General features: G+C 70.5%; 49 protein-coding genes and 1 pseudogene (2 of these 50 only partly in view). 26 read left to right on the top strand and 24 right to left on the bottom strand.

All coding sequences use genetic code 11. From position 1 onward, the window contains the following. On the top strand, nucleotides 1-134 hold the 3' portion of the coding sequence (locus B2K11_RS01120; protein WP_163616008.1) for a universal stress protein. 406 nt of this gene lie to the left of the window's left edge; 134 of the gene's 540 nt are visible here — the last part of the coding sequence; the start codon falls outside the window, past its left edge; its stop codon occupies nucleotides 132-134. A gap of 152 nt (nucleotides 135-286) precedes the next feature. Here B2K11_RS01120 and B2K11_RS01125 read toward each other — a convergent pair whose 3' ends face one another. After that, complete coding sequence (locus B2K11_RS01125) at nucleotides 287-895, bottom strand: PadR family transcriptional regulator (protein WP_163616010.1); 609 nt, start codon at nucleotides 893-895, stop codon at nucleotides 287-289. Further along, nucleotides 895-1,848, bottom strand: a complete 954-nt coding sequence (locus B2K11_RS01130; RefSeq protein WP_163616011.1) for a DUF4097 family beta strand repeat-containing protein — start codon at nucleotides 1,846-1,848, stop codon at nucleotides 895-897. Before B2K11_RS01130 ends, B2K11_RS01125 begins: the two co-directional genes overlap by 1 nt. Before the next feature lie 267 nt (nucleotides 1,849-2,115). Here B2K11_RS01130 and B2K11_RS01135 point away from each other — a divergent pair, with 267 nt between their 5' ends. Further along, nucleotides 2,116-2,919, top strand: coding sequence for a MerR family transcriptional regulator (locus B2K11_RS01135; protein WP_163616012.1), 804 nt, complete (start codon nucleotides 2,116-2,118; stop codon nucleotides 2,917-2,919). An 82-nt stretch (nucleotides 2,920-3,001) separates the two neighbouring features. Here the strand turns inward: B2K11_RS01135 and B2K11_RS20410 are convergent, their stop codons facing one another. Continuing rightward, nucleotides 3,002-3,166: a hypothetical protein gene (locus tag B2K11_RS20410; RefSeq protein ID WP_204259965.1), complete on the bottom strand. Its 165-nt coding sequence runs from the start codon at nucleotides 3,164-3,166 to the stop codon at nucleotides 3,002-3,004. Between the two features lie 211 nt (nucleotides 3,167-3,377). Between B2K11_RS20410 and B2K11_RS01140 the strand changes: the two genes are divergently transcribed. The 6 genes and pseudogenes from B2K11_RS01140 to B2K11_RS01165 form a co-directional block, all read left to right on the top strand. Continuing rightward, entirely contained in the window at nucleotides 3,378-4,265 is an 888-nt protein-coding gene (locus tag B2K11_RS01140) for an SDR family oxidoreductase (RefSeq protein ID WP_163616014.1), read from the top strand. 36 nt (nucleotides 4,266-4,301) lie between these two features. Then, complete coding sequence (locus B2K11_RS01145; RefSeq protein ID WP_163616016.1) at nucleotides 4,302-4,568, top strand: Rho termination factor N-terminal domain-containing protein; 267 nt, start codon at nucleotides 4,302-4,304, stop codon at nucleotides 4,566-4,568. Between the two features lie 90 nt (nucleotides 4,569-4,658). Further along, nucleotides 4,659-5,627 (top strand): DNA topoisomerase IB, encoded by a 969-nt coding sequence (locus B2K11_RS01150; protein WP_163616018.1) that lies wholly within the window; start codon nucleotides 4,659-4,661, stop codon nucleotides 5,625-5,627. Between the two features lie 49 nt (nucleotides 5,628-5,676). Then, nucleotides 5,677-6,090 carry a CrcB family protein gene (locus tag B2K11_RS01155; RefSeq protein ID WP_163616019.1) on the top strand — a complete coding sequence of 138 codons (414 nt, stop codon included), beginning with the start codon at nucleotides 5,677-5,679 and terminating at the stop codon, nucleotides 6,088-6,090. Then, nucleotides 6,087-6,464 carry a fluoride efflux transporter CrcB gene (gene crcB, locus B2K11_RS01160; protein WP_163616021.1) on the top strand — a complete coding sequence of 126 codons (378 nt, stop codon included), beginning with the start codon at nucleotides 6,087-6,089 and terminating at the stop codon, nucleotides 6,462-6,464. Before B2K11_RS01155 ends, crcB begins: the two co-directional genes overlap by 4 nt. Nucleotides 6,465-6,581: 117 nt before the next feature. Beyond that, nucleotides 6,582-9,656: pseudogene (locus B2K11_RS01165) on the top strand (efflux RND transporter permease subunit); the annotation flags it as partial. Between the two features lie 1,262 nt (nucleotides 9,657-10,918). On the opposite strand, the gene B2K11_RS01170 reads toward B2K11_RS01165, so the two are convergent. From B2K11_RS01170 to B2K11_RS20415, 5 genes are all read right to left on the bottom strand, one after another. Beyond that, a complete protein-coding gene (locus B2K11_RS01170) occupies nucleotides 10,919-11,515 on the bottom strand; it encodes a class I SAM-dependent methyltransferase (RefSeq protein WP_163616023.1) in 597 nt (198 codons plus the stop codon). A 43-nt stretch (nucleotides 11,516-11,558) separates the two neighbouring features. Then, a complete protein-coding gene (locus B2K11_RS01175) occupies nucleotides 11,559-11,996 on the bottom strand; it encodes a VOC family protein (RefSeq protein ID WP_163616107.1) in 438 nt (145 codons plus the stop codon). A gap of 34 nt (nucleotides 11,997-12,030) precedes the next feature. Then, complete coding sequence (locus B2K11_RS01180; RefSeq protein WP_163616025.1) at nucleotides 12,031-12,261, bottom strand: YkvA family protein; 231 nt, start codon at nucleotides 12,259-12,261, stop codon at nucleotides 12,031-12,033. A 93-nt stretch (nucleotides 12,262-12,354) separates the two neighbouring features. Next, the gene (locus B2K11_RS01185) at nucleotides 12,355-12,525 is read right to left on the bottom strand and encodes a hypothetical protein (protein WP_163616027.1); all 171 of its coding nucleotides are present in this window, start codon (nucleotides 12,523-12,525) and stop codon (nucleotides 12,355-12,357) included. Between the two features lie 26 nt (nucleotides 12,526-12,551). Then, nucleotides 12,552-12,719, bottom strand: coding sequence for a hypothetical protein (locus B2K11_RS20415; protein WP_204259966.1), 168 nt, complete (start codon nucleotides 12,717-12,719; stop codon nucleotides 12,552-12,554). Between the two features lie 288 nt (nucleotides 12,720-13,007). Between B2K11_RS20415 and B2K11_RS01195 the strand changes: the two genes are divergently transcribed. Beyond that, nucleotides 13,008-13,331, top strand: coding sequence for a putative quinol monooxygenase (locus B2K11_RS01195; protein WP_163616028.1), 324 nt, complete (start codon nucleotides 13,008-13,010; stop codon nucleotides 13,329-13,331). Between the two features lie 48 nt (nucleotides 13,332-13,379). On the opposite strand, the gene B2K11_RS01200 is transcribed toward B2K11_RS01195, so the two are convergent. After that, complete coding sequence (locus B2K11_RS01200; RefSeq protein WP_163616030.1) at nucleotides 13,380-14,465, bottom strand: DUF998 domain-containing protein; 1,086 nt, start codon at nucleotides 14,463-14,465, stop codon at nucleotides 13,380-13,382. A 126-nt stretch (nucleotides 14,466-14,591) separates the two neighbouring features. Next, the gene (locus B2K11_RS01205) at nucleotides 14,592-15,212 is read right to left on the bottom strand and encodes an antibiotic biosynthesis monooxygenase (protein ID WP_239525561.1); all 621 of its coding nucleotides are present in this window, start codon (nucleotides 15,210-15,212) and stop codon (nucleotides 14,592-14,594) included. A gap of 102 nt (nucleotides 15,213-15,314) precedes the next feature. On the opposite strand from B2K11_RS01205, the gene B2K11_RS20560 reads away from it, so the two are divergent. The 3 genes from B2K11_RS20560 (at nucleotide 15,315) to B2K11_RS01220 (ending at nucleotide 20,431) form a co-directional block, all read left to right on the top strand. Then, nucleotides 15,315-15,644, top strand: coding sequence for a resolvase (locus B2K11_RS20560; RefSeq protein WP_239525564.1), 330 nt, complete (start codon nucleotides 15,315-15,317; stop codon nucleotides 15,642-15,644). A gap of 847 nt (nucleotides 15,645-16,491) precedes the next feature. Further along, complete coding sequence (locus B2K11_RS01215; protein ID WP_163616033.1) at nucleotides 16,492-18,375, top strand: DEAD/DEAH box helicase; 1,884 nt, start codon at nucleotides 16,492-16,494, stop codon at nucleotides 18,373-18,375. Nucleotides 18,376-18,652: 277 nt separating this feature from the next. Then, on the top strand, nucleotides 18,653-20,431 hold the full coding sequence (locus B2K11_RS01220) for a glycosyl hydrolase family 18 protein (RefSeq protein ID WP_163616034.1): 1,779 nt from the start codon (nucleotides 18,653-18,655) through the stop codon (nucleotides 20,429-20,431). Between the two features lie 128 nt (nucleotides 20,432-20,559). Here B2K11_RS01220 and B2K11_RS01225 read toward each other — a convergent pair whose 3' ends face one another. Further along, the gene (locus B2K11_RS01225) at nucleotides 20,560-21,222 is read right to left on the bottom strand and encodes a TetR/AcrR family transcriptional regulator (RefSeq protein WP_163616035.1); all 663 of its coding nucleotides are present in this window, start codon (nucleotides 21,220-21,222) and stop codon (nucleotides 20,560-20,562) included. A gap of 70 nt (nucleotides 21,223-21,292) precedes the next feature. On the opposite strand from B2K11_RS01225, the gene B2K11_RS01230 reads away from it, so the two are divergent. Beyond that, nucleotides 21,293-22,222 carry an alpha/beta fold hydrolase gene (locus B2K11_RS01230; protein WP_163616037.1) on the top strand — a complete coding sequence of 310 codons (930 nt, stop codon included), beginning with the start codon at nucleotides 21,293-21,295 and terminating at the stop codon, nucleotides 22,220-22,222. 69 nt (nucleotides 22,223-22,291) lie between these two features. Here the strand turns inward: B2K11_RS01230 and B2K11_RS01235 are convergent, their stop codons facing one another. After that, a complete protein-coding gene (locus B2K11_RS01235; protein WP_204259968.1) occupies nucleotides 22,292-24,460 on the bottom strand; it encodes an intein-containing Rv2578c family radical SAM protein in 2,169 nt (722 codons plus the stop codon). 119 nt (nucleotides 24,461-24,579) lie between these two features. Between B2K11_RS01235 and B2K11_RS01240 the strand changes: the two genes are divergently transcribed. Next, entirely contained in the window at nucleotides 24,580-25,950 is a 1,371-nt protein-coding gene (locus B2K11_RS01240) for a M15 family metallopeptidase (RefSeq protein ID WP_163616039.1), read from the top strand. A 209-nt stretch (nucleotides 25,951-26,159) separates the two neighbouring features. Then, complete coding sequence (locus tag B2K11_RS01245) at nucleotides 26,160-27,323, top strand: acyl-CoA dehydrogenase family protein (RefSeq protein WP_163616041.1); 1,164 nt, start codon at nucleotides 26,160-26,162, stop codon at nucleotides 27,321-27,323. Between the two features lie 183 nt (nucleotides 27,324-27,506). Here the strand turns inward: B2K11_RS01245 and B2K11_RS01250 are convergent, their stop codons facing one another. The 5 genes from B2K11_RS01250 to B2K11_RS01270 form a co-directional block, all read right to left on the bottom strand. Then, on the bottom strand, nucleotides 27,507-28,034 hold the full coding sequence (locus tag B2K11_RS01250) for an ECF transporter S component (RefSeq protein ID WP_239525567.1): 528 nt from the start codon (nucleotides 28,032-28,034) through the stop codon (nucleotides 27,507-27,509). 80 nt (nucleotides 28,035-28,114) lie between these two features. Beyond that, on the bottom strand, nucleotides 28,115-28,990 hold the full coding sequence (locus tag B2K11_RS01255) for a siderophore-interacting protein (RefSeq protein WP_163616043.1): 876 nt from the start codon (nucleotides 28,988-28,990) through the stop codon (nucleotides 28,115-28,117). Nucleotides 28,991-29,062: 72 nt separating this feature from the next. Next, nucleotides 29,063-29,914 (bottom strand): energy-coupling factor transporter transmembrane component T, encoded by an 852-nt coding sequence (locus B2K11_RS01260; RefSeq protein ID WP_163616045.1) that lies wholly within the window; start codon nucleotides 29,912-29,914, stop codon nucleotides 29,063-29,065. Beyond that, the gene (locus B2K11_RS01265; protein ID WP_163616047.1) at nucleotides 29,911-31,800 is read right to left on the bottom strand and encodes an energy-coupling factor transporter ATPase; all 1,890 of its coding nucleotides are present in this window, start codon (nucleotides 31,798-31,800) and stop codon (nucleotides 29,911-29,913) included. The genes B2K11_RS01260 and B2K11_RS01265 overlap by 4 nt, the downstream gene beginning before the upstream one ends. A gap of 96 nt (nucleotides 31,801-31,896) precedes the next feature. Further along, nucleotides 31,897-32,448 carry an ECF transporter S component gene (locus tag B2K11_RS01270; RefSeq protein WP_163616049.1) on the bottom strand — a complete coding sequence of 184 codons (552 nt, stop codon included), beginning with the start codon at nucleotides 32,446-32,448 and terminating at the stop codon, nucleotides 31,897-31,899. A gap of 236 nt (nucleotides 32,449-32,684) precedes the next feature. Between B2K11_RS01270 and B2K11_RS01275 the strand changes: the two genes are divergently transcribed. After that, nucleotides 32,685-35,606 carry a S8 family serine peptidase gene (locus tag B2K11_RS01275; protein WP_163616051.1) on the top strand — a complete coding sequence of 974 codons (2,922 nt, stop codon included), beginning with the start codon at nucleotides 32,685-32,687 and terminating at the stop codon, nucleotides 35,604-35,606. Between the two features lie 129 nt (nucleotides 35,607-35,735). On the opposite strand, the gene B2K11_RS01280 is transcribed toward B2K11_RS01275, so the two are convergent. Together B2K11_RS01280 and B2K11_RS01285 are read right to left on the bottom strand one after the other, a co-directional pair. Further along, nucleotides 35,736-36,728 carry a pirin family protein gene (locus B2K11_RS01280; protein ID WP_163616052.1) on the bottom strand — a complete coding sequence of 331 codons (993 nt, stop codon included), beginning with the start codon at nucleotides 36,726-36,728 and terminating at the stop codon, nucleotides 35,736-35,738. Between the two features lie 13 nt (nucleotides 36,729-36,741). Further along, nucleotides 36,742-37,062, bottom strand: a complete 321-nt coding sequence (locus tag B2K11_RS01285; protein WP_163616054.1) for a GNAT family N-acetyltransferase — start codon at nucleotides 37,060-37,062, stop codon at nucleotides 36,742-36,744. A gap of 173 nt (nucleotides 37,063-37,235) precedes the next feature. Between B2K11_RS01285 and B2K11_RS01290 the strand changes: the two genes are divergently transcribed. Both B2K11_RS01290 and B2K11_RS01295 read left to right on the top strand, forming a co-directional pair. Next, nucleotides 37,236-38,075 carry a GDSL-type esterase/lipase family protein gene (locus B2K11_RS01290; protein WP_163616056.1) on the top strand — a complete coding sequence of 280 codons (840 nt, stop codon included), beginning with the start codon at nucleotides 37,236-37,238 and terminating at the stop codon, nucleotides 38,073-38,075. Between the two features lie 183 nt (nucleotides 38,076-38,258). Next, nucleotides 38,259-40,895, top strand: a complete 2,637-nt coding sequence (locus tag B2K11_RS01295; protein ID WP_163616115.1) for a DEAD/DEAH box helicase — start codon at nucleotides 38,259-38,261, stop codon at nucleotides 40,893-40,895. Between the two features lie 65 nt (nucleotides 40,896-40,960). Here the strand turns inward: B2K11_RS01295 and B2K11_RS01300 are convergent, their stop codons facing one another. Further along, nucleotides 40,961-41,833, bottom strand: a complete 873-nt coding sequence (locus B2K11_RS01300; protein WP_163616058.1) for an SDR family oxidoreductase — start codon at nucleotides 41,831-41,833, stop codon at nucleotides 40,961-40,963. Between the two features lie 247 nt (nucleotides 41,834-42,080). Between B2K11_RS01300 and B2K11_RS01305 the strand changes: the two genes are divergently transcribed. Continuing rightward, complete coding sequence (locus tag B2K11_RS01305; protein WP_163616059.1) at nucleotides 42,081-42,617, top strand: DUF1697 domain-containing protein; 537 nt, start codon at nucleotides 42,081-42,083, stop codon at nucleotides 42,615-42,617. 251 nt (nucleotides 42,618-42,868) lie between these two features. Continuing rightward, a complete protein-coding gene (gene recQ / locus B2K11_RS01310; protein WP_163616061.1) occupies nucleotides 42,869-44,878 on the top strand; it encodes a DNA helicase RecQ in 2,010 nt (669 codons plus the stop codon). Nucleotides 44,879-45,040: 162 nt separating this feature from the next. Here recQ and B2K11_RS01315 read toward each other — a convergent pair whose 3' ends face one another. Next, complete coding sequence (locus B2K11_RS01315; protein ID WP_345770749.1) at nucleotides 45,041-46,321, bottom strand: TetR/AcrR family transcriptional regulator; 1,281 nt, start codon at nucleotides 46,319-46,321, stop codon at nucleotides 45,041-45,043. A gap of 162 nt (nucleotides 46,322-46,483) precedes the next feature. Here B2K11_RS01315 and B2K11_RS01320 point away from each other — a divergent pair, with 162 nt between their 5' ends. Both B2K11_RS01320 and B2K11_RS01325 read left to right on the top strand, forming a co-directional pair. Next, on the top strand, nucleotides 46,484-47,788 hold the full coding sequence (locus B2K11_RS01320; RefSeq protein ID WP_163616065.1) for an MFS transporter: 1,305 nt from the start codon (nucleotides 46,484-46,486) through the stop codon (nucleotides 47,786-47,788). Between the two features lie 71 nt (nucleotides 47,789-47,859). Continuing rightward, complete coding sequence (locus B2K11_RS01325; RefSeq protein ID WP_163616067.1) at nucleotides 47,860-49,677, top strand: glycoside hydrolase family 3 N-terminal domain-containing protein; 1,818 nt, start codon at nucleotides 47,860-47,862, stop codon at nucleotides 49,675-49,677. Between the two features lie 76 nt (nucleotides 49,678-49,753). Here B2K11_RS01325 and B2K11_RS01330 read toward each other — a convergent pair whose 3' ends face one another. After that, a complete protein-coding gene (locus tag B2K11_RS01330) occupies nucleotides 49,754-50,215 on the bottom strand; it encodes a GNAT family N-acetyltransferase (protein WP_163616069.1) in 462 nt (153 codons plus the stop codon). A 123-nt stretch (nucleotides 50,216-50,338) separates the two neighbouring features. On the opposite strand from B2K11_RS01330, the gene B2K11_RS01335 reads away from it, so the two are divergent. Beyond that, nucleotides 50,339-52,048 (top strand): formate--tetrahydrofolate ligase, encoded by a 1,710-nt coding sequence (locus B2K11_RS01335; RefSeq protein ID WP_163616071.1) that lies wholly within the window; start codon nucleotides 50,339-50,341, stop codon nucleotides 52,046-52,048. Between the two features lie 187 nt (nucleotides 52,049-52,235). On the opposite strand, the gene B2K11_RS01340 is transcribed toward B2K11_RS01335, so the two are convergent. Continuing rightward, nucleotides 52,236-53,510, bottom strand: coding sequence for a GNAT family N-acetyltransferase (locus B2K11_RS01340; protein ID WP_163616073.1), 1,275 nt, complete (start codon nucleotides 53,508-53,510; stop codon nucleotides 52,236-52,238). 154 nt (nucleotides 53,511-53,664) lie between these two features. Between B2K11_RS01340 and B2K11_RS01345 the strand changes: the two genes are divergently transcribed. Further along, nucleotides 53,665-53,919, top strand: coding sequence for a hypothetical protein (locus tag B2K11_RS01345; RefSeq protein WP_163616075.1), 255 nt, complete (start codon nucleotides 53,665-53,667; stop codon nucleotides 53,917-53,919). Between the two features lie 182 nt (nucleotides 53,920-54,101). Continuing rightward, the gene (locus tag B2K11_RS01350) at nucleotides 54,102-56,207 is read left to right on the top strand and encodes an acyl-CoA dehydrogenase (protein WP_163616077.1); all 2,106 of its coding nucleotides are present in this window, start codon (nucleotides 54,102-54,104) and stop codon (nucleotides 56,205-56,207) included. Nucleotides 56,208-56,294: 87 nt separating this feature from the next. Here B2K11_RS01350 and B2K11_RS01355 read toward each other — a convergent pair whose 3' ends face one another. Next, the gene (locus B2K11_RS01355) at nucleotides 56,295-56,699 is read right to left on the bottom strand and encodes a glucose-6-phosphate dehydrogenase (RefSeq protein WP_163616079.1); all 405 of its coding nucleotides are present in this window, start codon (nucleotides 56,697-56,699) and stop codon (nucleotides 56,295-56,297) included. A gap of 165 nt (nucleotides 56,700-56,864) precedes the next feature. Between B2K11_RS01355 and B2K11_RS01360 the strand changes: the two genes are divergently transcribed. Then, on the top strand, nucleotides 56,865-57,416 hold the 5' portion of the coding sequence (locus tag B2K11_RS01360; RefSeq protein WP_163616081.1) for a DNA-3-methyladenine glycosylase I. 21 nt of this gene lie beyond the right edge of the window; only the first 552 of its 573 coding nucleotides appear in the window; it begins with the start codon at nucleotides 56,865-56,867; the stop codon falls past the right edge of the window.

Consider the following 57,416-nt stretch of genomic DNA (forward strand, 5'->3'; position numbering starts at 1 on the left):
GCTTCGGCGAGTCGGTCCGCGAGTTCTTCACCGGTGCGGTCGGCGTGCGCCTCGCGCACCGGCAGCACCGCCCGATCCTGATCGTGCCGCTCGGGGAGCCGGTGCCCGACGACGAGGAGATCTGGCCCGCCTGAGCGGGGTGAGATCCTCGGTCGGTGAGCGAGCGAGCGAGCGCCGGCGAGCGAGACGAAACGCCCCGGACCTGCGAGAAGGTCCGAGGCGTTTCGTCTCGCTTCGCTCGCTCAACGACCGGGGCAGATGCTCCGGGCCGTCGACCGGAACGGCCTCAGCCGCGCAGCGCGCGTGTCACCTCTCGGGCGACCTGGTCGAGCTCGCTCGCCACCTGATCCACGATCGAGGCCGCGAGGTCGCCGCCGCGCGCCACATGGACGCGGACGTCGCCGCGCAGGTTCGCGCGGAACTCGTTGACCAGAGCGTCGAGGCGCTGCATCTGCTCGCGGCTGCGCACCCGCGGGTCGTCTTCGCGCGGGCCCTGGGGCGTGGATTCGCGCTCGTCGTGAGAGGCGGCGGCCAGGTCGGCGCGCAGGCTCTTCATCGCCTCGCGAACGCTGCCGCGCACCTCGTCGGCGATGAGCCGCACCGAGTCGGCGAGTCCCGCCTCGATGCCCACGAGGTCGCCCGCGCGCGCCTGCACTTCGGCGTGGCCGGCCTCGGTGATCGCGTACACGGTCTTGCGGCCGTCGACCGACTTGGTCACGAGTCCCTCCTCTTCGAGCTTCGCCAGGCGCGGATAGATGGTGCCGGCGCTGGGGGTGTAGGTGCCCCCGGTGCGGTCCGACAGGGCCTGCATGATGTCGTAGCCATGGCGCGGACCTTCATCGAGCAGGTTCAGCAGATACAGGCGCAGATCGCCGTGCGAGAAGACCGGGGTCATCACAGCTCTCCTCGGTCGAAGCCGGCCGCCGCTTCACGGGCTGCCGAGTCATCGGTGCCGTCGTCTCCACCGGGGGCCGTCGGCGTGGATGCAGCGGGCGTTTCGGACGCCGGGGATGCGGCATCCGCAGCCGGGGTGGCCGCGCGTCGCAGCACCGTGATGTCGCCCGAGACGCTGTGGGCGCGCACATCGGCGAAGCTGCCGCTGAGCTCGCCGACCGAGCCGGCGAAGTTGGTTGTCGGGCCCGTGCCGTTGCCCGAGCGGACGACGCCGTCGACCTGTACGCGGCCACTAACGCTGCGGACGACGTAGTTGGCCGGGTAGCCCTCGTCGAGGCGCACCGTAGAGCTGCCGCTCACGGTGTTGAGGCCGACCGACAGGATGTCGCCGGTCGAGTCGACGAGGACCGCGCCCGAGACAGTGTCGATGGTGGCCTTGCGCAGCGTGCCGGTCGCAGCGACGTCGCCCGAGACGCTGTTGGCGTTGAGCGCGCCGACGAGCTCGCGCACCTGCACGTCGCCCGACACGGCGTTGACCGAGAGGTCGCCGCTGAGGCCGTCGACGATGATGTCGCCCGAGACGGTGTTGAGGGATGCGTCGCCGCGCAGGCCCGAGACGAGGGCACTCGCACTGACGACCCCGAGGGTGAGGGCGACCTCGCGGGGGACTGCGACGCTGATCTCGGCCTTCGGGCCGCCGGCGCCGAAGTTGCGGAACACCTCGAGGAAGTTGTCCCAGCGCAGCTGCGGGTGGTCGATCTCGACGTGGTCGTCCGCGACCTCGATGCGGAGGTCCTTGACGGTGACGTCGTGAACTTCGATGCGGATGCCGGGCTCGTCGTGGGCGATCACGTCGATCTGCCCGCCGACGAGTCCGATCTTGAGCGTGCGCACGGTCTCGATGTCGATGACGCGCGTCTCGCCCGGGTGGATGATCCACTTCTCCAGGGTCATGACTGTTTCTCCTGCGTATCTCGGGGGTTCAATATCGCGATATATCGCGTGAGGCCAGGGTAACACGATATATCGCGAGTCTGTCAAGGCCGGGTTTCGAATCTCCAGGTTCTTCCGGGTTGGGGCGCACCGCGGACACTGGGGCGCACGCCGGGCGCTCCAAGTGCACGCGACGCGCCCCAAACCCCGCAGCAAGCGGATGTCCGGGCTTGACCTTGACGCAGCGTCAAGCTTTAACGTGGTCGACGAACCAAGAGGGGAGGCGACATGGACCAGGACGAATGGTCGATCCAGCAGATCGCGAAGCTGGCGGGCACCACCAGCCGCACGCTGCGTCACTACGACGACATCGGGCTGCTTCCGCCGTCGAGCATCGGCCACAACGGCTACCGGTACTACGACCGGGCGGCGCTCGTGCGCCTGCAGCGCATCCTGCTGCTGCGCGAGCTCGGGCTGGGCCTGCCGCAGATCGCCGATGTGCTCGAGCGGGAGACCGGCGAGGAGTCGGCTCTCGAGGCCCACCTGGCGTGGCTCCGTCAAGAGCAGGACCGGCTGGCGCGACAGATCGCGTCGGTGCAGCACACCATCGACGCAATGAGAGGAGGTGAAGGAATGATGGCAGAGAACATGTTCGACGGCTTCGACCACACGCAGTACAAGGACGAGGTCGAAGAGCGCTGGGGAAAGAAGGCGTACGCCGACAGCGACCGCTGGTGGCGCTCGATGAGCGCCGACGAGAAGGCCGCATGGCAGCAGCGGGTCTCAGACCTCGGTCGCGATTGGATCGCGGCCGCGGAGGCCGGGATCGCACCCGACAGCGACGAGGCTCAGGCGCTCGCGAAGCGCCACGTCGAGTGGCTGACCGGCGTGCCGGGCACGCCCGCGTCCGCCCCGGGCGGCGACGTGAAGGGCTACGTGCTCGGTCTCGGCGAGATGTACGTGGCCGATCCGCGCTTCGGCGCCCAGTACAGTTCGGAAGCGCTTCGCGCCCGGGCGACGACCGACGGCGGCACCCGCGGTGCAGAGTTCGTGCGCGACGCGCTCCGCGTCTACGCGGAAGCGCACCTGTAGGCGCGAGGGCACCTGCCGGACAGACGGATGCCGCGGCCCACTCCGGCCGCGGCATCCGCTGTCTTCACGACTGTGGTGCAGATCAGGTGTTTCGGTTCCCGCTGATCACTCTGAACAGGAATGCGATCAGCGCGATGACTCCGATGATGATGGCCACCCACAGCAGCCAGCTCAGTGCGGAGTTGAGGCCGCCGACGATCGCGAGCACGATCGCGACGACGATGATGATGATCAGGGCGAGGTTCATGGGACGTTCTCCTTCTGCGTTGTCGATGCAGGGAATGCACCGCATGCCTCGTGGGCATGAATCGACAGTGGCACCCCGGCGACGCGGCCCGTAGGGGCTTGACGGCGCTGGTTTTCCGGTGATAAGTCGGCCGGCCGACCGGTGATACGGCCGGCGGGCGGCGATGTCAAGCCCCGTGAGCGCATCCTCGCGCATCCGTATTTTCGCGGGTATGAGCACATCGGCCTCCACCGACCCGACGACCGCCCACCACGACGGCTCGTTCCCGCCGCAGGAGCAGGAGCAGCCCGGTCTGACGGAGGAGACCCACCCGGAACCGGACCACGGCGAGCGCTCGTACCGGGGCGCGCTGCGCCTGACCGAACGGAGGACCCTCATCACCGGCGGCGACTCCGGCATCGGCCGTGCCGTGGCGATCGCGTTCGCACGCGAAGGCGCCGATGTCGCGCTGACGTACCTGCCCGAGGAGCAGGAGGACGCCGATGAGACGGCCCGCTGGGTCACCGAGGCGGGGGCGCGCGCCTTGCCCATGGTCGGAGACCTGCAGGAAGAGGACTTCTGTGCCGAGATCGTCGACCGCGCCGTCGGCGAGTTCGGCGGCCTGGACGTGCTCGTGCTCAACGCCGCGTATCAGAAGGACCGCGAGGGCATCGAGAAGCTCGAGACCGCCGAGTGGGACCGTGTGTTCCGCACCAACCTGTACGCGCAGATGTTCACGGCGCGTGCCGCAGTGCCGCACATGCAACCCGGGTCGTCGATCATCGTGACGACCTCGATCCAGGCGTTCAACCCGTCGCCGGGGCTGATCGATTACGCCATGACCAAGGCCGCGCAGGTCGCCTTCATCAAGGCGCTCGCGCAGGAGCTGGGCCCGAAGGGCATCCGTGTGAACGGCGTCGCCCCGGGACCGATCTGGACACCCCTCATCCCGGCGACCGGATGGGATGCCGAGCGACTCGCGTCCTTCGGCCAAGACACGCCCCTGGGACGGGCAGGGCAGCCCGCTGAGCTCGCCGGTGCCTACGTGTACCTGGCGAGCGACGACGCGTCGTACACGTCGGGGGCGATCCTGCCGGTGACCGGGGGCAAGGGCCTGTGACATCCGCCCACGAGGCGGTGACCGAAGGAGGAAGCCATGCCAGGAGGACGCGGGTCGAATCTCAAGGACCGCGATCTGTACGAAGAGCTCCGCGACGAGGGCGCTTCGAAGGAGAAGGCTGCGCGCATCTCGAATGCCGCTGCCAGCCAAGGCCGCAAGACCGTCGGCCGGCGCGGCGCGAAGGCGAAGGACTACGACGAGCGCACCGTGCCCGAGCTGCGAAAGCGCGCGAAGGAGCTCGGCCTCAAGGGGTACTCGGGCAAGAAGAAGTCCGAGCTCGTCGCGATGATTCGCAACCACTGACGGCGTGGTCGCCGTTCCCGCCGCCGAGCGCGCAGTCGAGTCCATCGACGGGCGCTCCGGCGGGACCGACGACCCGGGTAGCGTGAGCGGATGCCGAAGCTCGTCCGCGTGCGCCCCTACGAGGACCCGGGCTTCCGCAGGCTGCGTGCGGGTTCCGGGTTCCGCTACCTCGATGCGAAGGGCCGTGCGCCGGTGCCGCGACATCTGGCCCGCATCCAGGCGCTGGTGATCCCGCCCGCCTGGCAGGACGTGTGGATCAGCGTGCGGCCAGAGGGGCACATCCAGGCGGTCGGCGTCGATGACGCCGGCCGACGGCAGTACCTCTATCACGCGGACTGGACCGCCGGCCGCGACCGCGGCAAGTTCGCGCGAGCCTTGGCGCTCGCCGAGGCCCTGCCTCGCGCCCGCGCCCGGGTCACCACGTCGCTGCGACGGGACGCGCTCGACCGCGAACGGGTGCTGGCGGTCGCGTTCCGGCTCCTCGACGACGCGGCGCCGCGCATCGGCTCGGAGCGCTACCTCGCCGCGCACGGCAGCCGGGGCCTCACGACCCTGCAGCGACGGGATGCCACGGTGGAGGCATCCGTCGTCACGTTCTCCTTTCCGGGCAAGAGCGGCAAACGGCAGCTTCTCGAGATCGACGACGTGGAACTCGCCGCTGTCATCGAACTGCTCGCGGCGGGAAGGCCCCGCTCGCCGCTGCTCGCGTGGCAGCGCGGCGGACGCCGCATGCCGCTCACTCCGGCCGAGGTGAACGCGTACGTGCGCTCGCTGACCGGAGGCGGGTTCACCGCCAAGGACTTCCGCACCCTGCGCGGAACCATCCTCGCCGCCGAGGCGCTCGCGCGCATCGGCACGGTCGACACGAAGACCGACCTCAAGCGCGCCGAGGTGCTGGCGGTGCGCGTCACCGCCGAGGCGCTCGGCAACACGCCCTCGGTCGCGCGCGGCTCCTACATCGATCCGCGCGTGTTCGCCCGGTACAGAGACGGCCAGCTTCTCGACCTGTCGATCACGCCCGAGTCCGCGATCCGCGGCCTGCTCCGCCAGGGGCGCTGAGCCCCTCGACAGGCTCAGGGACCGTGGGGTGGCGGAGTAGCGTGAAGGGATGCCGCAGCCCGTCGACCCGCGCGTGCTCGGGGTCACCGTGGCGGGCGGGGCGATCGGCGTGCTTGCGCGTGCGGTCCTCGTCGCGCCCGTCGATGATCCGGCCGCCGTGGCGTGGGTGACGCTCGGCATCAACGTCGCCGGATCCCTGATCCTCGGGATCGTGGTCGGCTGGCTCGACGACCGCCGCCCGCTCGCCCGCGCCTTCCTCGGCACGGGGATCCTGGGCGGCTTCACGACCTACAGCGCGTTCGCGGTCGCGACGGCGCTGTGGGTCACGACGCCGTGGCTCGCGGCGGGGCTGGCCGCGGCATCCGTCGTCGCAGGTGTCGCGGGAGCGCTCGCCGGACTCTTCCTCGGACGCCGGATCTCGGACCGACCGGGTCGGATCGAACTCCCCGAGGACGCCGAGTGAGCCCCTGGCTGCTGCTCGCCGCACTCGCCGGCGGCGTGGGCGCCGGGCTCCGCTACATCGTCGATCGGCTGCTCACGCCGGTGAGGGGCATGGGGTTCCCGTGGGGGATCCTCGTGGTGAACGTCTCGGGGTCCTTCGCCCTCGGGGTGATCACCGGGCTCGGTGCCGCCATCGCCCCCGAGCTGTCGCTGGTTCTCGGTCTCGGCCTGCTCGGCGGCTACACGACCTTCAGCACCGTCTCCGTCGAGACCGTGCTGCTCGCCCAGCGGAGACGCCGGCGGGAAGCCGCACTCAACCTCTTCGGCACGCTCGCGCTCTCGGTGCTCGCCGCGGGCTTGGGACTCCTGCTCGGCGGGTGGATCGCGGCGCTCTGAGCGTGGAGGGCTCGGGGATCTCAGATGAGAACTGCATGAAATACTGACAACCGATACATCTCCGTATCGTGCGGGCTCCCGCATCCCTTGCACCACCACACCAGCGAAGGCCTCCGTGTGTCGAACCTCGCCGTCCTGAGTCTCAAGAACCGCGCTCTGATCGCTCTGATCACAATCGTCGCCGCCATCTTCGGCGGACTCGCGCTCACGAACCTCAAGCAAGAACTCATCCCCTCCATCGAATTCCCCGCACTCATCGTCGTCTCGACCTACCCGGGTGCGTCGCCCGAGGTCGTGAGCAACGACGTGTCGGTGCCCATCGAGACCGCCATCCAGGGCGTGCCGGGGCTCGAGTCGTCGACGGCCACGAGCACCACGAACGCCTCGATCGTGCAGGCGTCCTTCACCTACGGCACCGACCTCGCGACCGCCGAGCAGAAGATGACGCAGGCGATCAACCGCATCAAGAGCCAGCTGCCCGAGGGGGTCGATCCGAGCGTCATCTCGGCGAGCATCGACGACTTCCCGGTGATCCAGCTGGCCATCACCGGCTACGACGACGAGGCGACGATCCAAGCTCAGCTCGAGGCATCCGTCGTCCCGGATCTTGAGGATGTCGACGGGGTCAACGCCGCGCAGATCGTCGGCGGCGTCGGCCAGCGGGTCACGATCACCCCCGACCAGGCGGCGCTCGCCGCGGCGGGCTTCACGCAGCAGGCGATCAGCGACGCGCTCGAGCAGAACGGCGTGCTGTTCCCGGGCGGTGAGGTCACCGAGAACGACGAGACGCTCACGGTGCAGACCGGCTCGAAGATCACGACGGTCGACGAGATCGCGGCGCTGCCGCTCGTGCCCTCGACGGCCGACCAGTTCCAGGGCGGCGCGACGACCATCGCGGATGTCGCGACCGTCGTCGAGGAGACCGACCCGGTCACCACGGTCTCACGCGTGAACGGGGAGCCGGCCCTGACGATCGCGGTCACCAAGCTCCCCTCGGCCAACACCGTCGACGTGTCGCGTGGCGTGCTCGCGATCCTTCCCGACCTCGAGGAATCCCTCGACGGCGCGGAATTCACCGTCGTCTTCGACCAGGCCCCCTACATCCAGGAATCGATCGACACGCTCGCGAAGGAGGGCCTGCTCGGCCTCGTCTTCGCCGTCCTCGTCATCTTCGTCTTCCTGCTGTCGGTGCGCTCGACGCTCGTGGCCGCGATCTCGATCCCGACAAGCCTGCTGATCACCTTCATCGGTCTGCAGGCGTTCGGCTACTCGCTGAACATCCTGACGCTCGGCGCGATCACGATCGCGATCGGGCGCGTCGTCGACGACTCGATCGTCGTCATCGAGAACATCAAGCGGCACTACGTCGGCGATTCCGACAAGAAGACCGCCATCCTGCGCGGCGTCCGGGAGGTCGCCTCGGCCATCACGGCGTCGACCATCGTGACCGTGGCGGTCTTCCTGCCGATCGCGTTCGTCGGCGACGTCACGGGGGAGCTCTTCCGTCCGTTCGCGATGACCGTCACGATCGCGATGACGGCGTCGCTCTTCGTCGCGCTGACGATCGTGCCGGTGCTCGCGTACTGGTTCCTGAAGCCCGGCAAGCAGATCCTCGACGCCGAGGGCGTCGCGATCGACCCCGAAGACCCGGCCGCCCCGCCGAGCCGCCTGCAGAAGTCGTACCTGCCGATCCTCCGCTGGACGCTCAAGCACTCGTGGGTGACGCTCGCACTCGCCGTGCTGGTGCTCGTCGGCACGATCGCCGCCGCGCCGTTCATGAAGACCAACTTCTTGGGCGACTCGGGCCAGAACACCTTCACGATGACGCAGGACATCGGTCCGGCGCCTTCGCTCGAGGCCGAGAGCGCCGCCGCGGAGCAGGTCGAAGAGGTGCTCCTCGGCATCGACGGCATCGAAACCGTACAGGTGTCGATCGGCTCGAGCGGCTCGGCGCTGCGCGACGCGTTCTCGGGTGGCGGTAGCGGCATCACGTATTCGATCACCACCGACTCCGGCGCCGACCAGGTGGCACTGCGCGAAGAGGTGCAGGAGGCGGTCGCCGACCTCGACGACGCGGGCGAGATCACCGTCGCGGCGGGCGGCGGCGGCTTCGGCTCGACCGACATCGCGATCGACGTCACGGCCCCCGACTCCGACACCCTGCAGACCGCGACGGATGCCGTCATCGACGCCGTCGACGGCGCGGAGGGCGTCGGCCAGGTCTCGAGCAACCTCGCGGCGTCGCTGCCCTACATCGCCGTGACCGTGGACCGCGACAAGGCGGCGCAGCTCGGCCTGTCGGAGGTCGCGGTCGGCGCGCTGGTGTCGAACACGATGCAGCCGCAGTCCATCGGCACGGTCGAGATCGACGACACGTCGCTCACGGTGTACCTCGCCGCCTCCGAGACCCCGGCGTCGCTCGACGAGCTGCGACAGCTGCAGGTGCCCAGCGCCACAGGCCCCATCGCGCTCGAGGAGGTCGCGACGGTCGAACAGAGCGAGGGCCCCACGTCGATCACGACCGAGGCCGGCGAGCGAACGTCGACCGTGACGGTGACCCCGTCGACCGACGACCTCGCCACCGCCTCCGCCTCTGTGACGACAGCCCTCGCGGACGCCGACCTGCCCGCGTCGGCCGACGCGACGCTCGGCGGCGTCGTGACGCAGCAGCAGGATGCGTTCTCGCAGCTCGGCCTCGCCCTGCTCGCGGCCATCCTGATCGTCTACATCGTGATGGTGGCCACGTTCAAGTCGCTGCGCCAGCCGCTGCTGCTGCTCGTCTCGGTGCCGTTCGCGGCGACCGGTGCGATCCTGCTGCAGATCATCACGGGCGTGCCGCTCGGCGTCGCGTCGCTCATCGGCGTGCTGATGCTCATCGGCATCGTGGTGACGAATGCGATCGTGCTCGTGGACCTCGTCAACCAGTACCGCGAGAAGGGGCTCAGCGCGCACGACGCGACCGTCGCCGGTGGCTCTCGCCGTCTGCGCCCCATCCTCATGACGGCGCTCGCCACGATCTTCGCGCTGACGCCGATGGCGCTCGGGATCACGGGTCAGGGCGGGTTCATCTCGCAGCCGCTCGCGATCGTCGTGATCGGCGGCCTGGTGTCGTCGACCGTGCTGACGCTGCTCGTGCTGCCGACGCTGTACAACCTCGTCGAGGGCGCGAAGGAGCGGCGCGCAGCGCGTCGTCGCGACCGCGGTGACGAGGACGGCGGCGACGGCGGTCCGGCTACTGAGGGTGACGGCCCGGCGGGCGGAACCGATGCCGTGGACGAGCGCGAATTCGTCGGCGCCGGTGTCGGCGCGGGTGCACGCGCGGGCGCCGCGGCGGCCGGGGCCGGCGAGGCAGGCGCCGGTGCGGCAGGCGCCGGTGCGGCCGGTGCCGGTGCGGCCGGTGCCGGTGCGGCGGGTGTCGCGGCCGGTGCCGCAGGCGCGGCCGCCCTCGAGACCCGGCGCCAGCGTCGCCAGCGCGAGCGCGGCGGCGTGGCAGAGGTCGCCGTGCCGGTGATCGAGGAGGGACCCGACGTCGAGGTGTCGGACTCTGCACCCGCTCCGGCGATCGTTGACGACGTGCCCGCGGAGGCCGAGGAGCAGGCTCCGGCGTCCGCCGGCGCTGACTCGCCGGCCGACTTCGAGGTGCCCGTCATCGACGCTGTGCCGACCGCTCAGCCCTCGGGCGACGCGGTCGCGGAGCCGAACGAGGTCCCGGATGCCGACGGGCAGGATGCCGCCGCGCATGCACCGGTGACCGAGCCGGAACTCGACGCGTCCGAGTCGTCGGAGGATGCCGTAGAGAGCGAGACCGAGACCGCGACCGAGGCCGACGTGACGGGCGGTGACGCGTCCGAGGCGGACGCCGATGTGGCAGACGTCGCACCGGTCGGTGCCGAAGGTGAGACCGGTGCGTTCGGTGGATCCGACGTCGAGCCGGCCGAGCAGCCCGAGACCGCGGCGGACGAGGCGGCAGAGCAGCCCGAGACCGCGGCGGACGAGGCGGCAGAGCAGCCCGAGATCGCGGAGGACGAGGCGGCAGCGCAGCCCGACCGCGCGGTGGACGAGGTGCAGCCCGAGGTGTCGACCGGTTCAGAGGATGAGCCCGAGGCGGAGTCCGCCGACGAGGCCGAGAGTGCGGCTGAAGTCCGCGATGCGGAATCCGAGTCCGTCGCGGACGAGGCCCGTACGTCCGAGGAGCCGGAGCCTGAGCAGGGCGACGCGACCCACGACGACGAGGTTCGCCCCGAGTCCTCACCCGCCGAGACGGAAACCGAAGCCGAGCCGGGATCCATCGAGAGTCCCGAGACGGACGAGGATCCCGCTTCCGACCGCGACGGCGAACACGGCGACCGCCGCCACGACGCCTGACTCCGGTCTCGAACGAGCCTGAAGGGACGGATGCCGCGAGCAGCGGCATCCGTCCCCTTCTCAGTTGCAGCGGCTGACCCGCGCCGAGCTCAGCTCCTGCTGACGATCAGATACCGCTCGTCGTCGATGGGGCGGCCCCAGAACGATGCGTCGTCGAGCGGCCGCAGCAGCACGTCGTCGCGGAACCGACCGACGAGCTCCGCACATTCCGCTGCGCTCAGCCCGGCGCCCGTATGCCATCGGCCTTCGATGAGGATCAGGACGCCGGCGGGGACGAGCAGGCCGATCCAGGTCGCCAGCGCGGCTGCCGGATCCGGCATCGCCCACAGCACATGCCGAGCGAGGACGACATCGTAGGAACCGGCCGGGAGGCCCGGGTCCGCCGCGTCGGCCACGGTGAAGACCGGTGCCGGCACGATGCCCTCCGCCTTCGCGCGGGCCCGTCGCACCATCTCGGGCGAGAAGTCGACACCGCTCACGACGTGCCTGCCCTCGACCGCGAGGAGGACCGACAGCGTGCCCGTTCCGCATCCGAGGTCCGCGACGTGGCGGCCGGGATCTCCTACGAGGGGAAGCAGCAGATCGGCCCAGGCGCGACGGGTCTCCGGATCACGCAGGCCGTGATCGGCCGCGTCGTCGAACGTCAGCGCTTCGCGATCCCACAGAGATCTCGACTCGTCGGTCACCCGGTGGTCCTTCCGCGAATCTGGTCGGTCGGGCGATCGCCGGTCAGCTCTTCTTCAACTCCTCGGCGAACATCACCAGGATGCCGCTGGGACCGCGGAGGTAGGTGAGCTTGTAGACGTCGTCATAGGTGGCCACCCCGCGCAGCGGGTGGCAGCCGTGCCTCGCGGCGATCGCGAGCGCTTCGTCGATGTCGTCGACGGAGAAAGCGACGCGGTGCATGCCGATCTCGTTCGGAAGGGTGGGTTCCGTCTCGATGGCGTCGGGATGGATGTACTCGAAGAGCTCGAGCTGACCGTGACCGTCGGGCGTCTGGAGCACGGCGATCTTGGCGTGGTTGCCCTCGAGGCCGACGGCGGTGTCGGCCCATTCGCCACTGACCGTGTCGCGGCCGAGGACCGTCAGGCCGAGGTCCGTGAAGAAAGCGATCGCCGCGTCGATGTCGCGCACGGCGATGCCGACATTCTCGAGCTTGATGGCCATGAGCTGCATGCTACTCATGGGCTCCGACGCACTCCTAGTGCGACGTGAGGCCGGCCTGCCAGCGGTGCTGCTCACGGGCGAAGAGCACGGCGAAGGTGCCCCACACGCCGATGTCGTCGGCGAAGCCGAGCGGCCCCAGGAGCAGCTCGGGAATCAGGTCGATCGGCGCGAACGTGTAGACGACGGCGGCGATCGCCACGACCCATGTCGTCGGTGCGACACGATGCTCGCGGCGCTTGACCGCCCTGAGAAACCTCCACCACATGCACCCCAGTGTGCGTGCCCCGCACGCCCGGGGGCCTGTCGAGACGGAATCGTGATCGTTCAGTCAGGGGATGCACAGCCCGCGGTCAGCGGGTCACGGCTCGCCCTGATCCGACTCGTCGTCGGGGATCTCGTCGCTGCGCGGCCCGACGAAGTCGCCGGTGATGGTGTGCTCGCGTTCGACATCCTTGATGACGTCGGTCTTGAGATCGCTGGCGGGATTGCTGTCTTCCGGGGACAGGCGCGGAACGAAGCTGTCGGTCATCACACTCTCCTTCGCGGCCGAGCCGCCTAGCGGTCGGCCTTCTCGTCCTCTTCCGGCTCGAACGTCGACGGCACGCCCGTGTGGCCCGCCGCGACCCCGTCGGGCGCGTCGGGGATCGTCCCGTCGCGTCCGAGGCCGCCCGGCTTGCGGGTGCCCTCGTCGTCCGTCTTCGGCTCTTCTGCGTTGCGGTCCATGTGATGCTCCTTCGTCCTCAGGGGAAACGTACGTCCACGCGCGGGCGCACGGACCCCGGTTGACAAGGGCGGAGCGGCGCGGCAGGAACCGTTCCCTCACCCCGCAGCGGTGTCAGGACGCGCGGAGCTCCGCGCGCCGCAGCTCACGACGCGGTCGACGATCAGCGCGTCGATCCCCTCGCGTCTCAGACAGGCGGCGACGGCGAGCCCCGCAGGCCCGGCTCCGACGACGAGCACATGAGCAACGGCGGCGGACGCTCTGTCGGAGCATGGGGCTACCGTCGACGCATGGTGTTCGCGAATGCAGGAAGTCTGGGTGCCGCTCCCGGCAAGCGGGACGAGCTCGTGCGCCACCTCACGCGCCGGAGCGACCACCTGCGGGAAGTCGGCTGCCTCCTGTACGAGGTGGGCGTGAACGACGCGGATCCCGACACGGTCTACGTGATCGAGCTGTGGGAGAGCGCCGACGCGCATCGTGCCTCGCTGGCGCTCCCGGAGGTGCAGGCTTCGATCGCGGATGCCCGCCCACTGCTCTCCGGCGCCTTCGGCGGCTTTCAGTTCGATGTCGTCGGTTCGCCGCTGCGCGACGGTTCGGCTCCGGCGCCGTCCTGACACCAACGGGCGTCGCGCGCTGAACTGCCCGCGTCGGGACCGTCCCCGTCAGTCCGGGCGGCCGGCGACGCCGAGGAAGCGGATGAAGACCGCGATCCAGCCGAAGATCAGCGCGAACACGATGATCTCGAACGCGGTGAGCGAGAAGAAGCCGATCGCGGGGATGAAGAGGATCACCGAGGCCACCATGGCCGCGAGGAATGCCCATGACGCGACGAAGTAGGTGCGCGGCATCCCTCGGAGGAAGTTCGGCCCGCCGATGAGCAGGACGAGGAACATCGCCGCCATACCGGATGCCGAGAGGTTGTGCAGCGCGAGGTTCACGTCGACGGGGAACACGCCCACGCACGCCAGCATGATGCCCATGATGGCGAAGAGTACGGAGACGATGCGCGGTCCGCGCGGGTTCTCGAGCACGCCCGCCGCCGCGAGGGCGCGCATGTCGTTGGCGATGTAGACGGCGAAGGTCGTCACGAGCAGACCCGCTGCCATGAGGGTGCCGTTGAACACCCAGCTCGACAGGTCGTCCTCGAAGGAGCCGAGATGGCTGAAGTGGATCGTCCACCACTTCGGGTCGGGCGTCGTGACCATGGCCGTGAGCGTGCCGATGGCGATGAACGCGAGCAGCAGCGATGACATGCGCTGCGTCGTCATCGCCGAGACCGAGAGGAACACGATCCACGTGGTGATGCCGAGTGTCACCGCCATCAGCACGACCGCCCAGAACGTCACGATCGGCAGCCCGATGAAGCCCATGGCGAGCACGCGATACAGCGCGTACACCGCCACGAAGGCGAGCGCTGTGTGGACGATGACCACCGAGATGGTGTTGACGATGAACTTCCACGACGGCAGTGTCTGCCGCCACTCCTGCCCGGGACGGTTGCGCGCGCGCCAGTACTCGGCCGTCGATGCGGCGGCGGCGACCACTGCCGCGCCGCACGCCGCCCATACCGCGAAGGAGTCGGCTTGGCCGGCGAGCTGCAGATCCGGCGCGAACACGCCGACGAGGAGGCCGTAGACCGCCCCGATCGCGCCGGCAATGAGCCCGGCGTAGACCGCCTGAGACTCCGCACGGCGGCCGGGTGTGGGTGCTGCCGTCGCGGGCAGGGTCGAGGTGTTCGTGGTGCTCACGAGGTCAGAGTACGACCGCTCCCGGCCGTCCGGGGTGTTCGGCGCGACACGATCCGGTGACGGATGCCACGGGCCGCGTCTCGATGCTCCGGCGAGGGAGGCTCGGGCTGACGGATGTCGCGCCGCTCAGGCGCCGCGCTGCAGCCAGGGGCGCAGCATCCGTGTCACCCATGGCAGCACCGCGTACGTCATCACCGGGGTGAGCAGCACCGTCGTGAGCAGCACGCGCGCGATCAGCGGCCATTCCGCGAACCCTGGAACGAAGCCGAGGAGCCACGACGCGAGGAGATTCGTGGGGAAGAAGCCGAGCCAGATCGTGACGGCCTGCTTCCAGCGCGCCGGGGCGGGTGGGATCGGCTGCTGGACCGGTCCGGTGGACGGTGCCGTGGAGACAGCCGGATGCCGCGACTCGACGTTGGTCGCGAACGGAGCGTCGAACCACCCCTCGATGCCGGTGCGTCGCTCGACCCGGACCTCGTTCGCGAAGGCGCGGCCGGACTCGAGCCACCACGAGCGCTGCGGCGAATCCTCCCAGGCCTCGAGGGTCGGGATGTCGCGGAAGCGGTAGAGCATGTACCAGAGGTCGCTGCTCTCGCCGGCACGGACCCAGCCGGAACCGAGGAAGCCCGCGAAGCCGGCGGCGAGATCGGTTCCTGCCTGCATCCAGCTCGTGGCTTCTGCGGTGCGGGAGGGGTCGATGCGTCGTTCGATCGCAACGGTGATGGGGTGGGCCACGGGGTCTGCCATGGCATCCATTCTGCGGTGGTGCGGGCGTCCGCGACGCGCCGGCGGGCGCCGACGGATGCGGGCGCCAGTGTGCGGGGAAGAGCCAGCAGCCAGGCGCCCATCGTGACGAACGCGACCAACTCGAACAGCGCGAGCGTGATGAACCCGGCGGTCAGCACGATCATGCCGACGGCGAGCAGCGCGACGCAGAAGACGGTGATGCGGCGGAACCGTCGGCTGCGACCGGGGATCGCGAGGCCGGTGGCGACCGTCGCAAGGAACGACAGCCCCAAACAGGCCGCGATGATGTCGTGCATGACGACGCTCACCGGAATGGGAACGAGCCCCACGCCGGTGAGGTGGAGGCCGGCCGACACGATCGACCCGCGGAAGCCGCGTGCCCTGCGGCGGCTCATGCCGGCGGGAAGCGCAACCGCGACCAGCACGCCGTAGGCAGCCAGGAAGAACCCCGAGAAGATCACGATGGTGTTGAACGTCCGGCCGGAGAAGTCGGAGTGCGTCCCCAGCTGGGAGAAGTGGTGATGCCACCACGTCGGGTCATGGCTGGCGAGCAGTGAGACGAGCACGCCGACCGGGAGCGAGAGCACGGCGAGCCGTCCGACGCGGTGCGCGAGGAGCGACGGGTCGGTGCGGACGGGCGCTGTGCCCAGCCTCGGCAGGTCGGCGTCATCGGCGGTCGAGGGCTCGGACACCCTCGGCGGCGAGGCTGCCGTGCGGCGGGACGCGGCATGCGCGCGAGCCGGTCGGGCGGCGGGCGCGATCGCGCGAGGCGCCGCGGCTTGACCGCTGGTTGCGTCGAAAAGGGTCGTGGGAGGCATTCGACTCACGATCGGTTCTATACGACGCCCCCGGTGTGCCGACATCCCCCAATAGACCCCGACCCCGGGGTCCGCCGGCTCTGACGACAATTCCCCAGTTCAGCAGATAGCGCTGATCAGCAAAAAACGCTGTTCAGCCGCGAGCCGCTGAGTCAAACAGTAGCCCGGCCTCCAGGGAGAATGTCCGGCTGATGGCGAATCGATTCTGCGCTCGCGCTCAGCGGCTGTGCAGGCGGCATTGGTACGCTGGCGCGGTCGGCTCTGGACAACGCGTTATGCGCGGATCGGGTTTGTGAGTCTTTGGGGCCGATGGTCTGGGCGCGTCCGCCCTGACGACCATCACATCGAATGGCCCCCGGCCGACGAACAGTCCGGGTAACTCCTCGCCGCCGTGGGCGGCATCGCACGCACGCGCGCGGGGGAGTGCTGTTCCGCGAGAACAACCCAGAGAAGGACAAACCGTGCCCAAGAACAAGAAGCCGGCCGGCGGCCGCCCCGCCAAGAACTTCGAACCCCGCTACGGCGCGAAGTCCAGCTACCAGGATCGCAAGCGCCGCCCGGGCGAGTCGTCGGCGGGTCAGACAGGCAGCCGCAGCGCCGGCCACCGCGGCCACCGACCCGAAGAGGCGGATGCCTCGCCCAAGCGCCGCTGGAACGCCCAGGAGCGTGCCGGCCGCGGCGAAGCCCGCGCGATCCGCACCCACGCCCGCGACGACCGTCCGGCGCGTTCGTACGACGATCGTCCTCGTCGCGATGACCGTCCTGTCCGTTCGCAGGGTGACCGTCCGGCGCGTTCGTACGACGATCGTCCTCGTCGCGATGACCGTCCTGTCCGTTCGCAGGGTGACCGTCCGGCCCGTTCGTACGACGATCGTCCCGCGCGTTCGCAGGGTGACCGTCCGGCGCGTTCGTACGACGATCGTCCTCGTCGCGATGACCGTCCGGTCCGTTCGCAGGGTGACCGTCCGGCGCGTTCCTACGACGATCGCCCGCGTAGGGATGACCGTCCCGCCCGTCCGCAGGGCGACCGTCCTCGCCGGGACGGCGCAGCGAACCGCTCGGATTGGAATGCCCCCGCGCGCACGGCGGCGTACGAGGCCCACGTGGACGTCGTGCACGAGCGCCTCCAGGCCGAGGCGATCCAGGCCGACAACGTCGCCGAGGCGACCTTCGGGGACCTGGGGCTCGGCGACAACATCGTGCGTGCGCTTGCCGATCTCGGCGCGGCGTCGCCGTTCCCGATCCAGGCAGCGACCATTCCGCCGATCCTCCACGGCAAGGACGTGCTCGCGCGCGGCCGCACCGGGTCCGGCAAGACCATCGCCTTCGGTGCGCCCCTGGTCGAGAGCGTGCTGCGCTCGCAGGCCGGCCAGCGCCGCGAGTTCGCCCGCGCGCCGAAGGCGCTCATCCTGGCACCGACGCGCGAACTCGCGCTGCAGATCGACGGCACGATCCAGCCGATCGCGCGCAGCGTCGGCCTGTTCACCACCCAGATCTACGGCGGCGTGCCGCAGGGTCGTCAGGCAGGCGCGCTGAAGAGGGGCGTCGACATCGTCATCGGCACCCCTGGCCGCATCGAGGATCTCGTCAACCAGGGCAAGCTCGATCTCTCCGAGATCCGCATCGTCGTGCTCGACGAAGCCGACCACATGTGCGAGCTGGGCTTCCTCGAGCCGGTGCAGCGCATCCTCCGTCACACCGCCAAGGGCAGCCAGAAGCTGCTGTTCTCGGCCACGCTCGACCGTGAGGTGGCGGCGCTCGTCGACGAGTTCCTCGTCAAGCCCGCCGTCTACGAGGTGGCCGGCGAAGACCAGGATTCGGGCACGATCGAGCACCGCGTGCTCGTGATCGAGCACCGGGAGAAGGCCGAGATCCTCGACTCGCTCGTCGCGCGCGAGGGCAAGACTCTCGTCTTCGCCCGCACCCGCGCCTACGCCGAGATGCTCGCCGACCAGTTCGACGACGCCGGCATCCGTGCGGTCGCGCTTCACGGGGACCTCAACCAGGCCAAGCGCACCCGCAACCTCGAGAAGCTCACCTCTGGCCGGGTCAACGTGCTGGTGGCGACGGATGTCGCGGCTCGAGGCATCCACGTCGACGACATCGATCTGGTCGTCCAGGCCGACGCACCCGACGAGTACAAGACCTATCTGCACCGCTCTGGGCGCACCGGCCGCGCCGGACGCTCGGGCACCGTGGTGACGCTCATCACGCGTCAGCGCCGCCGCCGCATGGGCGAGCTGCTGGACCGCGCCGAGATCGACGCCCCGTTCGAAGAGGTCGCCCTCGGCGACGACCTGCTCGAGGAGCTCTCGGGCCGTCAGCTGTCGCACGTCGACCGCTGACGCCGGTCGAAGCGGCTCCACCTGATGGTGGGGCCGCTTCGTCGTCCGGTCGCGACCTCGACCTCGACCTCGACCGCTGATCAGCCTGCGCGACGAACGGCGATCCGGCGGCTGGGAGCCCCGCTGACCGGCGTCGATCAGCAGCACCGGCGAAGCGCAGCGTATTCGGCTCTTCCGGCGAAGCGTGGCCGCGTGCCAGAATAGGCATCAGGTAATTTGTTAGGACGGTTACCTAAATCGTCTCGACGTCCTCATCCCCGCAATCGAAGGAGCTTGTGTGTCGATCCCCAGAACCCCGGCGCTCTCGGCTGCCGTCATCGGCGCGCTCGTCGCGGGCCTGTTCGCGGCATCCCCCGCCGTCGCCGCCGCGGACGAGCCGACCCCCACCACGACGGTCAACGGCTACCGCAACGTCGGGTACTACGGCCAATGGCGTGCGACCGGAGAAGCCCAGGCCACGATCAAGCGCCTGTTCGTCGACGGCCCCGCCGGCGAGAACCTCACCCACCTCAACTACTCGTTCGGCAACATCGCCGGTGACGAGGAGGCGCTCGACGCCGCGCGAGCGGCGGGGGTGCAGGGCCTCGACGACGTCGAGCCGTATACGTGCTTCATCTCCGACACAGCCGCGCCCGGTCCCGGCCAGACCGACACCGCAGGCGACGCCGACAGCGACTTCGTGCACGCCTTCACTGCCGACCAGTCCGTGCTCGGCATCGCCGACACGAAGAAGCAGAAGCTTGCCGGCAACTTCAACCAACTCGCGCAGCTGAAGCGCTTGCACCCCGACCTGAAGGTCAACGTGTCACTCGGCGGCTGGTCATGGTCGAAGTCGTTCTCGAAGGCCGTCGCGACGCCCGAGCTGCGCGCCGGCCTCGCCGCCTCGTGCATCGACCTGTACATCCGGGGCGATCTTCCGGTGATCGACGGTCGCGGAGGCCCGGGAGCGGCAGCGGGGATCTTCGACGGCTTCGATCTCGACTGGGAATGGCCGGGCGCGCCGGACTGGGCGCAGGAGGTCGGCAACACCGTCGACCCCGTGAACGACAAGGCGAACTTCCTCGCGTTCGTCCAGGAGCTGCGCGCGCAGCTCGACGCCGTCGAGGCTGAGACCGGGCGGGACTACGAGCTCTCGGCGTTCCTTCCGGCCGGGCCGACGCAGATCGCGGCCGGCGGCTGGAACGATCCCGAACTGTTCGAGTACCTCGACTACGCGAACCTGCAGGGGTACGACCTCTGGGGCTCGTGGACGCCCGAGACGGGCCATCAGGGCAACGTGTACGGCGACCCGGCCCACAACTGGGGCCTCGGACTGGACACGGTCGTCGCGTCGTACGTCAACGCGGGCGTCGACGCGTCGCAGCTGAACCTCGGCCTCGCCGCCTACGGACAGGGGTGGAAGGATGCCGAAACCCAGCCGTGGACCGCGTCCGGTGGGGGCCTCGGCCAGATCACGTGGGACCAGCTGAAGCTGCGCGATCTCGAGGTCCACCATGAGCAGACCGCCGACGGCCGCTTCAATGCGACGTGGGGGTACGACGCCGCGGCGCGCGAGTTCTGGTCGTTCGACGACGAGGTGGCGGTGGCCGAGAAGACCGCGTGGGCTCTCTCGAAGGGCTTGGGCGGCGTCGACTTCTGGGAGATCGGCAACGACGTGGCCGGCGACCTGTCGACCGCATCGGCCGGGGTGCTGCGTGCGGCGGCGCCCGGTCCGGTCGCGGGCGCGGAGCTGGTCGTGTGCGCGGAGACTCCGGATGCCGCAGCCGCGCCGTGGAACGCGCAGACCACGTACCGCGGGGGAGCGCTCGTGCACCTCGACGGCCGCGTGTTCGAGGCGCAGTGGTATGCGAAGGGCGACGAGCCAGGAGTTTCGGTCCGTGGACCGTGGAGCACCCTCACCGCCTGCGGAACCGATCCGGCGACGGTGCAGGGCTGGTACGCCGACCGCATCTACACCCAGGGCGATCAGGTCGTCTACGACGGGGTGACCTATACGGCGCAGTGGTGGAGCCGCAACGATGTGCCCGGTGCCAAACACGGACCCTGGAGGAGCTGACCAGCGGAGTCCAAGGCGGGCGTCCCTCGGGGCGCCCGCCTTCGCATGCCCGGGTGGGCGTTCGGGTGGGCGTCGTGTGGCTTCGCCGCGGTCGTTGCCGCGCGTCGTGACCCCTGAAGCCGTGGCGATCAGGCGGCTGTGGTGGCGCCGATCGACGCGACGAGCGCGGGATCGGCGCCCAGTGAGGAGAGGCGCGCGCGCAGCGCGACCTCGGCGCGACGGTACGGCTCGTCGCTCACGTAGAGGAGCGAGCGCGTGTTGGCGGCCTCGAGGAACGACACCATCTCGAATGTCAGCTGGCGCGCGTCCTCGAGCAGGGGCAGCTCGCCGGCTGCCATCGCGTGCTCGATGCTCAGGGCGAGGTAGTCCTCCCATTCGCCCGATGCGGTGACGATCGCGTCTCGGACGATGCCGGGTCGCGCGTCGAACTCGACCGAGGTCGCGGCGAAGAAGCATCCGCCGCTGAAGACCCTGTCGCGCGAGTACGCCAGCCAGTCCGCCAGCAGTGCGCACACACGCACCAGCCCGCGGGGGGTGCGTGCCCGCGCCGGCGCGACGACGCGATCGATGAACACCTCTCGCGCGGCGGCGACGACGGCGAGCTGCAGCTGCTCCTTGGAGCCGAATAGCGTCGCGATGCCGCTCTTGCTGTGCCCCGAGGCATCCGCCAGTCGTCCGATCGTGAGCCCGTCCAGACCATCGACCGTCGCGGTGTCGACGGCGTGGGCGAGCACCGCTCGCCGCGACTCGTCGCCGCGCAGGCGGCGACGATCAACTGGGGCTTGTGTCACGCGCTCAGGTTACCGTACGATCGTTCGTATTCATAAGTACGATCGTTCGTATTCATCGGATCGGAGCACCATGAATCTCGCATTGACCGCCGCAGGCGCGACAATTCGCGGCCTGGCCGCCGTGTCTCCAGGGTGGGGCGCCACCGTCGCGATGCCCCTGTTCGGGTCGGTCGCGGCGCCGCGGCCGGTCCAGGCGGACGAGGAGCCGACGATGTGGCGCGCGCGTCGCCGCACCGTGCGGATCGACGGCGTCCAAGGCCGGGGTGTCGAGGTCGACACCTACGAGTGGGGCAGCGGCGCGCGCACCGTGGTGCTCTCGCACGGCTGGAACGGCCGCGCGAGCCAGTTCGCTCCGCTCGTGCGCGAGCTGGTCGCGGCGGGCTATCGCGTCGTCGCGTTCGATGCGCCGGCGCACGGTTCGTCGGCAGGTCGACGCACCTACCTGGTCGACTGGCTCGACACGTTCTCCGCTCTGCAGGAGCGCCACGGGGCCTTCGATGCGATGATCGGGCATTCGTTCGGCGGCCTGGCGACGCTCGTGGGCGTGGCCGGCGGAACGGATGCCGCACGCGTCGTCACGATCGCAGCTCCCGCAGACGCCGACCTGCTGCTCACCCAGTTCCAGGGAATGCTCGGATACTCCGACGCGGTGTCCGCCCGCATGCGCGAGCGCTTCGCGAGCCGGTACTTCCCCGGACAGGCTGATCCGTTCGCGTGGTTGTCGGGTGTTCGGCGGCCGCTCCCCGGCGGCGTGCCGCTGCTCGTCGTCCACGACGACGGCGATCGGATGGTGCCGTACGCCGAGGCCGGCCGCATCATGTCCGCGAATCCGCACGCCCGTCTGCTCACCACGACCGGGCTCGGGCACAGTCGCCTCCTCGCGGCGGACGCCGTTCTCGACGCGGTGCTCGAGCATCTCGAGGCGTCGTCCAGCGAGAGGAAGGTTCCGGCCCCGCAGGCTGAGGTCGAGGGGCTGACCCGCGTGCCTGTCGCGGCGTAACGCCGTAGGTCTCTGTCCGCGCGTGAGCGTAGTCCCACCGTCCGTGCGGGTCGGCGTGTGCGCAGCGGGTCAGAACAGGCGAGCGGATGCCTCCTCGCCGGGTGTGAGACGTGCCGCTGCCGCTCGCAGTGAGGTGGCGGCCGCGCGTCCACGCGAGGTCGTGACGATCGGCGGCGTGCTGCGGGCGTCGGCGCGATCGGCGAGGCCCGAGACCGGAGCACCGCGCGGACTCTCGTCTTCGGCGCTGCCGTCGAGGCCGTGCACGCGCAGCAGCGGGCGCACGCGCCTGGCGAGCCACACGCGGTAGGCCTTCGGGGCCGTCGTGGTCGCGCCCGGGTAGAGCCCTCGGTACGACGACACGAGTTCGGGATGCCGCTCGGCGAGCCACTGCAGGAACCACTGCTTCGCACCCGGCCGCAGATGGAGCGCGCCGTACACGACCCGCACCGCACCTGCCTCCTTGATGCGGGTGAGCGCGTGGTCGATCGCGGTGATCGAATCGGTGAGGTGCGGGATGATCGGCATCAGGAACACGGTGACGCGGAAGCCCGCCTCGGTCGCCGCCCGCACCGTCTCCAAGCGCGCGGTGGCGTTGGGGGTGCCGGGCTCGATGAGGTGCTGCAGCTCGTCGTCGAACACCGCGATCGACATCGCGAGGGTCACGTGAACGTCGGCGGCGGCATCCTTCAGCAGCGGCAGGTCTCGCCGCAGCAGCGTGCCCTTCGTGAGGATCGAGAAGGGCGTCCCCGACTCGGTGAGCGCCGAGACGATGCCGGGCATCAGCTTGTAGCGCCCCTCGGCGCGCTGATACGGGTCGGTGTTCGTGCCCAGCATCACCGGATCGCGCTGCCAGCTGCCGCGCCGCAGTTCTTTCTGCAGCACCTCGGCGACGTTGACCTTGACGACGACCTGAGTGTCGAAGTCGCGCCCCGCGTCGAGTTCGAGGTACTCGTGCGTCCCCCGGGCGAAGCAGTTGTGGCTGATCACACCGTTCGCGATGAAATCGCCGGTCGACGTCGTGATGTCGACCATGTCGATGGTCTCGCCGAGATCTTCGATCGAGACGACGCGAAGCGGGGCGTCGGACTTGACGGCGGCTCCGACGAGATCCAGCTTGCGCGTAGTCGCGGGTCGGGTGAGCTCGAAGAATCGTCGACGAGCGGGAAGACCCCCGAGGAGCCGGATATCCCGCACGCCGTTCGGCCGCGGCGGTTCCTCTACGAAGGCGAACTGATGCCGGCGCAATGCGGCGCCGATCTCAGAGAGGATCCGCGCATCGGAGTTGGAGATTCGCAGCACGCCTTGACTGCAGCTTCCTTCCGCATCGAAGATCCCGGCGAGGAAGCCACGCGACCATTCAGCGGAGGCCGACTCCGGCCAGCCGATCAACTCGGTGATGGCGTCGAAGTCCGCTGCCCGAGAGGTGAAGATCGCGTTCATCTCCCGCCGGCGAACAGTCGCCGTGGTGAACATCCGCTGGGTGGTCTTCACGCCTGCGGCTTCCAGGAAATCGCGCGACCGATCAAGTGCCTCTTCATCGGCGAGCGCCAGCCGGAACCGGCTCGCCACAAAGGTGCCCCTGCCGGTCGACCGAGGGTACGACTTTCTCAGCATCATCGCGTCGCCGCGAATCATCCCGCTGAGATACCCCTGGCGATAGGCGCTCGTCTCAGGGGGAGTCTCAACGACGCCCCCCATGCCGAAACCCATGAGCTTGTTGTTGGGTGTCAGGTAAGGGCGCTGCGGCGCTCCGGACGGCGCCGGGCGGACGTACTTCCACCCCCGTTCGGTCAAGAAGCGGTGGTCGCCGCTCGCGATCAGCTCGGTGCCATCGGCGAGACTCACACGGTAAGCGCGCTTGCGCGTGCCCCACTGTGCCGACACGGTGGCCCGCACGTAGCGGCGGTACGCTCCCTCGCGACGGGTGCCGATCACTTCATCACCGGCACGGATGTCGCCTATCCGCTTGCTTCGTCCGTCCGCCATGAGCACGACCGTGTCGGGATGCAGGCAGTAAACACAGGCATGACTGCATCCGCGATACGGGTTCACCGTCCAGTCGAAGGGCATGGCGGAAGCGCTCGGCACGTGGTTGAGCGCGGACTTGCAGAGCACCTCGTGGAACGTCACGCCGGCGAACTCGGGGGTCGTCACCGAGCGCACCAGACCGTTCAGCTGCTCGAGGCCGGGGAGAGCCGCGGCATCCGGCACACCCAGTTCCTGACCCTGCCAACGCATGCATCCATGAGAACAAAGCTTCGAACTTAAGTCAAGGCGCAACTCGCCTGAATAGAACATCAGCGGAGTGGATGCCGCCTCGCTGGCCAAAAGGCGCCGTCACGACCAGAATGGCAGGCGTGACGGAGCCAGGCGGGCTCGTTACCCCCCGAGCCGCCCCCGAGACTCGTCGTGCCGCCCGAGCGATGCGCGAGGAGGCGGATCGTCGCGCCCGCGCCAGCCAGGCGGCCCGCGCGAACGAGGCGGCCCGTGCGACGGAGGCAGACCCCGCCCCCGAGGCCGTGGTGGCGTTCGAGCTGCCGAGCGAGGACTTCGCGCCGAGCTCGCTGTCGGACGCGGCTCCATCGACGCTGCCCCCCGAACTCCGCCCGCCCGCGCCGACATCGGTGTTCGCCGGCGACCCGCTGCCGGGAGCATCGGCCCACCACGGGACGCCTGCTGCGAACGTGTGGCCGCGTTCCCGGCCTGCGCGTCAGCGCCGCCCGGCGATGAGCGAGCGCCGGGCCGCCCGTGCCGCCGAGCTGCTGGCGGTCGACGAGACCGCGCTGCCGGTGCAGCACGCACGGCCTCGGCGACTCACGCGGCGCCTCGCCGTCGTGGCGGGGCTCGCCACCGGCGCGGCGCTGCTGCTCGGGTCGGCGGCGATGACCGCGATGATGCTGCCTTCCCTGCCGCCGGAGGGCGCCGAGACGTCCCTCTCGGTCGCGGTCGAGCCGCGCCACGTCGATCAGCTCCCCGTTCCCCTGGTCGAGCAATCGCCTCCCGCCGCCGACATCTGCGCACTGCCCGACGTCACGTCGGCGCTGCAGGGCGGCGATGACGAAGCCGCGATCGAGGCGGCCGGCGGCGGCGAGGCGTTCCGTGCGGCCGTCGTGGAAGGCCGGGCGCCCTGCGTGGACCTGGGCGACGCCGTCCGCGTCTGGACCGTCGTCGACAAGATCCGCCCCCTGAACCCCATCGACTACCGCCCGAGCGGGCTCGTGCTCCCCGACGGGGTGCGCAACATCGAGGGCGGCGCGCTGCGTTCGGACGCGGCATCCGCTCTCGCGTCGCTCGTCAACGGTGCCCGCGCGGCGGGTGTCGGCGAGATCGCGCTCGAGAGCGGGTTCCGGTCGTACCAGACGCAGCAGCAGACCTACGGGCGGCATTTCGCCGAGCGCGGGGATCGCGCCGACCTGGTGAGCGCCCGCCCCGGCTACAGCGAGCACCAGCTCGGGCTGGGCGCCGATGTCGTCGCCTGCGCGGGCGCATGCGGCTCCCTCGACGATCTCGCGCGGACAACGCAGGGCCAGTGGGTCGCCGAGCACGCCTGGGAGCACGGCTGGATCGTCCGCTACGTCGACGGGGCGACCCCGGTGACCGGATACAACCCCGAGCCCTGGCATCTGCGCTACATCGGCCCGGAGCTCGCCAAGGCCTATCACGACGGCGGCTGGACCTCGCTCGAGGAGTTCTTCGCGCTCGACCCCGCTCCCGCCTACCTCGGCTGACCGCCGGCTCTCTCTGACGGTCGGCGCGCCCGCTGCCCGGTTGCGTCTCCGCGTCGTCTGCGCGGCCCCGAGCGCGTCGTCGGCGCCGGGATCGCGGCATCCGTTCGATGAAACTGAGTACCATATGCGGTGAGATGCAATTCCAACCGGGGATCGTCTCCACACACTCGAGCTCAGCGAAGAGAAGACCGACGAGAGGAAGGCGCACCATGGAGCGCGACATCTACGACGAGGATCACGAGGCGTTCCGCGACGTCGTCAAGGAGTTCGTCAAGCGCTACGCGACGAACGAGGCGCGCGAGCGCTGGGACGCCGAGGGCGAGATCGACCGGGCGACCATGCTCGCGGCCGGCGAGTCGGGCCTGATCGGCCTCTCGGTGCCCGAAGAGTTCGGCGGCGCCGGCATGCTCCAGGACTATCGCTTCCGCACCATCGTGAACGAAGAGGTCATCGGCGCCGGCGCGGGATCGCTCGCCGGCGCGTTCGGCATCCAGGACGACCTCGCCGTGCCGTACATCGTGCACATGGGCACGCAGGAGCAGAAGGAGAAGTGGCTCCCGCGCATGGCGACCGGCGAGGTCCTCGGGGCGCTCGCGATGACCGAGCCCGGCGCGGGCAGCGACCTGCGCGGAATCAAGACCACCGCGAAGCGGGTCGAGGGCGGCTACGTCGTCAACGGCGCCAAGACCTTCATCTCGAGCGGCAAGACCGCCGACATCGTGGTCACCTTCGTCAAGACCGGCGAGGGCAACCGCCCGGATGCCTTCAGCCTGCTCATCATCGAGAACGGCATGGACGGCTTCGACCACGGCAAGAAGCTCCACAAGATGGGCTCGCACGGCCATGACACCGCCGAGCTGTCGTTCAGCGACGTGTTCGTGCCCGAAGAGAACCTCATCAGCGGCAAGGAGGGTCAGGGCTTCATCCAGCTCATGATGAACCTGCCGCTCGAACGTCTGTCGATCGGCATCGCCGCGGGCGCCGCCTCGCAGGCAGCCCTGGCCTGGACCGTCGACTACACGAAGAGCCGTGAGGCCTTCGGCGAGCGGATCATCGACTTCCAGAACACCCGCTTCAAGCTGGCGGATGTCGCCACCACCGTCGACGTGATGTGGGCGTACCTCGACCGGGCGCTCCTGGCCTACAAGGACGGCAAGCTCTCGGCCGAAGAGGCGGCGAAGGTCAAGTTCTGGACGACCGAACGCGAGTGGGAGATCCTCGACACCTGCGTGCAGCTGCACGGCGGCTACGGCTACATCACCGAGTATCCGATCGCCCGCGCGTTCCTCGACGCGCGCGTGCACCGCATCTACGGCGGCACGAACGAGATCATGCGCGAGATCGTCGGCCGTCAGATCGCAGGCAAGCGCTGACCCGGTTCTGAACGACGGATGCCGCGGCCCCGGCCCTCTCGCGAGGGTGCCGGCCGCGGCATCCGTCGTTCATCCCCGCATTCACCGCGCCGGTGTCGGCGTCACGAACCGCCCGTCGCGCGGCGCACCGGGGGCGGAAGGCGACTGCGGAGCTCAGCGCTCAGGGGCGGAAGGCGGCGGAGCTCAGGGGGTGAGGGCCGGGCGGCGGCGGGCGAGCTTCGCGACGCCGGCTTTGCGCAGGCGGTCGGCGACGAGGATGCCGAGCGCGACGCCCGCGACGCAGCTGGCGATCGTGAGGGCGAAGAACGTCACGAGGGTCCAGAGCGGCATGGCCGCGAGGTTGAACGACGCCGCGGCGAAGATCGGGTAGACGACTCCGACGAACACCGCGCCGGCGTAGTACTGCCAGGTGCGCCAGAAGCGGTAGAGGCCGACCAGGAACGCCAGCTCGGCGAAGAACGCCCACCACACGGCCGCGCCGAGGAACGGGAAGACCACGAGCCCCGAGATGACGCCGACGAGGATGCCGGCGAAGGGCCGCTCGAGCAGCCGCAGCGCGACGGTCGCCGGGAGCAGCCATAGGCCGGCGATCGCGACCGAGATGAAGGGGACGGTCGCGAACAGCACCGTCGAGATCCAGCCGGCGCCCCAGAGCATCACGCCGCCGGCGACGCCGATCGCGGCGCACGTCAGCAGGTACGCGGTGGTCACGCGGCCGCGGTTCCGTGCGCGCCCTCGCGTCGGTGCGGGGGCCGGCGAGGCCGGGACGGCTGCCGCTTCGTCCGCACCGCTCACGAGTGGGCCTCCGCCGTGGCGCGCTGCGACTTCGGAGCGGGCGAGGCGGTTCCGATGCGCCAGTAGCCGCAGAAGCTCACGTGGTCCTTCGAGACGCCGCGCTCGCCGACGAGGTGCCGGCGGCCCTCGGTCGCGAGAGCCTGCTCACCCACGGTGTACGCATGGAACGGGGCATCCGGAAGCGATGCCTGCTTCAGCGCCTGCAGTGCGAGGGTTCCCGCCGCGACGTCGTGATCGCGCACGATCCACTTCACCGTGAGGCCGTCGGGCCGGGGGAAGTCCAGCGCGTCCTCGGACGAGGGCACCTCGACGATCGCGATGCCCGTCGCGTGCGCCGGCAGTGAGGCGCAGATGCCGGCGACGGCGGGAAGACCCGTCTCGTCGGCGACGAGCACGACCCGATCCGTGCCGCGGTCGGGGTTGAAGGTCAGGCCCTCGTCGATGATGACGACGCTCTCGCCCGCGCGGCAGGACTCCGCCCACCGCGACGCCGGACCCGCCGTGCCGTCGGCGGCCGAGCCGTGCAGCACGAAGTCGACGTCGATCTCGGCGGGGGCGTCAGCCGTCGCGGGGCGATAGGCGCGCACCGTGTAGTTGCGCATGACCGGTCGCACGCCGTCGGGGATGCGCAGGTACTTGAGGTACCCGAACATCTTGTTCGCCTTCGCGGGGAGGCGATCGAGGCCCTCGTCGCCGCCGAGCGGGAGGAAGAGGCGGAACCACTGGTCGTACCCCATCGGGCGGAACCGATCGATCTCGCCCCCGCCCAGCGTCACGCGCATCCAGTGCGGTGAGAGACGCTCGGTGCGCAGCACCTGGAGGTGGACGAGGCCCTGGGTGTCGGGCTTGACGAGTCGGGGGACCGGGGCCATGTCAGTGCTCCTTGTTGACGGCGGGGGTGTCGAGAACGGCAGGGATCTTGCGAGAGGCAGGGGTGGCGAGGGTCATGACAGACCCCACGGGAAGAAGGCGGTGAACAGTGCAGCCGAGACCGCCCAGAACGCGATGATGAACACGGTGTCGCGGCCGCGCCACGGCACGATGTACCGCTCGGTGCGGTCGGGGTGCGCGCCGAACGCGCGGGCGTCCATCGCGAGGGCGACGCGCTCGGCATGACGGATGGCGCCTGCCATGAGCGGCACGACATACCCGAACCACCGCGCGGCCGCTGCCAGCGGGCCCCGGCCGCCGTGGGCGCCGCGCACGCGGTGGGCTTGGCGGATGACGTCGAGCTCGTGCCCGAACCGCGGCACGAAGCGGAAGGCGGCCAGCGCCGTGTAGCCGATCCGGTACGGCACGCGCAGCTGCTGCACGGTCGCCCGCACGAGGTCGGGCCCGGTGGTCGAGAGTCCCGCGATGAGCGTGAGCGCGACGATCGCCGACAGCCGGAGGCCCGTGGCTGCGCCGACGGCCAGCGCGCCGCCGTACATGGTCCAGCCGCCGATCTGCCACACCACGACGGACTGGTCCACGCGGGACGCGTCGGTCCACAGCGCGAACCCGAAGCCGATCACGACAGCGCTGACCGGCAGCGCCAGGAAGAGCACCGCCGCCAGCCGCCGGGTGAAGTCGACGCCCACCAGCAGCACCGCGTACGCGAGCAGCAGGAACGCGGCAGGGGTTGCGGCATCCCTCACGAACACCAGCAGAGCCATCGCCGGCAGCGGCGCGGCCAGCTTCGCGAGCGGGTTGAGCCCGTAGAGGAAGCGGATCCCGGATGCCGCGACCCGCGGCGCGTACGGATCGACGGACGAGTGCGTGGCCGTCGCCGCGGTGAGCGGGCCGGTGTCGGTCATGCCGCCCCTCCGGTGGCGTGCGGTGCAACCGGGCGAGCGGCGCCCGGAAGGTCGGCGAGGCGCGCGACACGGGAGAGCTCAGGATGCCGCTGCACGCCCTGCAGCGCGCGGCGCAGCGGCGGCGGGCGCAGGCCCGCGCGGGCGATCAGCGCGTCGTCGGCGAAGATCCCGGCGGTGGGCCCCGCGGCGAGCACCCGGCCGTCGGCCAGCACGACGGTGCGGTCGGCGTAGTCCGTCACCAGCTGCATGTCGTGCGTCACCACGACGATCGTGGTGCCCTCGGCGTTGAGCTCCGACAGCAGCGAGAGCAGCTCGTCGGCACGGGCCCGATCCTGGCCGAAGGTCGGCTCGTCGAGCACGAGCACCGGCGCACCGGCGACCAGTGCCGTGCCGACCGAGAGTCGCCGCTTCTGTCCGCCGGACAGGAGGAAAGGGTGGCTGTCTGCCTTGCCGGCGAGCCCGAACCGCTCGAGCAGCTCGAGGGTGCGCGTGCGCACGTCGTCGTCGGGGAGGTGCAGCCGGCGGAGACCGTGGGCGATCTCGTCGAACACGGTGTGCGCGATGAACTGGTGCTCCGGGTTCTGGAACACGAAGCCGATCCGGGCGCTCAGGGTGCGGGCATCCGCGCGGCCGATGTCGAGCCCGTCGACGTGCACCGTCCCCTTGGGCGGCGCCACCACGCCGGCGAGGGCCTGGATGAGGCTCGTCTTGCCGGCGCCGTTGGCGCCCACCACGGCCGCGAACGCGCCGCGGGGGACGTCGAGGTCGACGCGGTGCAGCACCTCGTTGCGCCCGCGGCGGAGGGTGAGGTTCCGAACCGTGATGAGAGGAGCACCGGAACTGGTCGTTGAGCGAGCCTGCGAGTCGAAACGCCCCGGACCGACGATGGACGCGGGTTCGGCGCGTTTCGTCTCGCTCGTTCCTCGCTCGCTCAACGACCGGGGCGCGGTGCCCACGGGTGGGTCTTCCGCCTCCAGGGCGGCACGCAGCTCGTCCGGTGTCAGGGGGAGGGGGTCGAGTGCGAAGCCGGCGCGGCGCAGCCGCAGCGCGGCGATCGTCGACACCGGCAGCCACACGCCCATGGCGTGCAGGTCTTCGGCGCGCCCGCGCAGCACCTCGTCGATGCTGCCGTCCGCTGCCAGGTGACCGTCGTGATCGAGCACGACGACCCGGTCGACGAAGCCGGCGGCCGCGTCCAGATTGTGCTCGACCAGCAGGATGGCGCGATCGCCGGCCGAGACGAGCTCGGCGAGTGCGGCGTAGACCTCCTCGATCCCGGCCGGGTCGAGGTTCGCGGTGGGCTCGTCGAGCACGAGCAATGGCGATCCCATCGCGAGCGCGCACGCGATGGCGAGTCGCTGGCGCCCGCCGCCCGACAGCCGGTCGGGGTTCTCGGACCGCCGCTCCCAGAGGCCGACGCGGCGCAGGGCGTCCTCGGCGCGCGCCAGCACCTCGGCGACCGGCATCCGCAGATTCTCGGGTCCGAACGCCACCTCGTCGAGCACCGTGCCGGTCACGAGCTGGGCGTCGGGGTCCTGGAAGACCATGCCGACCCGGGTGCTGAGCTCCGCCACCGGAGTCGTCTGCGTGTCGAGCCCATCGACCTCGACGGAGCCTGTGACGTCCGCCGGCACCGCCTGCGGCAGCAGGCCGTTCAACGCCAGCGTCAGCGTCGACTTGCCCGATCCGCTGGGGCCGAGCAGCAGCACCACTTCTCCGGGAGCGATATCGAATGACACTGGGCCCACCAGGCCGGAGGCTCCGCTCGACGCGCCAGCGGCGAGTGGAGGGGACTGGGGGGATGCCGGAGCCGGCGTGGTCTCGCCGTCGTGGGTGATGCCGAGCTCGCGCACCCGCAGCAGCGGCACGGCAGAGGACACGGCCATCCGATCGTCGAGGGAAACTTAGCCTTCCCTAACTTACCCGGGTTCCCGCCGCCCACCAATCCGTCGAGTTCCGCGTATATGGGCGGGGCGGATGCCTCAGCTGCGGCTGCGGCGTGCGACACCGGCTCGGCGCAGCGCAGCGCCGATCGCGAGGCCCACCCCCGTCCAGGCCACAGGGCCGACGATGAACAGGGCGACGTAGACGATCTGTCCCCACAGCGGGAAGCGCGTGACGTCCGCCGCGAACCAGATCGCGACGGCGATGACCGCACCGACGATCACCGCCGAGAGGAAGAAGCGCCATGGCTCCCACCGCTGGTAGCGGGAGGCGGCGGCGATCAGCTCCTGCAGCGCCCCGATGAGGAGCGCGGTGCCGATGTAGCGGCCGATCCACAGCGGTACGACGGCGCTGGCGACGAGCGCGGCGACGAGATGGGTGATCAGCGCGACCCACGGTCGGCGGAGCAGCTCCTGCGCGACGACGCCGGGCAGCACGTGCACGCCGAGCACCAGGCCGTAGAGGATCGGCGCGCCCGCGGACACGAATCCGCTGAGGGCGCCGGCACCCGCCTGCAGCACGCCGGTCGCGACGCCGATGGCGGCGCAGGTGAGCAGAACGCTCGTCGAGATCCGGGTTCGGGCAGCCACCTGCCCAGGTTACTGGGACGAAGTGGAACGTTTCTCACAAAGCTCTCATTTACTGAGATTCGCCTGACAGTTACGTTTGAGGTCGCTGCGCCCCAACGAAGCGGCGCAGCACTCCCCAGCAATCAACCTGGAGGCCACAGATGGGTCGATCCTCCCTAAGAGCAGCCGCGGTCGTCACACTCGCCGCACTGTTCACGGGCACTGCCACAGCAAGTTTCGGCGCTGTACCCGGGGAGGTGAAGAACCCCATCCCGATCGACTCGCCCTCAGGCCGCTACATCGTGATGCTCAAGGATGCGCCCCTTGCGACCTACGAAGGCGGCGAAACCGGCATCCAGCGCACCAAGCCCGACAAGGGCAAGCAGCTCGACGCGCACTCCGCCAGCTCGCAGAAGTACGTGGCGCACCTCAAGAAGGAGCAGCAGGCTGTCGCCGAGACCGCGGGCGTGACGCCTGCGGTCTCGTATCAGGTGACGCTCAACGGCTTCAGCGCCGACCTCGACGCCGCTCAGGTGGCGAAGCTCTCGGGCGACAAGAGCGTGCTGGGCGTGTTCCCGGATGAGATCCGTCACCCGAACGCGGCCGTCCCCTCCACCGAGTTCCTCGGTCTCGGCTCCGGCGACGCCGGCACCGGCGGCGTGTGGGATGCCGTGGGCGGCGTCGGCGAGGCCGGCAAGGGTGTCGTCGTGGGTGTGGTCGACACCGGCATCGCGCCGGAGAACCCGCTGTTCGCGGGTGACAGGCTCACCGGCAAGGCCGGCGCCGCGCCGTATGTCAACCGCGACCAGGTCGTCTTCGCCAAGGCCGACGGCAACGAGTACCGCGCCCGTCGTGTTGCTGCGGAGGACCAGGGCTGGACGAAGGATCTCTACAACACCAAGCTCATCGGCGCGCAGTACTTCGCCGAAGGTGCGGCGGCTGCCGGTTTCGACTTCAGCTACGACTTCCTGTCGCCGCGTGACGGCGACGGCCACGGTTCGCACACCGCCAGCACCGCGGCCGGCAACTTCGGCGTGGCCGCATCGGTCGAGGGCATCGGCTTCGGCGAGGTCTCGGGCGTCGCGCCCGCGGCCAAGGTCGCGTCGTACAAGGCCTGCTACGTCGGCCCCGACGACCTCGTCACCACCGACGACATCTGCGCCCTGAGCGACCTGCTCGGCGCGATCGACACGGCGGTCGCCGACGGCGTCGACGTGATCAACTACTCGATCGGCGGCGGCTCGGCCAAGACCGTGCTCCAGCCCGAAGACATCTCGTTCTTCAACGCGGCCGCCGCCGGCGTGTTCGTCGCGGTGAGCGCGGGCAACGACGGTCCTGGTGCCGTCACGGCCGACCACGCCTCGCCGTGGTACACCACGGTCGCGGCATCCACCATCCCGACCTACGAGGGCACCGTCCAGCTGCCGAACGGCTTCCAGGCCGCCGGCGCATCGGTGAGCGTCCCGTTCGGACAGAGCCTCACCGGTCCGGTCGTGTACGCGGGCGACGTCGCGAAGGCGGGAGCCGCTCCCAATGAGGCGGCGCTCTGCTTCCTCGGAACGCTCGACCCGGCCAAGGTCGCCGGCAAGTTCGTGGTCTGCGATCGCGGCACCAACGCACGCGTGGAGAAGTCGCAGGAAGTGGCCGCTGCGGGCGGTACTGGCATGATCCTCGTGAACGTGACGCCGGGCTCGCTCGACAACGACTTCCACTCGGTGCCGACCGTGCACATCGACGCGCAGTACCGCACGGCGCTGCTCGACTACGTGCGCAAGACGGCCGGGGCCACCGCGACGCTCGTCGGTGACAACGTCACCGGCAAGGTGACGCCCACCCCGCAGGTCGCCGGCTTCTCGAGCCGTGGCCCGATGCTGGCCGACGGCGCGGACGTCATCAAGCCCGACGTCTCGGCTCCCGGTGTCGCGATCCTCGCGGCGACCCACAACGGTCCGCAGGAGGCGCCGACGTTCGGCTTCAAGTCGGGCACCTCGATGTCGTCACCTCAGGTCGCCGGTCTCGGTGCGCTCTACCTCGGTGAGAAGCCGCTGGCCGAGCCCGCCGAGGTCAAGTCGGCGCTCATGACGACCGCCTACAACACGGTCAACGCCGACGGCTCTGAGAACACCGATCCGTTCGCGCAGGGCGCCGGTCACGTCGACCCCACGAAGTACTTCAACCCGGGCCTGCTGTACCTCAACGGTGCCGCCGACTGGGCGTCGTACCTCGAGGGTGCACTCGGCGACGACCTGTTCGAGGACGTCGACGCGAGCGACCCGAGCGACCTCAACCTCGCATCGATCGGCGTCGGCACGTTCCCCGGCCCGCAGACGGTGACCCGCTCGGTCACCTCGACGCAGGCCGGCACGTTCACCGCGACGGCCGAGGTTCCGGGCATGGACGTCACCGTCGAGCCCAGCACGCTGACCTTCGGAGCAGCGGGCGAGACCAAGTCGTTCACGGTGTCGCTCACCAAGACCGACGCCGCCGTCGAGAAGTGGACCACCGGGTTCCTCACCTGGACGTCGGGCGCCACCGAGGTGCGGTCGCCGATCGCGGTGTTCCCGGTCACGGCAGCGGCTCCGGCCGACGTCGAGGGCAGTGGTGCCGACGGCAGCGTCGACATCGAGATCACCCCCGGTCTGACCGGCGAACTGGCGCTGAACGTCGCCGGCCTCGCGGCCGAGGACGTGCTGATCGACGGCACCGAGACGACCGGCGCCGCGGACGAGGGGTACTCGTACGAGGTGGTCCAGGTGACCGCCGGAACCGAGCTGGCGCGCTTCGCGCTCGACTCGTCCGACGACACCAACTCGGACCTCGACCTCTCGGTCTACCGCGTGGTCAGCCCGACCGACCTGCGGTACTACGAGCGCTGGCAGTCCGCGTCCTCCGCGGCCGATGAGGCGGTGCAGCTCATCGCGCCGACTCCGGGCTACTACCTCGTCGAGGCTCACGTGTACTCCTACACGAAGCCGTTCACCTGGCAGGCCACGTCGGCCGTCGTCACGCCGGGCGGACTCGGATCGCTCACGGCAGCCCCGAGCCCGCTGCCGGTGACCGAGGCGACCCCGACGGAGTTCAACCTGTCGTGGTCGGGCCTCGAGAGCGGCAACTACCTCGGCGTCGTCCGCTACGGCGACTCGCAGGTGCGCACCGTCGTCTCGGTCGACGTACCGTAACCGTTCCAGCAAGGAGAGGCGCCCGGGTTTCGGCCCGGGCGCCTCTTGCGTGTGCGGGACCCGCGCAAGCGGGCGTTGGGGGGCCGCGGCGCGGGCGGGCGCCGCGGGCGCGACCCCCGGACGGGTCGGCTAGAGCCGGCGGCGACGGCGCGTGAGCCGGACGGCGGGCATCGGCGGGGCGGGGATGCGCTCGTCGCCGTGGTCGACGACGTGACCGAAGCGCTCGGCTCCGGACTCCCATGCCTCTCGCGCCTCGACGATCTCTTCGTGGGAGCGGCCGACGAAGTTCCACCACATCACGACGTCGTCCTCGAATGGCTCGCCGCCGAGGAGGAAGAGCGTCGCGCCCGCGGCGCTCGAGATCACGACGTCCTCGCGGCGGGTGCCGAGATACATGAGGTGGGCGGCGTCGAGCGCGACCGCGTCGGCGATCCCCTCCTCGCCCGCGATCGCCGCCTCGCCATACACCGCGACCAGGGCGTGCTCCCATGCAGGATTCAGTGGCACGTGCACCGTCGCGCCGGCGGGGATCCGCACCTCGGCACCGACGATCGGCGTATAGACGGTCGCGGGCGAGGCGACCCCGGCCAGTTCGCCGAGCACGACGGTCGCTGCGCCTGCCGTCCCGGCCACCGCGGGCAGCGTCACCTCGGGGAGCACCGCGTGCTGCTCGAAGGCAGGGCCGCCGTGACGCCGCACCTCGGGCAGGGCGACCCAGAGCTGCAGGGCGTCCAAGGGAGCGGCATCCTCGCCCAGCGAGTACTCGGAGTGAGCGATCCCGGCGCCGCTGGTCATGAGGTTGAGCGCGCCCCGGCGGACGACGACATCGCTGCCGACCGAGTCGCGGTGGCGCACTTCGCCCTCGTACGGCCAGGTGACGGTCTGCAGTCCGATGTGGGGATGCGGCTCGACGCGCATGCGCGTCTGCTGCGGTCCGAACCGGTCGAGGAAGCACCACGCGCCCACGAGCGGCAGATCACGCTGCGGCAGCGAGCGGTGCACCGACATCGCGCGCACCCCGCCGAGCGGCACCTCGCGCGTCTCGATCAGCAGTGTTCGAGGGCCCGCGCATTCCACCGCCGATTCGGTGGCGACCGCGTCGTCGGCGTCGAGCCGGGTCATGGCGACGCCGTTCTCACTCGGGGTGCGGCTGGTCGGGCCACTCGACGGTGAGCCCGGGAACCTCGTGCTCGTGCAGATACTTCGCCACCACAGGGCAATGCGGCACGACGGTCTCACCGCGGCGCGCGGCATCCGTCATCGCCTCGCCCACGACTGCCTGGGCGAGGCCGCGGCCGCGGAAGGCCGGGTCGACCTCGGTGTGCGGAAAATGCAGGCGTCCGCGCGCGTCGGCGCGGAACACGGTGAATCCCGCGAGCACGCCGTCGACGTGCACCTCGTAGCGGCGGTCGTCTTCATTGCGCGTCACGAGTGGCTGCGCGTCAGTGTCGGTCACAGTAATCCTTCCGTCGTCGCTCTCAACGTACGGGCCCGCCGCGTGATTCCGCCAGCGGGAGTGCACGCGCACCCCTGGCGGGACGGATGCCACAGGTCTATCGTCGGCATCATCCGCGGTGTGCGCGGTTCGATTCGGGGGAATCGATCCTGTCAGGGATTCGAAGGGGAATCATGAAACGACGTCTACTGGCCGCGCTCGCGGCCGTCGCACTCGGAGCGGGCATGCTCGCAGCCGGTGCGGCCGGGCCCGCCATGGCCTCACCGCTCATGGTCGCCAAGCACGTCGCTCTCGGCGACTCGATCGCCGCGGGCCAAGGCGGTGGCGCCCCGCTGGACGAATGCGTCCGGACCGACGGCGGCTACGCGGCGCAGCTCGATGAGGAGCCGAAGTTCAACCTGCTGCGCAACGCCGCGTGCAGCGGCGCGACGATCGCGGACACCATGTCTCAGCTGTCGCAGCTGAACCGCGGGACGACTGTCGTGACGCTCACTGTCGGCGCGAACGACCTCGGTCTGGATCAGGTCTACGCGACCTGCTCGATCGCCGCTGCCGGCGGAGATCCCGCGCCCTGCCTCACCGCGATCCAGAGCGCCGTCACCTCGGCACCGGGGATCGTCGCTCCGCTCACGTCCCTGATCGGCGCGATCGCCGAACGCGCGCCGGACGCGACGATCGTCGTCACCGGCTACCCGTATCTGCTCGAGTCGCCGCCGGGCCTACCGCAGTTCGCTCAGGTCGCCGCGCTCGTCGCCGCGGTGAATGGTGCGACCGACGCGCTCAACACCGCCATCCAGGCCGCCGTCGCCACCGCTGCTGCCGGTGGTGTCGATGTCGTCTACGTGGACGTGGTCGACGCCTTCGCGGGGCACGGCGTGCAGCTCGTGCCGGGTGTGCCCAGCGATCCGTGGTTCGGAACCGACCCGGTCGGCGACCCGGCGGGCTACCTCCACCCGACGTACGAGGGGTACGCCGCCTACACCGACGTCATCCTCGAGCAGTTGGGACGCTGAACGAGCTGCGGCGGCAGCGCCGCAGCATCCGCCTTCGTCTGAGTCGTCGGGCGCCGCCACCGCTTCCCGAGTGGCGGCGTCCCTCGTCTCCGCGTCCCCGAACAGGCCCGCTTCGGCGGACTTCGTGACACGGGCGCGGATGCCGCGACCTGGCAGACTCGGACGGTGACGCTCCTCGACACCATCGCGACCGCGGCTGCGGCATCCGGATCCGGATCACCCGACGCCGACGCGCTCTACGACGCGTTCGTCGAGTGGGCGGCCGATGAGGGTTTCGCCCTGTACCCCGCGCAGGACGAGGCCGTCATCGAGATCGTGTCGGGCTCGCACGTGATCCTGTCGACGCCGACGGGCACAGGCAAGTCGCTGGTGGCCGTCGCGGCGCACGCCGCGTGCGTGGCGCGTGGCGGCCGCACTTATTACACGGCGCCGATCAAGGCGCTGGTCAGCGAGAAGTTCTTCGCGCTCGTCGACATCTTCGGCGCGGCGAACGTCGGCATGGTCACCGGCGACTCGTCGGTGAATCCGGATGCGCCCATCGTCTGCTGCACCGCCGAGATCCTCGCGAACATCGCACTGCGCCAGGGCGTCGGAGCCGGCGTCGACCAGGTCGTGATGGACGAGTTCCACTACTACGGCGATCCCGAGCGCGGGTGGGCGTGGCAGGTGCCGCTGCTGCTTCTCCCACGCGCCCAGTTCGTGCTCATGTCGGCGACGCTCGGCGACGTCACCGCGATCGCCGAGGACCTCGAGCGCCGCACCGGTCGGACCGTCTCGCGGATCACCGGGGTCGACCGTCCGGTGCCGCTGCACTTCTCCTACGCCCGCACCCCGGTGCACGAGACGGTCGAGGAGCTGCTGCAGACCGGCGAGGCGCCGGTGTACATCGTGCATTTCTCGCAGGCCGCCGCGATGGAGCGGGCTCAGGCGCTGTCGTCGATCCGCATCGTGTCGCGGGAGCAGCGGGATGCCATCGCCGAGGCGATCGGCGGGTTCCGCTTCACGACGGCGTTCGGTCGCATCCTGTCGCGGTACGTGCGAGCGGGCATCGGCGTGCACCACGCCGGCATGCTGCCGCGCTACCGGCGCCTCGTCGAGACGCTCGCGCAGCGCGGACTGCTGCGCGTGATCTGCGGCACCGACACCCTCGGCGTCGGCATCAACGTGCCCATCCGCACGGTGATGATCACGGCGCTCTCGAAGTACGACGGCACGAAGATGCGCCAGCTCTCGGCGCGCGAGTTCCACCAGATCTCCGGCCGCGCGGGCCGCGCCGGTTACGACACCTCGGGCACCGTCGTCGTGATGGCACCCGAGTGGGAGATCGAGAATGAGGCGGCACTCCGCAAGGCCGGAGACGACGCCGCGAAGCGCAAGAAGATCGTGCGCAAGAAGGCGCCGACGGGCGTCGTCAACTGGGGTCTCGGATCGTTCGAGCGTCTCGTCGAGGCAGAGCCCGAGCCGCTCGTGCCGCAGCTGTCGCTGACCGCGGCGATGCTCATCAACGTCATCGGCCGCGGCGGCGACGTGTTCGAGCACGTGCGCTCGCTCGTCTTCGACAACCACGAGCCGCGCGCGCGGCGCTACGAGCTCGCACGCCGGGCGATCGCGATCTTCCGCACGCTGCTGGCCGCCGAGGTGGTCGAGATCGACCGCAGCCAGAATCCGGACGCTGCGGGCGTGGGGAGCATCCGGAGTCAGATCCGTCTCACCGTCGATCTGCAGCCGAACTTCGCGCTCAACCAGCCCCTGTCGCCGTTCGCGCTCGCGGCGATCGGCCTGCTGGACCCCGAGGATCCGCCGGCTGCCCGGCAGAACTCCACGGATTCGGGCGGTCTGGAGCGGGATTCGGCCGATCTCGGCTCGATCGACGCGAATCGGTGGAGTTCTGCAGGCGGCGTCGGCACCGGCCACTACGCGCTCGACGTGGTGAGCGTCATCGAGGCGACGCTCGACGACCCGCGCCCGATCCTGTCGCAGCAGGAGTACAAGGCGCGCGGCGAGGCGGTCGCCCGCATGAAGCAGGACGGCCTCGAGTACGACGAGCGCATGGCGCTGCTCGAGGACGTCACCTACCCGAAGCCGCTCGAGGAGCTGCTGACGCAGGCATACGAGGTGTTCGCGTCGAGCCAGCCGTGGATCCGCGACTTCGAGCTCTCGCCCAAGTCTGTGGTGCGGGACATGTTCGAGCGGGCGCTGTCGTTCTCGGAGCTCATCTCGCTGTACCAGCTGTCCCGCAGCGAGGGGCTCGTGCTGCGGTACCTGTCGGACGCGTACCGCGCCATCCGCCAGACGGTGCCCGCCGAGGCGCAGACCGAAGACCTGCACGACCTCGTCGCGTGGCTCGGCGAGGTGGTGCGCCAGGTCGACTCGAGCCTCGTCGACGAGTGGGAGGCGCTGGTGAACCCCGTCGCCGACCCGTCGGCCCCGGTCGTGCCGCCCGCTCCGCCGTCGGTGCTCACGAACCGGCGCGCGTTCGGCGTGCTGGTGCGCAACGAGCTGTTCCGCCGCATCCAGCTCGCCGCGCTGCAGCGTGACGACGAGCTCACCGAGCTCGACCCCGACGTCGACTGGCCCGCCGCGCTCGACGCCTACTTCGACGACCACGACGAGATGCTCACGGGCGGAGCGGCCCGGTCGCCGCGACTCGTCACGGTGGACGAGACGGATGCCGCGGCATCCGGTGTCTGGCGCGTCGAGCAGACGATCGACGACCCGGCCGGCGACCACGACTGGCGCATCCGCGCCGTCGTCGACCTGGCGGCCTCGGAGGAGTCCGGCACCGCCGTGGTGCGCGTGACCGAGGTCGTCCGGCTGTAGCCCCGGCGACGCCCCCGCGGCCGCGCGGTCCGGTTGCCGGATGCCGGGGGCCGGATGCGGGGTGCTCAGCCCAGGCCGAAGCCGCCGTCCGAGGTCAGCACCTGGCCGACCACCCATGAGCCTTCCGGGGTCGCCAGCCAGCCGATGAGGCGGGCGGGATCGGCGGGCTCGCCGTAGCGGCCGAACGGGGTCGCCCGCATCCACTCCTCGATCTCCTCGAGCGGCCGGTCGGTCGTCTCCGGGTCGAGGTAGCCGGTGTTGACGGGGCCTGGATCGATCGTGTTGAGGATGATCCCGAGATCGAGCAGCTCCGCCGCCACGGTCTTCGTGATGCCCGCGAGCGCCGCCTTACTCGTCGCGTACGCGACCTCGCCGCGCATCGGGCCGTGGATCTGCCCCGACGTCATCCAGAACACCCGCCCGACCGGCTCGGCGAACGGGCCGCGACGCTCCGCGCGCTCACCGGGCCGGGCGGCGATCGCGTCGCCGGCGTGCAGCGCGGCGAACTCGCGGGTGAGGAGGATCGTCGAACGGGCATTGGTCTGCCAGAACGCGTCCAGTCGCTCGGCGGTCATGTCGAGGATCGACCCGTCGTCGCCCGACTGCGCGTGGTTGCACACCAGGATGTCGAGCCGGCCGGTGAGGGCCCGCGCCGCGTCGACGACGAGGGGGACGGATGCCGCCTCCCGCAGGTCCGCGCTGATGTCGCCGAGCTGCGCGCCGGGGGTGAGCTCGGCGCGCAGACCCTCGCGCACGGCGTCGAGGTCGTCGCCGCCCCAGGGGAGGCGCGTGTCATGCGGGCGAAAGTGGTGGAGGAAGACGTCGGCGCCCAGCCGTGCGAACTGCGTCGCGACGGCGTAGCCGATGCCGCGCCGGCGTGAGACACCGGTGACGAGGGCGGTCTTGCCGCGCAGCGGCAGGGACGTGGAGGAGAGCATGGGGTGCCTTTCAAGGACGCCGGGTCCTGAGCTCACCGCCTCGCGGCTGCGCGCAGCGCGAAGCGACGAGTGGGGGGCGTGCGGGCGTCCGGATCATGTCCGCGCGGATCGCGACGGACGGGATGGTGACGAAGGCGGGTCACAGGCATTGCATGACGAAGACGATAACGGATCCGCCGCCACCTCTCCACGAGATCCCTGGAGCACGGGTGCGGCGCCGATGCGGGGCATCCGGGATGATGGCGTAATGCCGACCTACGTGGCGTTCCTGCGCGCGATCAACCTCGGCGCCGTGCGGAAGTTCGCGAAGGAGGACATCCGGCGGGTTGTCGAGAGCCTCGGGTTCACCGATGTCGAGACGCACATCAACACCGGCAACGTGAGGTTCACGACGGCGATGCGTTCGCGGGCGAAGATCGAGAAGGCGCTCGAGGATGCCTTCGTCGCCGACCGCGGCTTCGAGGTGCCGACCATGGTGTTCACCACCGCGGAGATCGCCGCGATCGCGCGCGATGCGGCGGAGCTCAGCGCCGAACGCCCGGGGCTCCAGCGGCACTATGTCTATCTGCTCAAGGAGGAGCTGCCCCCCGACGTCGTGGCCCGAGTCGAAGCGCTCGCCACGCCGGTCGGCGGCATGGTGGTGCGGGGCCGCGTCGCGCACGCCCTGCTCGGGCCCGGGTATGACGCCGGCAGCGTCGATCCGCTCGGGGCGGCGAAGCTGCTCGGCGTCGCGACCAACCGCAACCTCACGGTCATCACCGCCATCGCCGCCAAGTGGTCCTGAGCGCCGGGCGTTCCTCAGCTGAGGAGCTGCGCCGAGATGCGGAACCGACCGCGGCGTGTCGCCCCGCAGCCGGGCTCGGTTCTTCAAACGAGGATCGGCGTCGGCCCTCCTCGGCCGCGGGCTCCTCGATTGAGGACGCGGCGCGGCGAGCGGCTCCTCCCCAACAGGGCCCCCGGCTGGAACACCGTGCGTTCTCCGCCCAGGCCCCCGTGGCGAGGACGGCGTCGGATGCCGCGGCTACGCTGGGACGGGTGACCATCCCGCAGGGCGACCCCTACGCCGACCTCGCGTGGGAGCCCGGCCTCCTGCCTTCCGAGTTCGGTGACGCCCCGCCGCCGGACGACGCGTGGGCGCCCCCGGAGGACGGCTGGCAGCCGCCGCCCGACCCGCAGGGAGGGTCGTCGACCAACCTCGACCCGTTCGCCGGTGCCGGTCCGCGGCGCGACTTCACCGGTGCCGACCCGCGCACCGTGCTCCGAGAGGTCTACGGGTTCGACGCATTCCGCGGTGAGCAGGCCGCGATCGTCGATCAGGTCGTCTCCGGCGGCGACGCCGTGGTGCTCATGCCCACCGGCGGCGGCAAGAGCGTCTGCTACCAGGTGCCGGCACTGGTGCGCCCGGGCACGGGGCTCGTCGTGAGCCCGCTGATCGCCCTGATGCACGACCAGGTCGACGCGCTCGTCGCGAACGGCGTGCGCGCCGCCTACCTCAACTCCACGCAGGCGCCGCCCGAGCGCGCCGCCGTCGAACGCGCGTACCTCGCCGGCGAGCTCGACCTCCTGTACGTCGCGCCCGAGCGGCTGAACACCGAGACCACGCTGCGGTTCCTGTCACGCGGAAAGCTCAGTGTCATCGCGATCGACGAGGCGCACTGCGTGTCGCAGTGGGGCCACGACTTCCGGCCGGACTATCTCGCGCTGGGCGCGCTCGCCGAGCGATTCCCCGGCGTGCCGCGCCTCGCCCTCACCGCCACCGCGACGCCCGCGACCCACCGCGAGATGACGGAGCGGCTGCAGCTGCCGAACGCGCTGCATTTCGTGTCGAGCTTCGATCGGCCCAACATCCAGTACCGCATCGAGGCGAAGTCCGACCCGCGCCGCCAGCTCGTCGCCTTCATCCGGTCGCAGGGCGTGGGGTCGGCCGGCATCGTCTACGCGCTGAGCCGCAAGTCGGTCGAGCAGACGGCCGAGTTCCTCTCGGCCCAGGGGATCGACGCCCTGCCGTACCACGCGGGCCTTCCGGCCGAGACGCGCGCCGCGAACCAGTCCCGCTTCCTCCGCGAGGACGGCGTCGTCATGGTCGCGACCATCGCATTCGGCATGGGCATCGACAAGCCCGACGTCCGGTTCGTCGCACACATCGACCTGCCCAAGTCGGTCGAGGGGTACTACCAGGAGACAGGTCGCGCGGGCCGCGACGGCGAGGCATCCGTCGCCTGGATGGCCTACGGACTCGGCGACGTCGTGCAGCAGCGCCGCATGATCGACCAGTCGCCCGGCGATCGCGCCTTCAAGACCCGTCTGGGGCAGCATCTCGATGCCATGCTGGCCCTCTGCGAGACGATCGGATGCCGCCGCCAGAACCTGCTCGACTACTTCGGCGAGGCGTCCGGCCCGTGCGGCAACTGCGACACGTGCCTGGAAGCACCCGAGACCTGGGACGGTCTCGTGCCGGCGCAGAAGCTGCTGTCGACCATCGTGCGGCTGCAGCGCGAGCGCGGCCAGGCGTTCGGCGCCGGTCACCTGATCGACATCCTGCGCGGCGGGTCCACCGACCGGGTCCGCCAGCAGGGGCACGACAAGCTCGCGACGTACGGACTCGGTGCCGACCTCAGCGAGCAGGACTGGCGCAGTGTCATCCGGCAGCTGCTGGCCCGCGGCATCCTGGTCGCCCGCGGCGAGTACGGCACGCTCGCCCTGGGTGAGCCTGCCGGCGGCGTGCTGCGCGGTGAGACGCCGGTGCCGCTGCGCCGCGACGTCATGGGCCGGTCGGGCGGGGTCGCCCGCGTGCGCAAGAGCACGGCTCCCGCGAACCTCGACCCGGCGAACCTCGGCGTCTTCGAGGCGCTGCGCGCCTGGCGCACCGGCGTCGCGAAAGAGCTGGGTGTGCCCGCCTACATCGTCTTCGGCGACGCCACGCTGCGCGCCCTCGCCGAGCGCCGCCCCGGCAGCCTCGCCGACCTCGACGGGGTCTCGGGCATCGGCGCCAAGAAGCGCGAGGCCTACGGCGAGGCCGTGCTCGAGGTGATCGCCGCCGCCTGACCTGGGCCGCCGGTCCTCAGCTCGCAACCGCCCCGCCGTGATGAACCGCACCTGGCCGGTGAAGTGGCCGTCTCGCCCGGGCATCCGCTGCCACGCCGGCGTCGGCGGTGCTGGTCCCAGGCACCCGTGTCTTTTCGCACGCCCGGGTCGCGCGCCGCCCCGTCAGGCCGGCGGCAGCACGTCGTCGAGGTGGGCGTCGAGGTGGGCTGCGACATCCACCGCGTCGCGGTCGTAGAGCCACTGGTACTGCAGCCCGTCCCACAGCGCGGTGAGCCAGACCGCCTCGAACTCGGGATCGCGGTGTACGGGCAGATCGCCGTCCTCCTGAGCCGCGCGGAACAGCGCCGCGAAGTGGTCGACGACCCCGCGGAAGCGTTCCTCGAAGTACGCATGCGCCGGGTGGTCGGCCGGCACGGCCTCGCACGAGAGCACCGCGTACACCTCGATGAGCCCCGGCGCCTTCGCGGCGTTCTCCGTCGCGCCGCGAGAGAGGGCTCGCAACTCGTCGGACGCGCGGTCGGCGGGCGTGTAAGAGTCGCGCGACTCGATGAGACGATCGCGGTGGCTGAGCACGGCGCTGAGCAGCTCCTCCTTCGAGCCGTAGTAGTGCAGCAGCGTCGACTTCGAGACGCCGACGCGCTCCGCGATGTCGCGGAGGCTGGTGTCCCCGTACCCCTCCTCGGCGAAGAGTGCGGTCGCGCCGTCGAGGATGAGGCCGCGGCGCTCGCGCCCGACCCGGTAGCCCAGCGGCGATTCCGTGTCGGCCGGCATGAACGTGGGCATGGACGGCACCGGGGCCGGGGTGTCGGTCGGGGCAGGTCCGTCGGGCTCGCGCCAGCCGACGGGGAGGGCGAGTGATCCCTCGTGGGTCTCCAGTGCCCCGACGATGTCGACGCGATCGGGCAGGTACTGTGCCAGCAGCTGTAACCCGTCCCACGCGGCGGCGACGCGCACCGCCTCGCCCGCCGGGTCGCGGTCGGCGGCGACCGTGTCTTGAGCGATGGCTTCCTCGATCGCGTCGGTCGACTGGTCGCGCAGGCGCGCGTAGCGGTCGCGCATGATCCGGTGCGCGGGATGGCGAGGGGTGGATGCCTCGCCCGTCAGCGCCGCGAACAGCGCGAGGTACCCGGGCACGGTCTCGTTGCGCCGTGCGACTTCGCTGTACGCGAGGGTTCCCGGGTCTTCCGCTGCCATCCGCTCGAGCAGCTCCCGCTCGTTGTCGCGCTCGAAGAGATCCACGACGGCGGCGAGCACCTCGTCCTTGGTCGCGAAATGGCGGAGGAGTCCCGGGTGGCTGATGCCTGCGGCGGCGGCGACATCGCGGAGCGAGGTGGCGCGGTACCCCCGCGTCACGAAAGCCTCGTGCGCCGCGGCCACGATGGCGGCTCGCGTCCGCTCGGTCCGCGCGGTGCGGGTGGCGCCCGGCGCCGCAGTGATGGTCACGTCGTGGCACCGCCCCTCCGCGTCTGGCCGTAGTGGGCCCATCCTACCGACGCAGGCTTACCAATCGGTCTGTTTTCAGTTACCAATCGGTCGAGATTCATGTATCGTCGTCCAGTGACGCGCGTCGGAGCCGATGCGGGTCGTACCCGAGAAAGGACTCCGATGACAGAGCTGTCGCCCGCCGCGACGATCGCGGCCGCCGGCACGACCGGCTTCAAGGCCCCCGGCACCACGCCCGACAAGACCCCGCGCGGCTACACACCCGGCCTTGCCGCCGTCAACTTCGGCGTCTATCTCGCGCTGCTCACGCCGGTGCTCGTGTCGATGGCGTTCAAGGTGCAGCACATCACCGCCACGCCCGAAGAGGCTACGGCGCAGCTCGGCCTGATCATGGGTGTCGGCGCGCTGTTCGCCCTCATCGCGAACCCGCTCGCCGGCCGCCTGTCCGACCGCACGACGTCGCGCTTCGGCATGCGTCGGCCCTGGATCCTGGGCGGCACGCTCGTCGGACTCGGCGGGTTCGCCCTCATCGGCGTCGCGAACTCGGTCTGGGTCGTCCTCATCGCCTGGTGCCTGGTGCAGACCTCGATGAACGCGGTCCTGGCGGCGGCCAACGCGACGCTGCCCGACCAGGTGCCGGTCAGCGGCCGCGGCAAGGTGTCGGGCATCATCGGGCTGACCACGCCCCTCGGCATCCTCGCGGGCTCGTTCCTGGTGAACTTCCTGTCGGACGACTTCGCGCGCTTCGTGGTGCCGGCCGCCATCGCCACCGTGCTCTCGGTGCTGTTCGTCCTCGTCCTGAAGGACCGCCGCCTCGACGAGAAGCCGGCGCACAAGTTCACCGTCGGCCAGTTCTTCGGCTCGTTCGTCTTCAACCCGCGGAAGCACCCCGACTTCGGCTGGACCTGGCTCACCAAGTTCCTCGTGATGTTCGGCTACGCCGGCATCGCGACCTTCCTGCCCTTCTACCTCACCGAGAAGTTCGGTCTCGACGAGCAGACCGCGATCTCCACGATCCTCGTCGCCAACCTCGCGTCCATGCTCGCCATGGCGATCTCCGGCCCGCTCGGCGGCGTGCTGTCCGACAAGATCGGCAAGCGCCGCCCGTTCGTGGCGCTCGCCGGCATCATCATGGTGATCGGGCTCGTGACCCTCGCGTTCGCGCCGAGCATCGCCGTCGTCCTCGTCGCCCAGGCGATCATCGGCCTCGGCGCCGGCTCGTTCCTGTCGGTCGACCTCGCCCTCGCGACCGAGGTGCTGCCGAACCCCGACGACACCGCGAAGGACCTCGGCGTGCTCAACATCGCCAACGCGCTGCCGCAGTCGATCGCCCCCGCCATCGCGCCCGGAATCATCGCGATCGGCGCCACCACCTCGCTCGGCGGCTACACCACGTATTACCTCTTCGGCGCGCTCGTCGCCCTCGCCGGCGCGATCCTCGTCTACCGCATCAAGGGAGTGAAGTGACTGACACAACGATCACGGTCCCCACGCCCCCTCCAGGCGCTGCTGGCGCGTCGCCAGGAGCCTCCGGGCGCGTGGGCCCAGCCTCGGCCGAGGCATCCGCTGAGAGCCGGCCGTGGCTCGACGCGAACCTGCCCGTCGACGAGCGTGTCGAGCTGCTGCTCGCCGCGATGACCGTGGAGGAGAAGGCGGGGCTCTTCTTCCAGACGATGATCACCATGGGCGAGGACGGCGAGCTCGCCGAGGCCGACCCGGTGTTCGGGCTGCCGTCGAACCGCGAGTACGTGGTCGAGAAGGGCATGACGCACTTCAACCTGCTCGGCGTCGCGCCGACCGCGGGTGCGATCGCCCGCTGGCACAACAAGCTGCAGGAGCTCGCGGCATCCACCCGCCTCGGCATCCCCGTGACGATCTCGACCGATCCGCGCCACTCGTTCACCGAGAACCCGGGTGCGGCGATGCTCGCGGGCCCGTTCTCGCAGTGGCCCGACGCGCTGGGCCTGGCCGCGACGCGCGACGCGGCGCTCGTCGAGCGCTTCGGCGACATCGCACGCCAGGAGTACACCGCGGTCGGCATCCGCGTCGCACTGCACCCGCAGGTCGACCTCGCGACCGAGCCCCGGTGGGCGCGTGCGCTCCAGACCTTCGGCGAGGATGCGGAGCTGTCGGGCGAGCTCGGCGCCGCGTACATCCGCGGGTTCCAGAACGGCGAGTCGTTCGGTCCCGGTGCGGTGTCGGCCATGGTCAAGCACTTCCCCGGCGGCGGCCCGCAGAAGGACGGCGAAGACCCGCACTTCGCCTACGGGCGCGAGCAGGTCTACCCGGGCGGGCAGTTCGAGCTGCACCTGAAGCCGTTCGAGGCGGCGTTCGAGGCCGGCGTCCGCCAGGTCATGCCGTACTACGGCATGCCGGTCGGCACCGAGTACGAGGAGGTCGGCTTCGGCTTCAACAAGTCGGTGCTCACCGGCCTGCTGCGCGAGCGCTACGGCTTCGACGGCATCGTGTGCACCGACTGGGGCCTCGTGAACGACGCCGCGATCTTCGGCCAGCCGTTCCCGGCCCGGGCGTGGGGCGTCGAGCACCTCACGCCGGCGGAGCGCATGGAGAAGATCCTGGATGCCGGAGCCGACCAGTTCGGCGGCGAGGCGTGCCCCGAGCTGCTGCTCGAGCTCGTCGCCGACGGCCGCATCGGCGAGGAGCGCCTCGACGTGTCGGCACGCCGCCTGCTGCGAGAGAAGTTCGCGCTCGGCCTCTTCGAGAACCCGTACGTCGACGCCGAAGCGGCCGACACGATCGTCGGTTCGGCGGAGTTCCGCGCCGAAGGCGACGCCGCGCAGCGCGCGTCGATCACCGTGCTGTCGAACCGAACGGTGCTGTCCAACCGCACGGTGCTGTCCAATCGCACGGTGCTGCCGTTCGCGCGCGGGGCGAAGCTGTACGTCGAGGGCATCGCGCCCGAGATCGCCGCGGCGTACGGCGAGATCGTCGCGTCGCCCGCCGAGGCGGATGTCGCGATCCTGCGCCTGCAGGCGCCGTTCGAGCAGCGCGAGACGACGTTCGAGAACTTCTTCCACGCGGGCTCGCTGGAGTTCCCTGCCGATGTGCTCGCCCGCATCGCCGAGATCGCCGCGGCGGTGCCCACGGTGGTCGACGTGTTCCTCGATCGCCCCGCGCTCCTCGGCCCCGTCGTCGAGACCGCGCACGCGGTGGTCGGCAACTGGGGTGCGAGCGGCGCGGCGCTGCTCGACGTGCTGAGCGGCGCGGCACCCGCGCAGGGCAAACTGCCGTTCGACGTCCCGTCGTCGATGGCGGCGGTCGAGGCATCCCGTCCTGACGTCCCGTTCGACACCGCTGACCCGCTGTTCCGCTTCGGCCACGGGCTGTCACTCTGACCCGCTGACACGGATGCCGCGCCGCACGCCGCGGCGCGGCATCCGTGTACGGCACGCTCAGGGTCGCGCCGGCCTGTCACAGCTCCTGGAAGAAGTAGAGCGCGCGCTCGTCGGTGTCCGGGTCGGAGCCGTGGAAGCCGTGGCGCGCGTAGAAGCGCTGCGCGTCGACGTCCCCTTCGTCCACGTTGATCTCGATCGCCGACACGCCGTCGCGGAGGCAGTCCGCGATCAGGCGGTCGACGATCGCTCCGCCGATTCCGGCGCCGCGCGCCTGCGGCGCGACGTACATCTCGTCGAGCAGGGCCACCGGCCCCTCGTACCAGACGTTGGGGCGCAGCGTCACGAGCGCGATCCCGACCGCGGGGTCCCCGCTCAGCAGCGCGAACGTCTGCGCCCCGGCGAGCAGGCCGCGCAGGCGCTCGGCCAAGAGGACCGGCCCGGGAGAGTCGGTGTCGAACTCCGTGTTGAAGTCATGCAGCAGTGCGGCCACGCGCTCGGCGTCGTCGACTGTGGCCCTGCGCACCTCCGCTGTCGCCATGGCTCCACGGTAGAGAGCGGTCCGCAGCAGCACCAGCCTCCCGCGGTGCGCATCCGCGACGACGGGCGGGGTCGCGCCTAGGCTGACATCGGCGGGCGATGGCGCCCGCGACGGGAGCGGCGCGTGGCCACGAGCAACATCGAGATCGCCCAACAGGCCGACCTCTGGCCGATCGGCCGGATCGCCGCAGGGCTCGGCATCCCCGACGAAGAACTGGAGCCGTACGGCCGGTACAAGGCGAAGGTCTCGCTGCGGCACCTGCGGACGCTGCGCGACAGACCCCGCGGCCGGCTCGTGCTGATGACCGCAGTGTCGCCGACGCCCGCCGGCGAGGGCAAGACCACCACGACGGTCGGGCTGGGCGACGCGCTCACCCGCATCGGCGAACGCGCCATGATCTGCCTGCGCGAGCCCGCCCTCGGTCCGGTGTTCGGGATGAAGGGCGGTGCCGCCGGCGGCGGGTACGCCCAGGTCGTGCCGATGGAAGACATCAACCTGCACTTCACCGGCGACTTCTCGGCGATCGGGATCGCGACGAACCTGCTCGCGGCGCTCATCGACAACCACGTGCACCACGGCAACGCGCTCGGCATCGACGTGCGCCGCGTGTCCTGGCGGCGTGTGCTCGACGTCAACGACCGCGCGCTGCGCGACGCCGTGATCGGGCTCGGCGGTCCGTCCAACGGGTATCCCCGGGAGGACGGCTTCGACATCGTCGTGGCCAGCGAGGTGATGGCGATCTTCTGCCTCGCGACCGACCTCGCCGACCTCAAGGAGCGGCTCGGCGAGATCGTCGTCGCGTACACGCGCGACCGCGCGCCCGTCCGTGCGCGCGACCTGCGGGCCCACGGCGCGATGGCGGCGATCCTGCGCGACGCCCTCGCACCGAACCTGGTGCAGACCCTCGAGCACACGCCGGCGTTCGTGCACGGCGGACCTTTCGCGAACATCGCGCACGGCTGCAACTCGTATCTCGCGACCGACTCCGCGCTGCGGATGGCCGACTACGTCGTCACCGAGGCGGGATTCGGCGCCGATCTCGGCGCGGAGAAGTTCGTCGACATCCTGTGCCGCACCACCGGACTCCGGCCGGACGTCGCCGTCGTGGTCGCGACCGTGCGAGCGATGAAGTACCACGGCGGTGTGGACGTCGCCGACCTCCCGCACGAGAACGTCGCCGCTCTCGAACGCGGCACCGCCAACCTCGTGCGGCACCTCACGACCGTGCGCGAGACGTGGGGGATCGCCGCTGTGGTCGCGATCAACCATCGCGCCGAAGACACGGATGCCGAGATCGCGGCGCTCGTCGCCGCGTCGGAGGCGGTCGGGGTCACGGCCGTGGTCGCGAGGCACTTCGCCGAGGGCGGTGCGGGGGCGGAGGCTCTCGCGCGCGAGGTGGTGCGGCTGTGCGGCGCCCTTCGACAAGCCCCGGGACCGGATGCGGCTCAGGGATCCGGCGGCCTCCGGTTCACCTACCCCGACGACGCGACGCTGTGGCACAAGATGAGCGCGATCGCGACGCGCATCTACGGCGCATCGGAGGTGACGGCGTCGACCGCCGTGCGCGCGCAGATCAAGCGCCTGCAGGACGAGGGCTACGGCGGCTATCCGGTGTGCGTCGCCAAGACGCAGTACTCGTTCTCGACAGACCCGAAGCTGCGCGGCGCGCCGACCGGTCACGTCGTCGACATCCGCGAGGTGCGCCTCGCCGCGGGCGCGCGGTTCGTCGTGATGATCTGCGGCGACATCATGACGATGCCCGGCCTTCCGGCCGTGCCCGCCGCCAACACGATCGACGTCGACGAGGACGGCCGCATCGTCGGGCTCTTCTGACGGCGGAAGTGTTCCTCAGTTGAGGATCTGTGCCGAGTTGCGGAGCGGCATCCGCGTGTCGGTCCTCATCCCGGCTCTGTTCCTCATTTGAGGAACCGGCATACCCGGCCCGGCCCGGCCCGGGTCCTCAGCTGAGGACCCTGCATACCCGACCGGGCACCGGGCACCGGGCGGCCGGCGGTGGACGTTACGCCGGCGGGAACGTGCGCACGCGCTCGACCCGCAGCACGTGCGGGAGTGCGTCGGTGTCGCGCGTGCCGTCGGCGCGGGGGAACTCGTAGACGTCGAGCATGAGCTGCATCGGGTAGTCGATCGTCTGGCGCACGGTCTTGACCCAGCGGTGGTCGATGAAGAACCGCACCTCGTCGGGCGTCCACTCGACGGCGTAGTCGTGCATCGCGGTGAGGTCGCCGTCGACGCGGACCTTCTCGAAGTCGTGCCGCAGGCGCGGGTCGTGCTGGGCCTTCACGCCGATACCGACCCACCCGCCGGTGTCGTCGATCTCGGACCCGAAGATCTCGGCGATGCAGATCTCGCCGCAGTCGTCGGGGCGGTCTTCGAAGCCGATCGGCCAGAAGGCCACCATCGCGTCCGGGTGGCGCACGGCGGCCATCCGCGCCTCGACCACTCCGAACCGCGGGAGGTGCAGCCGACGCTCGGGCTGCGGCTCGCGCACGACGAGCCCGTCGCGGAAGCGGTGCTGCCCGGTCGAACCGCCCACTGGTCCCGAGAACTGGCCGGTCTGCAAGTGAGACACGCGGTTTCCGCCGTCGAACTCCGGCGACCACGCGGGCGTGTCCGCGTCGATGCGCAGTTCGAGCCCTTCGGGAGCGACTGAGTACTTCGCCGCGGCGCGGTCGCGCGTCGACCAGTGCGCGAGGTAGTACGGCCACCACACCTTCTCGTCGAGCACGCCTTCGTCGAACCGCTCGTCGAGGTCGGGTGCGCGTCCGTCGAGGTCGAGCGGCGCCATGTCGAGCACCCAGATGTTGAAGGCGAGCTCGCCGCCGCGCCACGGCATGCTCGCCGATCCGCGATGCGCGAATCCCGCGGTGCGGCACAGCGCGTTCGAGCCGGGATTGTCGACTCCCGGGTAGGCGACGAGCAGAGTGCGCTCGCTGCGCGCGACGACGAGCCGGATGACGAGCCGCAGTGCCGCTCCGGCGATTCCCCGTCCCTGCCACTGCGGGAACACGTTCCATCCGGTCTCCCACGCCGGCGCGCCCTCGTGCTCGACCTGCCAGTACCCGATGCCGCCGACGGGCGTGCCGTCGAGCTCGATCCGGTACATCGCGGCCTCGCCTGCCTGCGCCAGCCGCAGGTAGCGCGCCTGCCGCTCCTCGAGCTGCGCCGGCGTCTCGGGTCCTCCGAGGTACGCGGTCATCTCTGGTGTGTTGGCGCGCTCGAGGAGTGGCAGGTCGTCCGGACCCCAAGCTGCGAGCGTCACGCGCGGGTAGGTCATCGGCTCCATTGTGGATCGACCGGCCGACACCGCGCCATCGTCCGGCGCATTCCACGGCCGGCCTGGGGATAAACCTCCCGCGCCGCGGAAACGTCACGCTAGCGTGCGGGGGGTGCCGAAGTGGCACCTTCCCCTCAACCGAAGGACTGTCTCGATGAAGAAGAAGATGATCGCCGGCATCGCCGCCGGCTCCCTCGTCGCGCTGCTCAGCGCGCCCCTCGCCGCCTCAGCGGCTCCTCGCGAGTACACCACCGACCCCCACGGCATGACCAACGGGTCCGTCATCAACCCGTTCGGCAAGACGAACGGCGACACCACCAACCCGTACGGAAGCACCAACGGCGAGACCACCAACCCGTTCGGAAGCACGAACGGCGACACGACCAACCCGCACACCCGCACCAACTGACACCACCGAACCAGGCGGGCGCCTCGCGTTGCGGGCGCCCGCCTGTGCGTCTCGCACAACCCGCCCGCGACCCGTCTCGGCTTGGCGTTGTGGACATTCAACAGTCGCTTTGAGGCGAGGTTGTGGGGGTCCTACGGTCGAGGTGACCTTCCTTCTGTCCATTGCACCGAGAGGTGATGCACATGGCCGACGCCGCCGTCCGCACCAAGAAGCCCGCCACCAGCAAGCGCACGCCCGCCGGCGGCGCCCCGACCGCGCCGCACACGGCGGCCGAGGCATCCGATCCGCGCATCGACATCGCCGCGGTCACCGACCTGCTGCTCGGCACGTGGGGCGACACCCGCCGTGAGGCCCGCGAGATGATCAAGGACCCCGCGTTCTGGCGCGTCGAGGGCCAGTCGATGGCCGAGCACCGCGAGCGCGTGCTCACGCAGCTGCACCTGCTCGTCGAGCACGGCGGCTCGCAGCGCGCGATGCCGGAGCAGTACGGCGGCCGCAACGACAACGGCGCGAACCTCGCCGGCTTCCAGGAACTCGTGCTGGCCGACCCGAGCCTGCAGATCAAGTCGGGCGTGCAGTGGGGCCTGTTCGGCTCGGCGGTGTTCCAGCTCGGCACAGAGAAGCATCACGAAGAGTGGCTGCCGGGCATCCTCGACCTCTCGATCCCGGGAGCGTTCGCGATGACCGAGACCGGACACGGATCGGATGTCGCAGCCATCGGCACGACCGCGACCTACGAGCCCGAGACCGAGGAGTTCGTGATCCACACGCCGTTCCGCGGCGCGTACAAGGACTACCTCGGCAACGCGGCGCTCCACGGCAAGGCGGCGACGGTCTTCGCGCAGCTCATCACCGGCGGCGTCAACTACGGTGTGCACTGCTTCTTCGTGCCGATCCGCGACGACGAGGGCAACATGCTGCCCGGCATCATCAGCGAGGACGACGGCGTCAAGGGCGGCCTCAACGGCATCGACAACGGGCGTCTCGCGTTCGACCACGTGCGCGTGCCGCGCTTCAACATGCTCGACCGCTACGGCCAGGTCGCCGCGGACGGCTCGTACACCTCCGACATCCCGAGCCCGGGGCGGCGCTTCTTCACGATGCTCGGCGCGCTGGTGCAGGGTCGCGTGTCGCTCGACGGCGCCGCCACCACAGGCACCGCGCTCGCGCTGCACATCGCGCTCACCTACGCGAACCAGCGCCGCCAGTTCGACTCGGGCACCGGCACCGAAGAGGTGGTGCTGCTCGACTACGGCAAGCATCAGCGGCGCCTGCTGCCCCTGCTCGCCCAGAACTACGCGCAGTTCTTCAGCCACGACGAGCTGCTGAAGAAGTTCGACGGCGTCTTCTCGGGCCGCACCGACACCTCCGAAGAGCGCGAAGACCTCGAGACCCTCGCCGCGGCGCTGAAGCCCCTCAGCACCTGGAACGCGCTCAGCACGATCCAGGAGGCGCGCGAGGCCTGCGGCGGCTCCGGCTTCCTCGCTGAGAACCGCATGGTGGGCCTGCACCAGGACCTCGACGTCTACGTCACCTTCGAGGGCGACAACAACGTCCTGCTCCAGCTCGTCGGCAAGCGGCTTCTGTCGGACTACGCCAAGCAGTTCAAGGGGAAGGATGCCGCGGCCCTCGCCCGCTTCGCCGTCGCGCAGACCGCGGGCAAGCTGTTCCACGGCGCGGGCCTTCGCCAGCTCGGTCAGTCCGTCGCCGACCTCGGCTCGACGGCGCGCTCGGTCGAGTTGGGCCTGCGCGAAGACCAGCAGCACGAGCTGCTCGCCGGCCGCGTGCAGCGGATGGTGGCCGATGTCGCGGCGGCGCTGCGCCCGGCGACCAAGCTGTCGCCCGCCGAGGCGGCGGCGCTCTTCAACAGCCACCAGGCCGAGCTCATCGAGGCGGCTCGCGCCCACGCCGAGCTGCTGCAGTGGGAGGCCTTCACCGACGGCGTGAACCGTGTCTCCGACGAGGGGACCAAGCAGGTGCTGACGTGGCTGCGCGACCTCTTCGGCCTGCACCTGATCGAGAAGCACCTCGCGTGGTACCTCATCAGCGGGCGGCTCTCGGCGCAGCGGGCGGCATCCGTCTCCCGCTACATCGACCGCCTCGCGGCGCGGTTGCGGCCGCACGCGCAGGATCTCGTCGACGCCTACGGCTTCGCACCGGAGCATGTGCGAGCGCCGATCGCGTCGGGTGCCGAGCGTCGCCGGCAGGACGAGGCCCGCGAGTACTACCGCGCGCTCGCCGCGTCGGGCGAGGCCCCGGTGTCGGAGAAGTCGCTCAAGAAGAAGTGAGCGGGGCCGTCCCCGCCGGGATGGTCACGGAACGCTAACGATGTCCGGATCGCCTCACCGAGTGGGGCGATCCGGACAGCTCTGCGGTCAGGCGGCCCAGCCGCACATGCCGCACTCGCCCGTCGCCGACACCTCGACGAAGCAGTTCGGGCACATCGCGCGCAGGCGGTCCGGGATGGTCGGCTTCGCGACGCGGCGCTCCGCGGCGGGACGCGCGGCCGCGCGCCCCGACCCGCGGACGGGGGCCAGCGACGGCGCTGACGGAGGCAGCTGGATCTCGGGCCGGTGCTCGGCGCAGTAGAAGCGCACGTAGCCGTCGTGGTTCTTCGGGTGCCGGTGCTTGTACGCCCAGAGCTCGCTGCGCTCGCGCGGCTCGGAGTCGGCGCCGCACGTGAAGCACCGCGTCGGCTCGCCCGGAACGACGTCGGCCACCAGCACGAGGGTGTCGAAGGGGATGGCGTCCCGCCAGTCCGACGAAGCGACGATCTTCATGGCGTTTCCTCCCTGCGTGGACCGCACAGGCCCGACATTCCAAGGTAAGCGACGGCGGGGGCTCCCGGCGACCGAACGTGTGACCTCGACATGAAGGTTCGAGGACGACTCGAGTGCCGTGCCCCGGGTCGCAAGGGCGTCGGCGGCCCCGCATAGTCTGGCTCGGTGAGCACCGATGTCCGCCTCGGATCCGATGGCCGCGCGCGCTGCGCGTGGGTCGGCGACGACCCCGAGTACGCCCGCTACCACGACGAGGAGTGGGGGGTGCCGCTGCACGGCGACCGTGCGCTCTTCGAGAAGCTCAGTCTCGAGGGCTTCCAGGCCGGACTGTCCTGGATCACGATCCTGCGCAAGCGCCCGCGGTTCCGCGAGGTGTTCGCCGGCTTCGAGCCCGAGGTCGTGGCGGCGTTCCGCGACGACGACATCGCGCGCTTGATGACGGATGCCGGCATCATCCGCAATCGCGCCAAGATCGAGGCGACGATCTCCAACGCGCGCCTGGTGCTCGAACTCGAGCCGGGCGAGCTGGATGCCCTCATGTGGTCTTTCGCACCGGCATCCCATCGCCGCCCGTCGTCGTTCGCGGAGGTGCCGGCGACGACCCCTGCATCGGACGCGCTCAGCAAGGCGCTGCGAAAGCGCGGCTTCCGCTTCGTCGGACCCACGACGATGTACGCGCTGATGCAATCCGCCGGCATGGTCGACGATCACGTCGAC

This window comes from Microbacterium sp. B35-30 (assembly GCF_010634855.1).
Taxonomy (GTDB): Bacteria; Actinomycetota; Actinomycetes; order Actinomycetales; family Microbacteriaceae; genus Microbacterium.

What these genes read in the sequence shown, in the direction of transcription:
- B2K11_RS01125 (WP_163616010.1), bottom strand. Translation starts at nt 895, where the DNA reads ATGACCCCGGTCTTCTCGCACGGCGATCTGCGCCTGTATCTGCTGAAC.
- B2K11_RS01130 (WP_163616011.1), bottom strand. Translation starts at nt 1,848, where the DNA reads ATGACCCTGGAGAAGTGGATCATCCACCCGGGCGAGACGCGCGTCATC.
- B2K11_RS01135 (WP_163616012.1), top strand. Translation starts at nt 2,116, where the DNA reads ATGGACCAGGACGAATGGTCGATCCAGCAGATCGCGAAGCTGGCGGGC.
- B2K11_RS20410 (WP_204259965.1), bottom strand. Translation starts at nt 3,166, where the DNA reads ATGAACCTCGCCCTGATCATCATCATCGTCGTCGCGATCGTGCTCGCG.
- B2K11_RS01140 (WP_163616014.1), top strand. Translation starts at nt 3,378, where the DNA reads ATGAGCACATCGGCCTCCACCGACCCGACGACCGCCCACCACGACGGC.
- B2K11_RS01145 (WP_163616016.1), top strand. Translation starts at nt 4,302, where the DNA reads ATGCCAGGAGGACGCGGGTCGAATCTCAAGGACCGCGATCTGTACGAA.
- B2K11_RS01150 (WP_163616018.1), top strand. Translation starts at nt 4,659, where the DNA reads ATGCCGAAGCTCGTCCGCGTGCGCCCCTACGAGGACCCGGGCTTCCGC.
- B2K11_RS01155 (WP_163616019.1), top strand. Translation starts at nt 5,677, where the DNA reads ATGCCGCAGCCCGTCGACCCGCGCGTGCTCGGGGTCACCGTGGCGGGC.
- B2K11_RS01175 (WP_163616107.1), bottom strand. Translation starts at nt 11,996, where the DNA reads ATGGCCATCAAGCTCGAGAATGTCGGCATCGCCGTGCGCGACATCGAC.
- B2K11_RS01180 (WP_163616025.1), bottom strand. Translation starts at nt 12,261, where the DNA reads ATGTGGTGGAGGTTTCTCAGGGCGGTCAAGCGCCGCGAGCATCGTGTC.
- B2K11_RS01185 (WP_163616027.1), bottom strand. Translation starts at nt 12,525, where the DNA reads ATGACCGACAGCTTCGTTCCGCGCCTGTCCCCGGAAGACAGCAATCCC.
- B2K11_RS20415 (WP_204259966.1), bottom strand. Translation starts at nt 12,719, where the DNA reads ATGGACCGCAACGCAGAAGAGCCGAAGACGGACGACGAGGGCACCCGC.
- B2K11_RS01195 (WP_163616028.1), top strand. Translation starts at nt 13,008, where the DNA reads ATGGTGTTCGCGAATGCAGGAAGTCTGGGTGCCGCTCCCGGCAAGCGG.
- B2K11_RS01205 (WP_239525561.1), bottom strand. Translation starts at nt 15,212, where the DNA reads ATGGCAGACCCCGTGGCCCACCCCATCACCGTTGCGATCGAACGACGC.
- B2K11_RS01230 (WP_163616037.1), top strand. Translation starts at nt 21,293, where the DNA reads ATGAATCTCGCATTGACCGCCGCAGGCGCGACAATTCGCGGCCTGGCC.
- B2K11_RS01235 (WP_204259968.1), bottom strand. Translation starts at nt 24,460, where the DNA reads ATGCGTTGGCAGGGTCAGGAACTGGGTGTGCCGGATGCCGCGGCTCTC.
- B2K11_RS01245 (WP_163616041.1), top strand. Translation starts at nt 26,160, where the DNA reads ATGGAGCGCGACATCTACGACGAGGATCACGAGGCGTTCCGCGACGTC.
- B2K11_RS01255 (WP_163616043.1), bottom strand. Translation starts at nt 28,990, where the DNA reads ATGGCCCCGGTCCCCCGACTCGTCAAGCCCGACACCCAGGGCCTCGTC.
- B2K11_RS01260 (WP_163616045.1), bottom strand. Translation starts at nt 29,914, where the DNA reads ATGACCGACACCGGCCCGCTCACCGCGGCGACGGCCACGCACTCGTCC.
- B2K11_RS01265 (WP_163616047.1), bottom strand. Translation starts at nt 31,800, where the DNA reads ATGGCCGTGTCCTCTGCCGTGCCGCTGCTGCGGGTGCGCGAGCTCGGC.
- B2K11_RS01280 (WP_163616052.1), bottom strand. Translation starts at nt 36,728, where the DNA reads ATGACCCGGCTCGACGCCGACGACGCGGTCGCCACCGAATCGGCGGTG.
- B2K11_RS01290 (WP_163616056.1), top strand. Translation starts at nt 37,236, where the DNA reads ATGAAACGACGTCTACTGGCCGCGCTCGCGGCCGTCGCACTCGGAGCG.
- B2K11_RS01300 (WP_163616058.1), bottom strand. Translation starts at nt 41,833, where the DNA reads ATGCTCTCCTCCACGTCCCTGCCGCTGCGCGGCAAGACCGCCCTCGTC.
- B2K11_RS01305 (WP_163616059.1), top strand. Translation starts at nt 42,081, where the DNA reads ATGCCGACCTACGTGGCGTTCCTGCGCGCGATCAACCTCGGCGCCGTG.
- B2K11_RS01320 (WP_163616065.1), top strand. Translation starts at nt 46,484, where the DNA reads ATGACAGAGCTGTCGCCCGCCGCGACGATCGCGGCCGCCGGCACGACC.
- B2K11_RS01330 (WP_163616069.1), bottom strand. Translation starts at nt 50,215, where the DNA reads ATGGCGACAGCGGAGGTGCGCAGGGCCACAGTCGACGACGCCGAGCGC.
- B2K11_RS01340 (WP_163616073.1), bottom strand. Translation starts at nt 53,510, where the DNA reads ATGACCTACCCGCGCGTGACGCTCGCAGCTTGGGGTCCGGACGACCTG.
- B2K11_RS01345 (WP_163616075.1), top strand. Translation starts at nt 53,665, where the DNA reads ATGAAGAAGAAGATGATCGCCGGCATCGCCGCCGGCTCCCTCGTCGCG.
- B2K11_RS01350 (WP_163616077.1), top strand. Translation starts at nt 54,102, where the DNA reads ATGGCCGACGCCGCCGTCCGCACCAAGAAGCCCGCCACCAGCAAGCGC.
- B2K11_RS01355 (WP_163616079.1), bottom strand. Translation starts at nt 56,699, where the DNA reads ATGAAGATCGTCGCTTCGTCGGACTGGCGGGACGCCATCCCCTTCGAC.